The following is a 57,453-nucleotide window of genomic DNA, read 5'->3' as shown; positions in this document are numbered from 1 at the left end:
GCCGGCAATCCAGTGGAATTTTCCTTCCTTCAGGAGATAGGATGTTGCGACCCATAGCATGACGGCAGCAACCATCTGATTTGTCATCCCTACATAGCGCCATAAAAATTGATAGTCAATTGTAGATAGATAGAATGCAGGCAGCGTAACAGCAATTGTCGCTAAAACGGCTGGTGCCTTGCTGTCTTTCCCAATACGAGAACCAAGGAAGTCAAGGACGATCATGCGTGCTGAGCGCAGTGATGTATCACCTGTCGTGATCGGCAGGATGATAATCCCAAGAACAGCTAAAATACTGCCGAATGTCCCTAAAAGGGCGATGGAGATTTCATCTACCACTCCGCCGGCACCGATTGCTGTAATTGTTGTTGCAAGCGATTCTGTACCGCCGTAGAAGCTCATGCCTGCTGCACACCAAATAAGGGCAATAACGCCTTCTCCAATCATCGCTCCATAAAATACCATCCGTCCTTCCGTTTCCTTTTTCAGCGTCCGGGAAATGATGGGACTTTGTGTAGAATGGAAGCCTGAAATGGCCCCGCATGAAATCGTGATCATGAGCATTGGCCAAATTGGCAGCTCACCCGGGTGCATATTGGAGAACGAAAGCTCCGGTACACGAATATCTGAAAATAAGAGAGAAATTAGTACAGCCCCTGCCATGATCATTAGTACCGCTCCAAATATAGGATAGATACGGCCGATAATCTTATTGATTGGTAAAATGGCAGCCAGGAAAAAGTAGGCAAAAATGATGACGATCGCTACCATGAATGTAAGACCTGTCTTTGCAGAAATAACAGCAGCAGGTCCAGCAGTAAACGCAGCAGCAACCAAAATCATTAAGACGACAGAAACACAGTCAGTGAAGACACGCATGACTTTTCCTAAATACCGCTGGACAAGGGAAGGGAACTGCTCTCCACCGTGGCGTAAAGAAAGCATGCCGGCAAAGTAATCATGAACCGCACCGGCGAAAATACTTCCGAGAACAATCCAGACCATCGCCACTGGACCGTATAAAGCACCGGAAATAGCCCCATAAATTGGGCCTAGTCCTGCTATATTTAATAGCTGGATGACCCAGCCTTTCCATGCCGGCATTGGCACATAATCCAGATTGTCTGCTTTTGTATAAGCAGGGGTGGGTGTAGCATCATTGACAATAAACACACGCTCGATGAATTTTCCATAAACAAAATACCCGACAATTAATAATACGATAGCTCCCAATAATGTAAACATAGCAACTCTCCTAAAGTTTAATTAGCTTTTTGATAAATAGAATTATAGTAGCGGTAAATAGGTAAATCAACAATATTTAGAAAATTTTATATATTTGGATAATTAGTATGAATGGGAAAATGATTAAAAGGTTGCATAGAAAAAATCTGCTTTAAAGGGGGGACTTCGTTATAATTTAGTTATATAGAAAATTTGGTAATTCAAAATTGGCTGAAAATACCTTTTCTGCTTAACATATGTTAGGCCTGTTTTCCCGTTGAGACATATAAAAAACTATTGAATGGAAGGGGACAAACAACAGAATGGAGCTGAACTAGTAAAAGCTTTCATACTGAATAGGGAACAGGTATATACAATAGCTAGGTATTGGGAAACTAAAGAATCCATTATATATTTCTACCATTATATTTTTATCTCGTGGTCAATTTTTGATGCCTATTCAATCTATATATGAAAGAAATAGTAAGGTGAGGATTGGAGTGCTTTATGCAGTACAGCCGACAGCCCTTCTTGCTAGTCTTAGAGCAGCAATCTCTTTTGTCCAGTTAGGTGCAGGAGGGCCGCCGATTTACTAAGCAGTAGAGGTAGTCTATCACTTTTGTTCAGAAACAGAGCAAAGGAAGGCCGCTATATGGTAACAAATTTATAGATAAACTGTCTTGCTATTGAAAGAATTAGTAGCTGTTGTGCAGTTTTTCTGTATTTTATGACGGAATGCTGTCAGTAATTATCCTGGAATAATAGACAGGGAATTTCCTAAGTCGTAAAATGAAGACCATATAGAGAGGGGGCTGCCAGATGAAAATTATACGTATTATTGCCCAAGTAGGTATCTTATGGTTGTTTTATTTCATTGGCGTATTGATCGTAGAATGGACAGGAATATTTATTCCGCCAAGTATTATCGGTCTTGTTTTATTATGGGCGTTGTTGATGTTAAATATTATCAAGGTTAAGCTGATTCAGGAGGGAGCCGGTTTCCTCATTGCCTTTTTAACATTATTTTTTATTCCCGCTACAGTGGGGGTAGTTGACTATCCAGAATTATTAACTGTGTCAGGTCTATTGCTCGTGCTTGCGGTATTTTTAAGTACCATTGTCACTATTATTGCGACTGGAAAGTTAAGTCAATACATAGAGCGCAAAGAGCAGGCAATGAAGGAGGATATAGGACATGCTAGCACTCGTCATCATAGTTAGTACTATACTGTTGTTCCTCGTTCTCCAGAAGCTGTATGACAAGGTCCACAATCCATTTTTTCTTCCGTTGCTCACTACTACATTGATTACAGTTATAATACTAATTGTTTTTCATATTCCGTATAGCACGTATATGGAAGGAGGCAAATGGATACAACAAATGCTTGGCCCTGCTGTAGTGGCGTTGGCCTATCCGCTGTACAATCAGCGGGAACTGATTTTTAAATATAAATACTCTATACTGTCCAGCCTGGTTGTTGCTATGCTGTCTGGTCTAATAAGTATTTATATATTTTTGAAACTTTTCCGTTCGAGCGATTCTTTTATTTTGACGGCTCTTCCAAAGTCATTGACAACGCCGATTGCTATGCAGATAAGCGAGACGGTAGGGGGAATTCCTCCTTTGACCGCGGTACTGGTCATGGTAGCTGGATTTACAGGGGCAATACTTGGTCCACTTCTATTTAAAATAGCCCATATTGATACAGCCATCAGCCGCGGTGTAGCGATGGGAAGCGCAAGTCATGGCGTAGGTATTTCAAAATTAAAGGAATACGGGGAGGAAGCTTTATCGATCGGCTCATTATCGATGGGGCTGAGTGCAGTGCTTGGAGCTTTTATATGTCCTGTTTTTGCTCTTCTATTCATATAAAAAAACTTGAGGGGAAAATCCCCTCAAGTTTAATAAATTGCGCGCCGCTCTTTAATGACGCGGATATTTTGTAATGTAGCATCTTCTGGCCCTTGTACTGGAAGACCAGCTTCGATGTTCATTTGGATATATTTGATATTGTCTTCGGTAATGACCTCACCAGGGATAAAGAGTGGGATACCCGGAGGATAAACCATAATAAACTCAGCGGAAATACGGTCATGCGCTTCAGAGAGCGGAATCACTTCTGTTTCGGCATAGAATGCATCACGTGGAGACATCGCAAGGGCTGGGATTTCCGGGACTTTAACATTCGGAACTGTCACGCTTGCTTCTGAGTCAAATGCCTGTGACATGCGTGTTAAAGCATTCACAAGAAGGTTCATTTCCTTTTTCGTATCACCTAGCGTCACCAAACACAAAATATTATAAAGATCCGACAGCTCAACTTCAATATTGGCATTATAGCGCAGCCATTCCTCAGCATCATGACCGGTAATACCTAAATCCTTTACGCTGATTAATAGTTTGCAAGGATCCATATCATATGTGGCAGATGAATGCAGCTTTTCACGTCCAACACATGTTAAGTGAGGGATTACGTTAATACGCTTGCGTGTATCTTCCGCTAGGCGGATCGCTTCATCAATCAAATCGTGACCATGAACTGCCAGCTGGCGTCGTGCGCAGTCTAAAGAGGCAAGTAAAGGGTAGGACGTAGAAGTTGTTGTCAGCATTGAGAAGAACGCTTGGGCACGCTTTGCTGATACAAGGCCTTCCCGCACATTCAAAATAGATGTCCCTGTCATGGATCCGCCTAATTTATGCACGCTAGTAGCTGCCATATCTGCACCGGCCTGCATGGCAGATAAAGGCAGTTTATCATGGAATTTGATATGGACACCGTGGGCTTCATCCACAATGACGGGAATATCATGGGCATGAACAATATCTACAATTCTTTTTAAATCAGCTGCAAAACCGAAGTAAGTCGGGTTAATTACTAATACTGCTTTTGCATCAGGATAGTTTTGCAAAGCCTTCTCTACTGATTCAGGAGAGATGCCGTGGGAAATTCCCAATTCCGGATCCACTTCAGGATGGATAAAGATCGGGATAGCCCCCGCAAATACAATAGCAGACATAATCGATTTATGAACATTCCGTGGTACTAGAATTTTGTCACCTGGACCAACGACCGTCAGAATCATTGTCTGGATTGCGCCACTAGTACCTTGAACGGAAAAGAATGTATGATCAGCACCAAAAGCTTCAGCTGCTAAGCTTTGCGCTTCTTTAATGGCCGCTTTTGGAGAGTGTAAATCATCCAGTGGAGCAATATTAATTAAATCAATTGATAAAACGTTGTCGCCGACGAATTCTCGAAACGCTGGGTCCATACCTGTGCCCTTTTTATGACCGGGAATATGGAACTGGATAGGATGTCTGTTTCGGTGTTTAAGTAAAACGTCGAACAATGGAGTCTCTAACTGTGACAACGCAGGTACCACCTCACTTAAATGAAATTTAAAAACAAAAGAATTATAGCACCTATTAATCGGTGTGACTATAAGAAATTATAAATTTCACTATACCGCTAGTTAGCTTACATTTCAAAGAAAATGGAGGAAGACGAATGAACTGGGAAACGCGTGTGACGAGATTATTAAATATTGAGTATCCAATTATCCAAGGAGGGCTTGCCTATTTGGCCTATGCCGATCTTGCAGCGGCCGTATCGAATGCGGGGGGACTTGGCCAAATTACGGCAATGAGCCTGCCTTCACCGGAAGCATTACGTGCAGAAATTGAAAAAGTCCGGATGCTCACAGACAAGCCATTTGGTGTCAACTTTGCTATTGGACAACACGGAAAAGGCTATGAACCAATGGTAGAGGTAGCAAAAGAGATGAATGTTCCAGTTGTAACAATGACAGGAGGAAATCCAGCTCCTATTTTTGATATTTTACAAGGGAGCGATTGCAAAAAAATGGTGCTCGTTGCAGCGCGCCGTCAAGCGCAAAAGGCAGAACAACTCGGTGCAGATGCTGTGATGGTTGTAGGCCAGGAAGGGGGAGGCCATTTGGGACGCGATGATATCGGGACAATGGTACTCGTTCCACAGGTTGTAGATAGTGTCTCCATTCCAGTCCTTGCATCCGGCGGTATTGGAGATGGCCGTGGCTGGATGGCAGCTCATGCGCTAGGGGCGGAAGGAATTGAAATGGGGACACGCTTTATTGCGACAAAAGAATGTATTCATGCCTCAGAAGCTTACAAGGAAGCATTATTGGCAAGCACGGAGAATGATACAACCGTAATCAAACGGTCCATAGGTGCACCAGCCCGGGCCCTGCGTAACGATTTTACAGACCAGATTCTTGCAATCGAAAAAGAAACACCAACTTATGAAGCGCTGAAAGACTATATTAGCGGAAAGGCCAATAAGCGCTATATTTATGATGGAGATGCTTCGGGCGGTTACGGTTGGGCTGGTCAGGTGACAGGTATGATATCAGATGTGCCTACTGTAGCAGAGCTGATCGAGCGAATGGTTGTACAAGCAAAGGAAATCCGTTTAAAATGGGGGCAGTAATGAAGAAGAGGGCGTAGTCGCCCCATATCCGGTAAAGGCAGGGAACAGCATGGAATACTCATATCCATTATCGACTGATTGGACTACCCAGGAGATGGTAGATGTCGTTCATTTCTTTGAGGCGGTGGAAGCTGCTTATGAAAAAGGAATCAAGCGGGAAACATTTATGGCAAAATACCGCCGCTTTAAGGAAGTTGTGCCATCACAGGCAGAAGAGAAAACAATTTTCCGCCAATTTGAACAGGTAAGCGGCTATATAGGCTACAAAGCGGTGAAAATGGCCAAGGAATCTGCAGATGGACAAATCATCCGATTATAGGGCATGGCTTATACACAAGCGTAGCAAATAAAAAGAGCTGCTCAGGAAGGGGAACGCTTTCCTGGCAGCTTTATTTTTTATGATGAAGCCTCTAAAGGAGGACTTTTTGGAGTTGTTTTAGAGAAAAAGGTTAACTTATTGCCTCGAAAACTTTTTTATTTTGCTGGTTGAATATACGATATCACTAAGTTCGCTAGTGCATATACTGTATCAAAGCTGTCGCCTGGGAACTCTGATAGAGCAAATGGCACACCAAGCCCGTCGCATATTTCCCGGCACTCTTCTCCAATTTCAAAGTAAGATTCTACATCAGCAGTAAGGGCAAGCAGCTCACAAGTGACAAACCCTGTAGCACCTGCTTCATGTAGTTCATGAATTTTATCCTTTACATTAGGCCCCAGCCAGTTGGCCTTTCCTCTCGCAGAACGGTATGTTGTATGGAAATTGTTTATTCCGGCAGCTTTTGCAATGACCGTCGCCATTTCAGTAAATTGCTTTATGTAAACATCATTGCGCCCCGGATCCAACGGCTGGATGTGAACTGTAAACAGTACATGTGCATGCTGCTGTGCCGCTGTCGGCAGCCAACGGAACGCGCGGGATACCCGTTCTGCATAGACACCTACAATCCCCTCATCCGTATGCCAATCGTCTATTGGAATATAATCCACATTCGAGCAATGTCATAAATGGAAGCCAGTACACCATATGCATAATGAATAATACCGATCATAGGTTTAAAAACTCCCCTCATTTGGTAGTATAAGAAATAATAAAGTTAATTATATGGGAGGTGGGGAGCCCCTTTCAATAAAACGAAGGTAAAATAAATAACAGATGTGCAACTTTCACACACCTGTTATGAATGAGACTGCTTACTTTCCGATCATATGATGGTAAATAGGAAGCAGATTATCGAATGTTTCTTCGGCCAATCGCATAAACTCATCAGAAGAAAGCTTAATTGCCTCTTCAGCAGGGATATGGCGGCCAACTAAAAATTCTCCTTTTTTTACATCCCGGAGGCGCACAAGCAACTGATTGAGCTGTTCATGCCGTGCTTCATCTAAAGGAACGGCAGAGGGGGACATATGGTCTCCTGAAATGACGAAATTTTCACTCAATTCATCGAAAGCATCCAAGTGGGCAAGAAGCCGTTCTGCCATTTCTCCTTTTTCAGGGGCTTCATAAATAATTGCCAATACGATGAATAAATGGCTTTCCCATAGGCCAATCTGGAAATGAGGTAACGATTTATATCCTCGTTTGTAGGGAGCAAAGGCAACCCAGGAATCTTTTGGAGGATTGACTGTTCTACGCGCATGCTTGGCTATATGAGGGAAAAATTCATCTCCTGTATTAGCACTGAAGTAGGCTGAGAAGACTTCTCCCAAGGTTTGAAATTTCGGGCGGATAATTTGTGTTAATGCTTCCATTCTTTCGTCTAATCCATTGATAAGGAACACCTGGAAATCTTCAGTTGTCCATTGTACATTATTCAAAATTAGTAACTCCTTTCGATTTGTATGTTTATTTTATTAAGATTTTGGGAAAAAATCTTATAACAAAAACTTTAAAGAAAGTCAAATGTTTTTAAAAAAATAACTAAGGAAGTGATGGAGAATGAAACAGATGGTTAAAATTATACGCAAAGTTGATATCGAAAAGCAATATGAGTACATCCTGCGATTAGAATTGGATTATGAGCTGGCTTCCTTGTATGCAGCGATGAAAGACAGCAATAAGGCTGAAATGGAAAAATCAAAAAAACGACTAAAAGAAATCCAGGGAGAATTAGAAGGTCTACATGCATATGCGTAATAAAAATTTTATACCTAAGTAAAAAATCACTTGCTGAATGTTCGGACAGCAGGTGATTTTTGTTATACTAACTATATAATGTGAATTCAGCGTTATGTATGTTACATATTGAAGCGGGAAGCGAAAGGTGGTTGTACTATGGATTTAAAGCAGTTGGATGCCTTTGCGAAGGAAATCATTATTGAAGCGGGAAAGCGTATTTGTGCATCATTTTCCTATGATCTGGAAGTAGAAGTGGAAACGAAATCGAGCCCAAACGATTTGGTCACGAATATCGACCGCGAAACGGAAATGTTTTTTATCGAGCAAATTTATCAATTTGATCCTACACATAAAATCCTCGGAGAAGAAGGTATGGGGGAACATCCTGATTCAATGGATGGAGTCGTATGGATTATTGATCCAATCGATGGGACGATGAATTTTGTCAAACAACACCGCCATTTTATGATTACAATTGGTATTTATATCGATGGAGTGGGCAAGCTTGGCTATATATACGATGTCATGCGGGAAGATATGTTTTACGCCATTGCTGGAGAAGGTGCATGGTACAATGATTCTCCGCTGCGCAAGCTGCAGCCGTTAACGATAGAAGAAGCAGTGATTGGCATTAACGCAAGCTGGGTAACGCCAAACCGGAAAATAAATCATGAAAAACTGATCGATCTCATTCATACTGTACGTGGGACACGCTCTTATGGCTCAGCTGCTATGGAAATTGCCTTTGTAGTGAGCGGTAAGTTGGATGCCTATATTTCCATGCGCCTGGCACCATGGGATATTGGCGGAGGGATTATTATCGCGAAGGAAGTAGGGGCAATTGCAACCAACTTAAATGGACAGGCGCCTGATCTCTCAGGATCCGATACCTTTTTAATCGCCAATCCGTATATTCATCAATTGATTTTGGAACATTATATTGAAGAGAAATAAAAAATGCCGCCCTGTATGCTGTTTTGCCGGGCGGCTGTTTTATAGAGAAAGCTTATAATAAGCCTGCTGCGATGAATTTTTTCTTTTGCTTCATGCCTGTCATAAAAACAAGGCACACAGCGATAATACATGCTAGAATACCGACAATCCCGATTGTATCGTATTCATTTGTTCCAGCCATAAAGACTAGAGATACGAAAAAGCCGATTCCTATCATCGAAAGTAAGGCAGCTAAAGCATAGAAGAACATGACTACTTTTGCTTTGTTCACGAGAAACCCTCCTCTATCAAATAATATATAAAAGGCAATCCTTAATTTTGCGAAAAGACATTTGCGCCTACATGTGCTATAATATCACAGTTAAACAACTGAAAAAAGAATATGGAGTGGAATAATGACAAATTTACGTCAAGATTTACGTAACATCGCAATTATCGCACACGTTGACCATGGTAAAACGACACTAGTCGACCAATTATTAAAACAATCCGGAACATTCCGTTCGAATGAGCAAGTAGAAGAACGCGCAATGGACTCAAACGATATTGAGCGTGAGCGTGGTATTACTATTTTAGCAAAAAATACGGCGGTTAACTATAATGGTACTCGCATTAATATTTTAGATACACCTGGACACGCAGACTTCGGTGGAGAAGTAGAACGTATCCTGAAAATGGTAGATGGCGTTCTGCTAGTAGTAGATGCTTATGAAGGCTGTATGCCGCAAACGCGCTTTGTGCTAAAAAAAGCGCTTGAGCAAAACTTAACACCAATCGTAGTTGTAAATAAAGTAGATAAAGATTCAGCACGTCCTGAGGAAGTTGTAGATGAAGTGCTGGAGTTGTTAATTGAGCTAGATGCAAATGACGATCAGCTTGATTTCCCAGTTGTATTTGCTTCAGGCGTAAACGGTACAGCATCACTTGATCCAAATCCAGCAAACCAAGAAGCGGATATGAAATGCTTGTTCGAACAAATCATCGAACATATTCCTGCACCGGTAGATAACTCAGAAGACCCATTGCAATTCCAAGTGGCATTGCTTGATTATAACGACTTCGTCGGCCGTATTGGTATCGGTCGTGTATTCCGTGGTACGATTTCTGTAGGCCAGCAAGTATCACTGATGAAGCTGGACGGTTCAGTGAAAAACTTCCGTGTTACAAAGATTTTCGGCTTCTTCGGTCTGAAACGTGAAGAAATCCAAACAGCAAAAGCTGGGGATCTAATCGCTGTTTCAGGAATGGAAGACATCAACGTAGGGGAAACAGTTTGTCCTACTGAGCATCAGGAAGCACTACCGCCATTACGTATTGATGAGCCGACATTGCAAATGACATTCCTAGTGAATAACTCGCCGTTTGCAGGACGTGAAGGGAAATGGGTTACTTCTTCTAAAATCGAAGAGCGTTTACGTTCACAATTGCAAACAGATGTATCTTTACGTGTAGAAGATACTGATTCCCCAGATGCATGGACTGTTTCAGGACGTGGGGAGCTTCACTTATCGATCCTGATCGAAAATATGCGCCGTGAAGGGTTTGAATTACAAGTATCAAAACCACAAGTAATCATCCGTGAAGTAGATGGCGTGAAATGTGAGCCAATCGAGCGTGTACAAGTAGATGTACCTGAAGACTGTGTAGGTTCAATTATTGAATCTCTAGGTCAGCGTAAAGGTGAAATGCTTGATATGATCAATAACGGTAATGGACAAGTACGTATTATCTTTAACGTACCAGCACGTGGTCTAATTGGTTATACAACAGAATTCATGTCCCTTACAAAAGGATTCGGTATTATTAACCATACATTCGATTCTTATCAGCCGGTAGTAGCTGGACGTGTAGGCGGCCGTCACCAAGGTGTGCTTGTATCAATGGAAAACGGAAAAGCAACAACGTATGGTATGATGCAGGTAGAGGACCGTGGTACATTATTCGTGGAGCCAGGTACTGAAGTTTACGAGGGTATGGTCGTTGGTGAAAATACACGTGAAAATGACATCACAGTAAATATTACGAAGCAAAAACAAAAAACAAATGTGCGTTCAGCAACAAAAGATGCAACAAACGTTATTAAAAAACCTCGTATCATGACGCTGGAAGAAGCATTGGAATATTTAAATGATGACGAGTATTTAGAAGTAACACCGGAGTCAATTCGTCTACGCAAGCAAATTCTAGATAAAAATGAACGCGAACGAATCGCGAAAAAGAAAAAATACGCTGAAGCGGAAAAATAAGTTTCACGTAAGGGAGAAAGGATGAAGGGTGTTGAATTGGTTCCTGCTCAACTTTATTCAAGCATCTGTTTCTATTGATGAGACAACGAAAGCCTATGAAAAAATGTCAGGTATCACTCGCTACATTTACGAGAATATGCCAAGCTATGAATCGGCTGGCTATGTTGTGTTTATTTTAGTATTCATCTTATCAGCAATTGTTTTTAAGCTAGGTTTTGCCAGGGAATTACCGCTGTTGAAAAATATCATCATCTATACTTTTCTGCTTATAGGTTGTATTATGTTGACATTTTTCGCGCTGTTCCTGCCAATGGTAGAAGGACTTATTGTCGCAGCGCTCATTTTAATCGTCTATAAATCACGTAGATGGAGAGAAGAGCGAGAAGAAAGAAAAGTATCGGTAAAATAATGAAAAGTCTGGATTTCCACTTTTGGAGTCCAGACTTTTTTGTTTTTTAGGAAGCTGTATAAATCCGGGTTAAAGGGAGCGCTTGGGCAAAAGTACTAATGTCTTTTTTAGTGAAAGTATAAGTAGCCTAAATACAGGGGGCTATTTCTGCAAGAGGCAGATACAGCGCCCATTAAGTATGTTTGCTAATAGAGGCTGGGGATTACATTTTCTTTCCAATCACCTTTTAGGTAAGGCTGCATACCCTATTCTAGATAATAGAATGTCGGAGGAGGATAGCGGTGAAAAGATTGGTGAGATCAAGCTTTCTCGTAGCAATAGCATTTATGACACTCCTCGTTCTTGCATCTTGCGGCAAGGAAGAGCTTCAGGAAGTAAAAGTGGGTGAAGTAACAAGATCTATTTTTTATGCCCCTCAATATGTGGCCATTGAAAAAGGCTTTTTTGAGGAAGAGGGCCTGAAGGTAGATTTGAAAACAATCGCTGGGGGCGATAAGACAATGACAGCCCTTTTATCCGGCGGTATAGATGTAGCGCTTGTCGGCTCTGAGACGTCCATTTACGTGACAGCTCAAGGTGCGAACGATCCGATTAAGAACTTCGCACAATTGACGCAGACGGATGGTACTTTTTTGGTAGCACGTGAACAGATTGATGATTTTTCCTGGGAAATGTTAAAAGGCACTACATTTCTTGGACAGCGAAAAGGCGGTATGCCACAGATGGCAGGAGAGTTTGTTTTGAAAAAACATGGCATTGATCCGCATAATGACCTGAATCTAATTCAAAATATTGAGTTTGCCAATATTTCGACAGCCTTTGCATCCGGTACAGGTGATTATGTACAACTGTTTGAGCCGACAGCGAGTGTATTTGAAGCAGAAGGAGTAGGGCATATTGTTGCCTCATTTGGAACGGAGTCCGGACATTTGCCTTACACTACATTTATGACAAAAGCGAGCTTTATTGAAAGTGATGCTGAAACGGTGGAGAAATTCACAAGGGCGATCAAAAAAGCGCAGGACTGGGTGTATGCTAACAGTGCCGAAGATGTGGCAAAGGCAATTCAGCCTTTCTTTGAAGATACGGAAGTAGAGCTGATTGCTACAGTAGTTGATCGCTATAAGCAACAGGAATCCTTTGCTAAAGACCCGATACTCGATGAGGAAGAATGGAATAATCTCCAGGATGTGATGGAAGAAGCGGGCGAATTGCCGAAACGGATGGATTATAACGAGCTTGTCGATACTTCCTTTGCTGAGAAAGTAATGAAGTAAGATGGAATTTTTAACAGTCAGCAACGTCCATCACACGTATTTTTCTAAGGACACGGCAACGGAAGCTTTGCAGGATATTCATCTATCCATCAACAAAGGCGAGTTTATCTCATTTATCGGGCCAAGTGGCTGCGGCAAAACAACATTGCTATCTATCATAGCGGGCTTGTTCCCGCCAACTATTGGTACAGTCTCGATTGAAGGTCAGTCGATTTTTGGAAACGAGCACGTATCAATCGGTTACATGCTGCAACAGGATTATTTGTTCCCGTGGAAAACGATTGAGGAGAATATTACGCTCGGTTTAAACATTTTAAACAAAGACAAAGAACGTGGAGAGGAAGTAACCTCAAGGCTGCTCAATGCGGTTGGATTGCCCAATATAGAGAAAAAATATCCAAAAGAGCTTTCAGGTGGTATGCGGCAACGAGTAGCACTCGCAAGGACGCTGGCGGTGGATCCAACCATTTTATTACTGGATGAACCATTCTCTGCACTTGATTACCAATCCAAGCTGAAGCTGGAAGACCTTGTATCCGAAACGCTAAAGAAATTTGGTAAGACTGCGATCCTTGTTACCCATGATTTAGGAGAAGCGATTGCCATGAGCGATAGAATTTTCCTTTTTTCTCCGCGTCCCGGGAAGCTGCATAAAACGTTTGAAGTGCCGGAGGAAATGAGGACACTGACACCATTCGAAGCCCGGGCCCACCCGCACTATTCTACTCTATTCCAAATGATTTGGAAGGAGCTTGAGAGTCTTGAACATACAAAAACTACATGAGGAATATAAAATATCGTTAATAAAGGAAAAACGATGGACTCGTTTTTTTCAGCTGGTGATTCTGCTGAGCTTTATCTCCTTATGGGAGGCAGCCTCCCGATTTGATTGGATTGATGAGCTCATTTTCAGCTCACCTTCAAAAATTGCCATACTTTTTATTGAAAAGATAAATGATGGCACCCTGTTAACACATATCAGCTATACGTTGTTCGAAACCGTCCTAGGTTTTATAATAGGGACATTGGCGGGAACGATTCTCGCTGCTATTCTTTGGTGGTCACCATTTTTATCGAGGGTGCTCGATCCTTATCTAGTTATTTTGAATGCTATGCCGAAAGTGGCGCTTGGTCCTATTCTTATCGTTGTGATGGGACCGGGAATGACATCCATTATTACGATGGGAGCCATCATTTCGGTTATTATTTCTACCATCGTTATTTATACAGCGTTCAAAGGTGTTGACCCTAACTACTTAAAGGTTCTGCAGACATTCAACGCTACACGTCTTCAAATGTTCAAGGAGGCTATCTTACCGGCATGCATACCAACTATTATTTCTACCTTGAAAGTGAATGTCGGCTTATCCTGGGTAGGTGTAATTGTCGGGGAATTCCTTGTATCATCCCAAGGGCTTGGTTATTTAATCATCTATGGGTTCCAGGTGTTTAATTTCAATCTTGTTCTATTATCGCTTGTTATTATCGCAATTTTTGCAACAATCATGTACCAGCTTGTAGAACTGCTTGAGAAGGTATTGCTGAAAAATGGTTAAAGAAAAGAGCTGTACAGGAAGTCAAAGCTTTCTGTACAGCTCTCTTTTTATAACAGCATCTATCTGCTAAAATTCTTCATCGATCCGCGAAGACGTACGGTAAAACTTAAAGTGGCCTGTTGCAAGACGCTCTTCTGTCTTTTCCGCAATCCGCTCATGGCACGAATCGCACATATAGGTGTGGATCGGGCGATTGCGCAATTTCTTGGCTAGCGGCAGATCGTCAGGTAATTGGTGGATTGCATCACAAATAACACATTTGACGCGCATGCTCTTCCTCCTTATTGGACGCGGATTGCCAGCACCCCTTTAATCGGGTTGTCAACATTGGAGCCATCCGCAAGTAAAAGATGGACTGGTCCGCCTTCAGTAATCGGCTTACCATCTTGGCTGAATTTGAAGATAAGCGTTTTAGCTTCCTCCAGTGAGAAGACATGCTCCTCCCCATTTTCGCATTCAAATACGACTTCACTTGCTTCAGGTTTGACTTCGGCATTTTTAAAGAATGGCCCTAATTCCATTCCAAACGTCCCCGTCATCATTCCTTTACGGTCGAATTTGCGCTCCGTCTTTAATGTAGGAGGAAATACTGCACCCTCCATAATCTCGCGTGACCAATGGGCGCCCATATCCGCTAAATATTTTTCCTCTGAATCATCAGGGGCTTTTTCTGTTGAAAAATAGGTAGTTAAGTCTAAACGGCGGTCATCGAAAATCCAAACAGTCGGATCGAGTGTAAGGGTATATGTCACCGCACCTTTAATAGGAATAATTGAGTTCATCAAAAATCCTCCTTTATTAATATCCTAATACAGTATACCGCCTTTTCTATAAAATAAGAAACATTTAAATGAAATTTGACTCTCGGTGGAAAGACACTTGCAATTTTACTTTCGAAAAGATAAACTTTATTAAGATAGAATCGAAGAAATATCAGATAATGGGGGCGTCCTCATGGATACGAAATCACAAGCTTCCTTCCAGGAGAAAGCATTAGAACTGTTACAAACAGATGCTGATAAAATTGCTCAATTGATTAAAGTGCAAATGGACAATTTAACAATGCCACAATGTCCTTTATATGAGGAAGTGCTGGATACACAAATGTTCGGCCTATCACGCGAAATTGATTTTGCCGTGAAGCTGGGCTTGATTGAGCGCGAGCGGGGCAAGGATATTCTGGATGCTTTAGAGAAAGAATTATCTTTACTGCACGATGCTTATACAGACAAATAATAGAAAAACTCAAACCGCCAAGTAAGTGCGTTTGAGTTTTTTTTCTAAGAAGAGGTTTTAAGATGAAAAAATATTTTGTAACATATTTACGAAACTTCGACTATCTCCTATTCTTTACCTACATATTTCTATGTTTGTTCGGGCTAGTGATGATTTATAGTGCAGGTATGATGGTCGGCATTATGTATGAAGACGGAACACCGGATTATTTTTACCGCAAACAGCTATTGAATCTGTCAATTGGTGCAGTGGTATTTTGTTTGGGGGCCTTTTTTCCATACAAGCACTATAGCAGTAAGCCGGTAATGATGGCTGGTATGCTCATCATGATCATTTTGCTGCTCTGGGTAAAAGTAAACGGAACCGGGCTCGACGAAACAGGGTCGCAAAGCTGGATCAGGCTGTTTGGCATGTCGTTCCAACCGTCTGAGTTTGCAAAACTATTTATTATTTTATATCTTGGCGGCTCTTTTTATAAAAAGAGTCTTAAATATTCATCAATTCAACATGTGACACCTAATGATATTATTAATCCGATCCTTATTTGGCTGTTCATTTTGGCAGGAGTGGGGACAGAAACTGATTTAGGAGCCTTTATCATACTTTTCTTTATTGCAATATCGGTCGTATGGCTGAGCGGCATTAAAGGAAAGTCGCTGGCCAAATTTTTTGTCGTGCTTGGTGGAGTAGGAGGGCTTTTGTCTGCTGTTTTACTCATATTTAAGTATGACACGATCTTTAACGGAAGCCGTGCTGGGCGCCTGCAGGCATGGTCCAATCCTTTTGAATATGCAGGGGGCTCCGGCTATCAAGTCATTAACGGCTATTTAGCAATTGGACAGGGCGGTCTCGAAGGAGTAGGACTCGGCCAATCGACTCAAAAGCTCGGGTATTTACCGGAGCCGCAAAATGACTTTATAATGGCAATTATTGCGGAAGAACTGGGGATTATGGGTGTGGCAATTGTCCTTATTGGAATTGGTCTCATTGTTCTGCGCAGTTTCTATATTGCAATGACAACAAAAGATCCGCTTGCACGTATGATTGCAGGGGGAATTGGTAGTTGGATTGGGTTTCAGACATTTATCAATCTTGGGGGTGTATCGGGTTTAATCCCGTTAACCGGAGTAACGCTGCCTTTTATTAGCTATGGCGGTACTTCTATAATGATGCTTTCTTTAGCGATGGGTATTCTATTGAATGTTTCCATGTACTACAAGAGAGATAAGAAAAAGCTTTCATAAGGGGTTGAGGAAAAGTGAAAGAAATCAAGAAAGTATTAGTAGCAAACAGAGGAGAAATTGCGATCCGTATTTTCCGGGCCTGTACAGAATTACACCTGGAAACAGTAGCCATCTACTCACGGGAAGATAGCGGCGCCTTTCACCGCTATAAGGCAGATGAAGCGTACCTTGTAGGAGAAGGGAAGAAGCCGATTGATGCTTATCTGGATATCGAAGGAATCCTGGATATTGCAAAGGATGCGGGGGTAGATGCAATCCATCCTGGCTATGGTTTTTTATCTGAAAATGTAGAATTTGCCCGCCGCTGTGAAGAGGAAGGCATCATCTTCATCGGTCCTACTTCCAAGCATCTGGATATGTTTGGGGATAAGGTGAAGGCTCGTGAACAGGCTATTTTAGCTGATATTCCTGTAATCCCGGGAACAGATGGACCAGTAGGCAGCCTGCAAGAGGTAGAAGCATTTGGGGAGCAACACGGCTACCCGATCATGATCAAGGCTGCCCTTGGCGGTGGTGGACGCGGCATGCGCATGGTCCAATCAGAAGAGGAATTGGCATCGGCCTATGAGCGTGCAAAGTCAGAAGCGAAGGCGGCATTTGGCTCTGATGAGGTATATGTAGAGAAGTGTATTGTTAAGCCAAAGCATATTGAAGTTCAAATTATTGGTGATACATCAGGCAATATTGTCCATTTATATGAAAGAGACTGCTCTATCCAACGCAGACACCAAAAAGTGGTGGAAATTGCCCCGTCTAATTCAATTTCAGGCGATTTACGGAATAGAATCTGTGATGCGGCTGTAAAGCTGATGAAAAATGTAGAGTATATCAATGCGGGAACAGTAGAGTTCCTTGTAGCAGAGGATGCTTTCTATTTCATCGAAGTAAATCCACGAATCCAAGTGGAACATACGATTACAGAAATGATTACTGGTATAGATATCGTCCATGCGCAATTAAAAATTGCAGCTGGTCATACATTGCATTCACCGGAAATTAATATCCCTGCCCAAGATAAAATCCCACTTTTCGGATATGCGATCCAGTCCCGTGTAACAACGGAAGATCCAAAAAATGATTTCATGCCGGATACTGGAAAGCTGATGGTTTATCGTTCAAGCGGCGGCTTTGGTGTTCGCCTGGATGCGGGAAATGGGTTCCAGGGAGCTGTTGTTACACCTTACTATGATTCACTGCTTGTAAAGATTTCGACTTGGGGTATGACATTTAATGAAGCAGCAGCAAAAATGAACCGTAACTTACGCGAATTCCGTATCCGCGGTGTAAAAACAAATATTCCGTTTTTAGAAAATGTAGTGCTTCATGAAAAGTTTCTAACGGGTGCGTTTGATACGAGCTTTATCGATACAACGCCGGAGTTATTTGAATTCCCGGAAGGTAAAGACCGGGGGACAAAGCTGCTCAGCTATATTGGAAATGTCACATTGAACGGATTCCCTGGTGTAGAAAAACGTACAAAGCCAATTTTTGTTCAACCGGAAAAACCGAAAGCGGATTTGCTGACATCTCCTTCTGCCGGAACAAAGCAGATTTTAGATGAGCGCGGAGCTGAAGGATTAATCGAATGGATTAAAGAACAGGAAGAAGTTTTATTAACGGATACGACATTCCGTGATGCCCATCAATCACTTTTAGCAACACGTGTGCGTTCTCACGATATGTTCGAAATAGCGGATGCAACAAGCCGCCTTATGCATAATTATTTCTCCTTGGAAATGTGGGGAGGGGCAACGTTCGATGTCGCGTACCGTTTCTTAAAAGAAGACCCATGGGCGAGACTTGAGAAACTGCGCAAGCAAGTACCGAATGTATTGTTCCAAATGCTGCTGCGTGGAGCCAATGCTGTTGGCTACACAAATTATCCGGATAATCTGATCCGGGAATTTATTAAAGAGTCTGCAGCATCAGGCATTGACGTATTCCGTATTTTTGACAGTCTCAACTGGATCAAAGGAATGGAAGTAGCCATTGACGAGGCACGAAACACAGGGAAAATTGCTGAGGCAGCGATTTGCTATACAGGCGATATTTTAGATGACACACGAGCGAAATATACAGTAAATTATTATAAAGACATGGCGCGGGAACTGGAAAATGCCGGCGCGCATATACTTGCGATTAAAGATATGGCAGGGCTTCTCAAGCCGGAAGCGGCATACCGTCTGATCTCCGAGTTGAAGGATGCCACTAATCTGCCAATCCATCTTCATACACATGATACGAGCGGCAACGGTATCTACTTATATGCAAAGGCAATTGAAGCGGGAGTGGATATTATCGATACGGCGCTTGGCTCGATGGCCGGATTGACTTCACAGCCGAGTGCAAACTCGCTTTATTATGCGATGAAAGGCAGCAAACGTAATGTCCGGGCAGACATCGAGGCATTAGAAAAGCTTTCATACTATTGGGAGGATGTACGCAAGTATTACGGTGATTTTGAAAGCGGAATGAATGCACCTCACTCAGAAATTTATGTGCATGAAATGCCGGGCGGCCAGTACAGCAACTTGCAGCAACAGGCTAAAGCAGTCGGTCTTGGTGACCGGTGGGATGAAGTAAAGACAATGTATTCCCGTGTAAATATGCTGTTTGGAGACATTGTAAAAGTGACACCGTCCTCGAAGGTTGTTGGAGATATGGCGTTATTCATGGTTCAAAATGATTTGGATGAGGAGAACATTTATGAACGCGGAATGGCGGTTGATTTCCCGGAATCCGTCATTGAATTTTTCCAAGGCTATTTAGGGCAACCACATGGCGGATTCCCCGAAAAGCTTCAGCAGGTCGTGCTAAAGGGAAGACAGGCAATTACAGTACGTCCTGGAGAGCTATTGGAGCCGGTTGATTTTGACAAGCTAACAGCCGAGCTAGAAGAAAAACTAGAGTGCCAGCCTACAAAGCAGGACTTACTTGCTTATGCACTTTATCCAAAGGTGTTTGAGGAATATTCCAAAACAGCAAGTCAGTTTGGCGATATTTCTGTACTCGATACACCAACATTCCTGTATGGCCTGAAGCTAGGTGAGGAAATTGAAGTGGAAATCGAGAAAGGAAAGACCCTGATCATCAAACTGGTGTCCATTGGAGAACCGCAGCATGATGGTACACGTGTCATGTATTTTGAGCTCAACGGACAATCACGCGAGCTTGTTATTCAGGATATGACAGTAGAGGTAGATGGCAGCCTATCATTAAAAGCTGATCCTTCAAACCCAAATCAAATTGGTGCCACAATGCCAGGTACTGTACTGAAAGTAGTTGTGTCAAAAGGCAGTCCTGTCAAACGCGGCGATCACTTACTCATTACGGAAGCGATGAAAATGGAAACAACTGTCCAGGCACCAAAAGACGGAATTGTCAAGGAAGTGTATGCTTCAGCAGGAGATGCTATTTCCACTGGCGATCTATTAATTGAGTTAACATAAAAAATAGAGTGCGAGAATTTTCTCGCACTCTATTTTTGATTTTGATTGCTTCTATATACAAGTAAAATCATATAGCAGAATAAGCCGAATAGTAATGAAATAAGTAAAGAGTGCAACAGTGCCACGATTAAATTCAACTTTGTTAAAACTACTAACATACCGGCTGCTATTTGTAGAATGACAATAATAAAAGCAATAATCCAGCCCCAGTAAATGACACGCTGTTCCTTATAGTTTTTCACTACATGCCACGTGATAATAGCAATCCAGATGAAAATTACTAATACAGCCAGCCTATGTCCCATCTGAACCCATTCATACATATTGTATGGCAGTGAGAATGGTTCATTATTTCGGCAGAGCGGCCAGTCTGGGCAAACGAGACTTGCATCTGTATGGCGTACAAGTGCGCCGGTGTAAACAACAAGATAAGAATAAATGGTTACACCAATAATATTCCATTTTAATTTTTTGTCGATAAATACTTTATCAGCATCAAACTTCTGGTCGACTTCAAATACAATTAAAGCTAATAATAAAACAGCCGTAAAGGAAATGAGAGAAATTCCGAAATGCAGAGCTAAAATGAAATCTCCTTGTCCCCATAGCACCTGTGCAGCTCCTATTAAAGCCTGTAAGACAAGAAAGAAGACGGCGTTAAAACCAAGAAACTTTACCTCTTTAATGTGTCCCAGTTTGAGCCATGTCCAAACTACTAACGCTACAATAAAAAATGATACTACTCCTGTTACAAGCCGGTGTGAAAATTCGATTAATACTGCTGTAGTAATTTCCTGAGGAATAAGTGACCCATTACAATCAGGCCAGTTACGTCCACAGCCAAGGCCACTATCTGTTTTTGTTACGAGCGCCCCGCCTATCAGGATAAACAGCATACCGATCGTTGCAGCTACGGCAAGCCATTTCAAATATTTATTATGTTGCATGATAATGTGCCACCTACTTCTGATTTCAACATCGCTCCTAAAAAGCGTCTCTAGTTTAAAATGATAGCGAATAATCCAATAAAAGACAACGTCAAACAGAAATCCGTTCTTATATAGGGCTTCCATTTCACAAATTGTTCATAAATTCGTACCCGTACCTTCACAAATAATTTGGGGAAATGGATTACTATATATATGATGTTTTTCCTCGAATTGGGTATGGTTGGTTTTCACCAAACTTTCATCGAAATTTGATTAAACGTCTAGAAATCATAGACAAATTTCGATATAGTTAGTGTTAGCGGAATATGCTTACAAAAATGAAAGGAGGGGTAGACTGTCATTTTGGCCGTATCCTAACGGCTATGAAAAAACTGAACTGCTAAAAGACATTTTGTGTAAATAATCAATCTGCAATTATAAAGATTGGATATGATTTATTTTCCTTTAGTGACAACGTTTACATAGATGTAGTTAGCTTTTCAGTAAATAAGGTATTTCATGCATCAGGAATGTTAAAAATACCAATTATGAATTGACATGAACCCATTCGAACGATTTTGTAGGTGAAATTTTGTTATTTGCGGCGAGGTGCCGACATGTGAAGACTAGCGAAGATAGTTCTTATAGCTGGAGGCGTTCGACGAGAAAACTACATGGATAGCTGCTGGCAGCTTCCATTGGCTTTGGCTGGGAAAACCAGAATTGGACAAACTTTGTTCATTTATTATATAAGTGAGTGAAGGATGTGCTATTAAGATGGTTTATTCAGTGTTAAGCTAAAGGTAGGAATTCTTTCTTAATTGGCAAGAATTCACATAGAACTAAACCACAGTCCTGGTTGCACATGGAAATACAACAAAGAAAGAGGGGTTTTATTAAGCTATGATGAAAGGGCTTAAAAAATGGCGTCTGTTTGCATTGCTATCAGTTTTAACTGTTTTCCTTTCTGCTTGCGGCGAAGAGTATATCTCAACGCTTAAGCCATCTGGACCGGTAGGGCAAGAACAGTTAAATATTCTAATTTTAGCAGTAAGTATTATGGCGTTAGTAGTTATTGTTGTTTCAGTTATTTATTTACTTGCGTTTGCTAAATTCCGCCGTTCTAAAGTAGGCGAAGATTTCATGCCGAAACAAGTAGAGGGTAGCCATACTCTTGAAGTAATCTGGACAGTTATTCCAATTGTATTACTTCTGATCTTAGCTGTTCCTACGTTAACAGCCACTTATAAGTTTGCAGATGTTGCTGCAGCGGATGAAGTGGATGAAGAAGGAAACAAAACTGCACTTACTGTCAATGTAACTGCAAAATTATACTGGTGGGAATTCGAATATCCTGATTTAGGAATTATCACAGCGCAAGAGCTTGTTGTTCCTACTGGAGAGAAAGTATACTTCAACCTGCTGGCTGCTGACGTAAAGCACTCATTCTGGATTCCGGCTGCTGGTGGTAAGATGGATACAAACGTAGATAACTTAAACAAATTCTATCTGCAGTTCGATGAAGAATCAGAAGGCTTAAAAGACGGCGTATTTTATGGTAAATGTGCTGAGCTATGTGGTCCTTCCCACGCTTTGATGGACTTCAAAGTAAAAACATTAAATCCTGAAGCATTCGATACTTGGGTAGCGGCAATGCAAGCTACAGAAGGTAATGTTGCAGATCCTAACTCTTCAAATGCTGGAGAAGCTGCATTTGCGAATAGCTGTTTAGGCTGTCACGCAGTATCAGCTGTTACTGGCGCGGGTGTTGGGCCAAACTTGACTGCTTTCGGTGACCGTAACCGTACGGCTGGTTTCTTAGAGCATAGTGTTGAAGAAACAACTAATTGGATTATGGATCCTGAAAATTACAAACCAGGCAACTTAATGACTGGTAAATACTCGGTTACTGAAGAAGAAGCGAAAGCGATTGCTGAGTACTTAATGACATTATCTGTTGAAGATTGATTCATATTAGAGAGAAACTTTTGAGGGAGGTTAAAGTTGTGAGCTCTGTCGCTAAGAAAAAGGGCTTCGGGGGACACATTTGGGACTACTTAACGACTGTCGATCATAAGAAGATCGCCATTCTTTATTTAGCTGCCGGTACACTGTTCTTCGCAATTGCTGGGTTTGAGGCGCTATTAATACGCGTTCAATTGATGATTCCGAATAATGATTTCATCTCAGCAGGCCTATTTAACGAATTATTAACAATGCACGGTACGACAATGCTATTCCTAGCAGCGACACCGTTACTATTTGCTTTTATGAATGCTATCGTCCCGTTACAAATTGGGGCGCGTGACGTTGCATTCCCGTTCCTTAACGCACTTGGATTCTGGTTATTCTTCTTTGGTGCGGTATTCCTTCACCTATCGTTCTTCCTAGGTGGGGCCCCTGACGCAGGGTGGACATCATATGCGTCATTATCTTTATACTCACCAGGACATGGTATTGACTTCTATGTACTAGGTTTACAGATTTCTGGTGCAGGTACATTAATTTCAGGTATTAACTTCATCGTAACAATCATTACGATGCGTGCACCTGGTATGACGTTCATGCGTATGCCACTATTTACTTGGACTTCTTTAGTTTCAAGTACACTAATCTTATTTGCATTCCCTCCTCTTACAGCAGGTTTATTCCTAATGTTAGTGGATCGTATGTTTGGAGCAAACTTCTTCGATCATACAATGGGTGGTAATACAATTATTTGGGAGCACTTATTCTGGATCTTTGGTCACCCTGAAGTATATATCTTAGTATTACCTGCGTTTGGTTTATTCTCTGAAATCATTCCAGTATTTGCTCGTAAACGTCTATTCGGATACTCTTCGATGGTATTCGCAACAATCTTAATCGGTTTCCTAGGGTTCATGGTTTGGGCCCACCATATGTTCACAGTAGGACTTGGTGCTACTGCCAATGCTATTTTTGCGGTAGCGACAATGGCAATTGCTGTACCAACAGGTATGAAAGTATTTAACTGGATCCTGACTATTTGGGGCGGTTCCATTAAGGTTACAGTACCAATGCTATATGCACTTGGTTTTATCCCGTCATTCGTTGCGGGTGGTGTTACAGGGGTTATGCAGGCAGCTGCACCGCTTGACTACCAATTACACGATTCTTACTTTATCGTAGCTCACTTCCACTATGTAATTGTAGGTGGTATCGTGACAGCGTTATTCGGCTCAGCTCATTTCTACTGGCCGATTATGTTCAACCGTGCGCTAAATGAGAAACTGGGAGTTCTTACTTTCTGGATCTTCTTCATTGGTTTCCATTTAACATTCTTCTTACAGCACTTCTTAGGTTTAATGGGTATGCCACGTCGTGTATTCACTTACATGGCAGACCAAGGATGGGATACATTCAACTTCATTTCCTCAATCGGTGCATTAATGATGGGTCTTGGGGTAATCCTACTTGTAATCAACGTCCTGATTTCTATTAAAACGCCGCCACTTAACCGTCGTGATTACTGGGGCGATGGACGTTCTCTTGAATGGGCGCTTGAAACACCGCTTCCATTCTATAACTTTAAACAACTTCCACTTGTTCGTGGATATGATCCGTACTGGATTGAAAAAGAAGAAGGTAATAAAGAGGGAATGGTATATGCAGAGCCAATGGGCGATATCCACATGCCAAACAACTCGATCTTACCATTCATCATGTCGATTGGTACATTCATTGCAGCATTTGGTGCACTTTACAGCCCATGGGGAGACCAGGCAAAAGCTGGTACTGCAGAAAGCGTATCACCAGGCTTGTCATTAGCGCTACTAATCGGTGGTCTTGGACTTACAGTACTTTGTATGATCACACGTTCAGTCAAAGATGATTATGGTTACCACGTCCATAAGGAAGAGGTAGAACAAGTCGAGAAGGAACTTGCTGAATTCCGTGCAAAAGGGGGTAAACGATAATGGACGTTAATCAAAAATTTACTCCACAAAACTGGCCGCAGCATGCCGAAACGGCTACAATGGAAGGGAAAAACAAGTTCGTAGGGATTTGGATCTTCCTTGCATCTGATACAGTATTATTTGCGAGTGTGTTCGCCACATACCTGGCACTGAAGGATCAAGGACCTGCTGGTATGGAATTCAGTGCACAAGGCCTGTTTGAATTGCCATTAGCATTTATGATGACAATGCTATTACTAACATCTTCATTAACTTCTGTTTATGCAATGTATCATATGAAGAATCATAATGCCAAAGGTGTTATTACTTGGATGGCCATTACTGTTCTTTTAGGACTTGGCTTCTTAGCATTAGAAATTTATGAGTTCCAGCATTATGTTCACATTGGATTTGGCTATACACAATCAGCGTTCTCTTCAGCCTTCTTTACACTTGTAGGAACGCATGGTCTACACGTTATTATTGGTTTAGTTTGGATTACAGGATTAATCCTTCGTAACGCGAAGCGTGGATTAACGTTATACAACGCACCGAAGTTCTTTGCTGCTTCAATTTATTGGCACTTTATCGACGTTGTATGGGTATTCATCTTCACAGTAGTTTACTTGATGGGAGTGTTGGGATAATATGGCACACGATACTCATTTTGAAACTCGTTCACAAACCCAGTATGAATATGATCGCGCTCGAAATGCAAAGCATATGCGTAAGCAAGTGATGCAGTTTGCGATTATGATTTTGCTGACTTTTGTTGCCTTTGCAGCAGTAGTAGCAGACTTTTCACCGAACTTTATTAAGCCTCTTATTCTTTTACTGGCAGGAGTTCAGGTAGTGCAGCAGCTTTATTCTTTCATGCACATGGAAGAAAAAGATGCTCCGCATATGGGTGTTATTACATTCTTTATGTGGGGTGGCGGATTTATCGCCTTTACGTTCTTCGTAGCGTTCTTGACAATCATTTGGTGGTAATCCACTCCATAAACGTCTCCAGCACAAGCTGGGGGCGTTTTTTATTCTTGAAGGAAACAACGATGGATTCTAAATAAATAATAAATTCAGAATTTACCTTAAACCTAGTTGACTAATAGGTAATGTATAGTATACTAATATTTAAGAAATCCTCCTCCTTGAACAAAGGCTTGTCGATCATGTTCAATGGAAAGAGAACATAAAATTGCTGACTAGAGAAACTAGAGGCGTTTTAATGCAGGCGATATGCAGGCGTTAAAGCGCCTCTTTATGTATATAGGGGGGAAAAAGATGCTAACTTATTCTACCTGGCAGGAGCCTGAGCTGGAATTCGAAGTAGATGACACATATAAAGGAGCCTTGGAGGTTCTGCGGTGGGCTTATAATCAATATGGTGAGGAAATTGTTTATGCATGCAGTTTTGGCATTGAGGGAATTGTCCTAATCGATTGTATATCAAAAGTAAAACCTGATGCTAAAATTGTATTTTTAGATACAGATGTTCATTTTAAAGAAACATATGAAACAATTGAGCGAGTGAAGGCAAAATATCCCGAGCTCCGCATTGAATTGAAAAAGCCTTCTTTAACACTGGAGGAGCAGGCAAAAGAATACGGACCAGCCCTTTGGGAGCGTAATGCTAATCAATGCTGCAATATACGGAAACTTATACCGCTGAATGAAACATTGAAGGGTGCCAAAGCATGGATTTCCGGTTTGCGCCGGGAACAATCACCGACCCGGGCAAATGTAGAATTTATCAATTTAGATAAACGATTTGAGTCAATTAAAGTATGTCCGCTTATCCATTGGACATGGAAGGATGTATGGAGATATGTTTCAAAACATGATCTTCCGTACAATCCATTACACGATAAAGGTTATCCAAGTATAGGATGTGAAACCTGCACAAAACCAGCCTTTACAATGGATGATCTGCGTTCTGGACGCTGGTCTGGCCAAGGAAAAACGGAGTGCGGCCTACACGGCTAAAGGAGGAGTTGCATGCTCGAATACATTGCAATTGGAATTGCGCTCTTTTTTGCAGCGAATATAGGAGCGAGTGGAGCTGCAGCTTCTATGGGAGTGGCATATGGATCAGGAGCCATTAAGAATGCGCGGCTTGCTCTATTTCTTTGTGCCATTGGCGTATTATTAGGTGCCGTTATTGGAGGAGGAGAAGTCGTTAAAACAATTAGCGGCGGTATTATCCCTGAAAGTATCATTACGGTTAAGCTTGTCATTATTATTCTAATTGCAGCAACAAGCACGTTATTTATCGCAAATTTAATGGGTATTCCGTTATCGACAAGTGAAGTAACGGTCGGCGCGATTGTTGGTGTCGGCATGGCCTATAAAATCCTTTTTATAAATAAGTTACTGTATATTATGGCTTTTTGGGTAATCATTCCTGTCGTCGCATTTTTCATATTATTCATAGGGGGCAAGGTACTGTATTTCTATCAAGGAAACGGGCGTCTGAAGGATCGCCCCCTCTTTACATATTTGCTGATTTTGGCGGGCTTTTTTGAAGCTTTTTCAGCAGGCATGAACAATGTGGCAAATGCAGTGGGGCCGCTGGTCGGTGCCAGTATTATGTCAGTACCCCAGGGAATCTGGATTGGCGGTATTTTTGTCGGCATAGGGGCCTTGGTGTTAGGCAAGCGTGTCCTCGAAACGAATGGTAAGAAAATTACCCGGTACGAAAAAACGGAAGGTATTTTAATTTCAAGTACCGGTGCGATTTTGGTAGCCATCAGCTCAGTCTTTGGCTTACCGGTACCTTTAACACAGGTCACTTCATCTGGCATTATCGGCTTAGGTGTAGCTAAAAATGGAGCAAAAGTGTTTGATAAAAATATTGTAAAGAAAATTTTCAGAATCTGGATAGTATCGCCTGTCTTTTCATTAGCCATTTCTTACATGCTCGTAAAACTGTTTATAGAAAGTGATTTTTATTCAATTATTGTGCTCGCAAGCATTGCAATCGCCATTATTGGTTCTATGAGCTTAATGAAAATAGTGAGGGAAGAGGCACAAACATTTAATGATGAAGGTTCTGGAATTTAAACCTACTAAGTAAATTGGAGGAATAAGAAATGAGCTTACAACCACATGGTGGAAAATTAGTTGACGTCTATTATCCGGAAACAGATGTAACGGCGTTGTTAAAGGAAATAGAAATTGATGCCATTGCATTAAGTGACCTAGAGCTGATTGGTATTGGTGCCTACAGCCCAATCGAAGGGTTTTTAAATAAGAAAGACTACGAAACAGTTGTGGAAAATATGCGTCTAGCCTCTGGACTTGTATGGAGCATTCCTATTACATTACCTGTAGATCCAGCGGTGGCGCAAACACTCGTAAAGGGTGAAGAAGTGAAGCTCGTTCAGGACGGTGCTGTATATGGAACATTGACAGTCGGAGATATTTATGAGCCCGATAAAGAAAGAGAGGCAAAAGCTGTCTATGGGACGGAGGATAAAGCCCATCCGGGTGTAGCGAAACTATTTGAGCGTCCTTCTATCTATGTTGGTGGTGCTGTTAAGCTAATCAAAAAAACAGAAAAGCCATTCCCTGCCTATACATTCGAACCGAAAGAGACGCGCCATATTTTTAAGGAAAAAGGATGGAAAACAATTGTTGGTTTCCAAACAAGAAATCCTGTCCATCGTGCCCATGAATATATTCAAAAGGTAGCTTTGGAAATTGTAGACGGACTCTTTTTGAATCCGCTTGTAGGAGAAACGAAGTCGGATGATATCTCTGCTGCTATTCGTATGGAAAGCTATGAAGTGTTATTGGAAAAATATTATCCGCAGGAACGTGTACAATTGGGGGTATTCCTTGCAGCGATGCGTTATGCAGGACCACGCGAGGCAGTTTTCCATGCATTAGTCCGTAAAAATTACGGTTGTACGCATTTTATTGTTGGACGGGATCATGCAGGTGTTGGCAACTATTACGGCACTTATGATGCACAAAAGTTATTTGATGTATTTGAGCCGGAGGAAATAGGTATTACACCATTGAAGTTTGAGCACAGCTTCTACTGCACGGAATGTGAGGGGATGGCCACAACGAAAACATGTCCGCATGGTTCAGAAGCTCGTGTTATTTTATCTGGCACGAAGGTACGCGAAATGCTTAGAGCCGGCGAAATTCCACCAAGTACCTTCAGCCGTAAAGAGGTTATTGATGTATTGATCCGCGGATTACGCGAAGAAGCAACTGTGTAGGGGGAAGAAAATGAGTACAAATATTGTATGGCATGAAGCCTCTGTTACAAAAGAGGAACGCCGGAGAAAAAATGGACATTCAAGCTTTATTCTTTGGTTCACAGGTCTTTCGGCATCAGGCAAATCTTCGGTAGCCAATGCCTTTGCACATAGGCTCTTTGAGGACGGTAAACAGGCGTTTGTACTTGACGGCGATAATGTACGTCATGGATTAAACAGCGACCTAGGGTTTGATGAAGTCAGCCGAAAAGAAAATATCAGGCGTATTGGAGAGGTGGCAAAGCTCTTTGTAGAGGGAGGCCAAATTGTGCTAACCGCTTTTATTTCTCCTTACCGGGAAGACCGGCAAGTAGTACGCAGCTTGGTGGCAGAAGGAGAGTTTATCGAAGTCTTTGTACAATGTTCGGTAGAGGCATGTGAAAAACGTGACCCAAAAGGTTTGTATAAGAAGGCGCGCAATAATGAAATTCCGAACTTTACGGGGATTAGTGCTCCTTATGAGGAACCGGTAAATCCTGAAATTACTCTCAATACTGAGAAGTATTCGATAGAGGAATGTGCCGAACAGCTGCAATACTTTTTGTCAGAAAAAGGATATATTTAAAAGGTGAGTGGTCAACGAGCGTTGACCGCTTTTTATGTTGGAAAAGATAAAAAAGGACTTGGCATATTATTGCAGCTGCCATGCTCCTGCTTCGCTAAATAACGCCAATAAAAAAGATTTATACAGAGATTTTTAAATGGGAACAATGCTTGGATGCTGTATATTTTTACCGATGCTTTTTGGATAAGGTTTTCTAAATACTTTTATCGCATTGCTTATTTCTAAGAATGGCATAAAGATGCAATTGTCATACTATGTTCATTGAAGTCTCCGTACAACAGTTCTATAATGGAGGTATTGAAATTAAAGGAGCGCATACGTATGTCATTAAGTATATTTGGTTTTCAGGCGCTATGGAGTCCTTATTTAATGGGCGTAATTGTTTTTTTAACGGTTGTCTATTTTTTAACGACAATTATGTGGAGGAAGGATTTTAAAGTGAGTGAGCCGTTAAAAAAGAGTGAGGCGGCAAACTTTATTTTAGGTATGGTTTCCCTTTATATTATTAAAGGCTCGCCGATCGATTTGATGGGGCATATTACCTTTACAATGCATATGACCCAAATGGCGTTGCTGCTATTATTAGTTCCGATATTTATTATTAAAGGTATTCCATGGTGGGTATGGAAAGTCGTAGTGGAAGCTCCTGTAGTGCGGACAATCTTTAAAATATTCACGAAGCCTTTGGTAGCGCTTTTTATCTTTGTTTTCATGTTTAGCTTTTACCATCTCCCGTCAGTTTTTGATGTCGTTAAGCTTGATATGACGCTGCACGGTATTTATACATTTTTATTATTTATAAGTGCCCTGTTTATGTACTGGCCGCTGCTTAATCAAGTAGAAGGACAGCACAAGATGAAAAATATTAACAAGCTGGCCTATATCGCAGGGAACGCTGTGCTTATTACTCCGGCCTGTGCATTAATTATTTTTGCTTCGCATCCTTTATATGCGACTTTTTCGGAGGCGGAATCGTGGTTAAAAGCGATGGAACTGTGTGTTCCTGGGGACACTTTGTCCAGTTTGAATTTATCAGGTCCGGAGCTGTTTACTAGTATGAGTCCAGTAAGCGATCAGCAAGTAGGCGGCGTACTAATGAAAATCATTCAGGAAATAATTTTCGGTACGATTTTGTTCCGTGTATTCAGCGCATGGTGGAATAATGAACGGGCAAATCAAGAAGATATTACAGAAAAAGCATTACGTGATTTTCAGAACCGTACAAAATATAACTAATTTAGAGAACGAATAGGAGAATGGGAAATGGGTTTACCAATTTTACCAACCATTAGTACATCATTCATCGTGCTGAGTGCCATTTTAGTCGCGATTGGATGGGGTTTAATTGTAAAAGGAAAAGTCGAGGCACACAAAAAGGTAATGTTTGCAGCAGGTGTTGCAGCACTTGTGTTCTTCATTATATATGCTACGCGTACAGTATTTATTGGCAATACGGCATTCGGTGGACCTGATGAACTGAAAGTATACTATACATTCTTTTTAGTTTTTCATATTACTTTGGCTACAACAGGAGCGGTCTTTGGAATTGTCAGCCTTTGGACAGGTTATAAAAATAATTTGAAGATTCACCGTAAAATTGGTCCAATTACAAGTATTATCTGGTTCTTCACAGCCATTACTGGTGTGGTAGTATACATGCTGTTATACGTTATTTATGAAGGCGGAGAAACTACCTCGGTCATAAAAGCGATTTTTGGATTTTAATGCATAAAAGGGATGTCGTTGTTGACATCCCTTTTTATTGTACAGCGGACTGATGCTAAGCAGGATAGCCGATGTTCGGGTACTCCCCCAATAGCCTTTTTAGTAGGCCGACCTATATTAAGCAATCGAGGGAAGAAATCAACAAAAAAGGCAACCTTAGCAGGCTGCCAATAGTTTACTATTTTAGTTGTTCTACAGGTTGTTTTGGTACTTCTTTTACAGAGTCTTTTGTAATAGCTTCCTGAATTTGCTCTTCCTTTTTTACAGCAATGCCGTATGTTGATAATTCTTTTGCAACAGCATCTAGGATTTGCTCACAGTCTTTGACAAGGTGTGAAGGGAATACTTCGTCAGTGTATTCGACACCGTGTGGATAGTAGTATTTACCAAGTGCCGGTTTCAAGATTTTCAACGTCGCATCATGGGCACCTACATCGCCAGAAATTGCGTCGCAGAATACACGTAGATAGAAGCGGCCTTCACGTACGTCGAAGCGGCGGTCGAACGTCATACGGTCGTAGTCCCAGGCCCCGTGACATTCTAAGCCGTATTTTTTTAAGATGTCCGCTAGAAATTCCTGATCAACAACAATATTTTCTATTTTTGTATTTTCGAAATACATTGCTTTATCCTCCTTTAACAAATCGTACATATTATATGTGCTCTTTTCTAATAATAGAGCAAATTTACATTTGTTGCAATGACAACATTGTGTCAGGGGCTACCAAATTGCTATAATAATAGACAATGAATACAAAAAAAGGTGGAAAATCCATGAAGGCGTTATTCCGTATTTTGATCATCGCAACTGTAATAGGCCTTATCTTATATTATGCCACGATTGACGAGGAACATGCTCCTCTTGAAGGGCCTAATACATTGCAGCAGGCCATTCCTTCTGATCAGTATATTAACGATTATAATGAAGAATTATTACGACCGAATACAGGCATTTCAACAATGATTGGCCAGCCGAGTGATCTGCTGATACAAAATTATGGAGAGCCAAAGAGAAAAGATGCAACAGCTTTTGGGTATGAATGGTGGATATACGAGCAACTTATGATTGGTATAGAACAGGGCAAAGTTACACAAGTATATACTAACTCGGAGGACGTGGATGTAAGCCCTTATACCATTGGCCAGCCAGTTGAGGATGTATACAGAATGACCATTATGGATGCAGAAGTGTCAGTTACAATTGGTGACAATATTTATATGTTCACCATGAGCGAAGACGATACGAAAAATCGTCTACTCGTTAAGTTTGATACACTATATGCGCAGTTATACATAGACAAGGAAGAGGGAAAATTAGCCGGTGTCCGTTTTATGGATGGCAAAACACTGGTCCTTCATCAACCATATGAAATGCAGTTTATCGGAGAGATGATTGTAAAGGAGGTGCCTTCTTCATTTCAGCAATTTGAAATCAATCAGGCAAGCGCTGAACAGCTTTTCGAATTAACCAATATATACAGAAAAAAATTTGGTGCCAAGTCCCTCGTTCGTTCTGAACCGTTAAATGAGACGGCAATGGCCCATAGTGAGGATATGTTTTTACAGAACTATATTTCCCATGAGTCGCCAACATACGGCTCTTTAGAACAACGTATGGATAAAAATTCTATTTCTTATGAAGAGGCAAATGAAAATGTAGCAATGGCTTATTTTGATGCGATTGAGGCTGTTCATGGTCTGCTGAATTCCCCGGATCACCGGGCCATTATGCTTGATAAACAATACACGCATGGCGGTGCAGGTGTTTATTACAATTATTATACGCAAATTTTTATAAAGAAAAATGCACCTAAAGAAAGCGGTCTTTAATAGAGGCCGCTTTTTTGTGTCAAAATTTGCACGCCCACATACTGTAAAACAGGAGGGTGTAACGTGCAATTAGCAGAATTATTAAAGGATTGGCCGTGCACGGTAAAAGGTTCAATAAGAGAAGAAGTAGTTCGTATTGAGGATTCATTGGAAGCAGTGAGACCGGGCGATTTATTTATCGCACGTAAAGGAAGAAAACATGATGGGAAAAAATGGATTGACCAGGCGATCGAACGTGGAGCGAAAGCCATTGTAGTAGACGAGGAAGTCTTCTTTGATGATTTTATTTGCGGTGTCCCGTTGATTTGGGTCCCTAATATATTGCAATTCAGCGCCTATGCAAGCGCAAAATTATACGGGTTTCCATCTGAGGTATTGAAGATTGTAGCGATCACCGGAACGAATGGAAAGACAACAGTCAGCCATTTCATTGGACAGATGCTTCAAAAATTAAATAAGCGCGTACTTGTCATTGGAACAAATGGCGTTTATTTAAATGGTACGCCATTCGAGACGGATATAGAACAGCTAACTACGTTGCAGCCGAAACATTTACACTTATTATTTTTAGAAGCGATAAAGCAAAACGTCGAATACGTCATAATGGAAGCTTCATCAATGGGATTAGCTACGTATCGGCTTGATCACTGTGATATAGATATTGGTGTATTTTTGAACTTGGCGGAAGATCATATAGAAGATCACGGGTCATTTGAGCAATATAAATTAGCAAAGCAGCGACTTGCAGGGCTGAGCCAGAAGCTTGTATTAAATGGTGATGATTCCTTTTGCAGAAGCGTCGGTGTTCTTACAAAGCGTGAGAAGTGCTATTTTGGATTAAAAGGGCGTGTTGATGTATTATTACAGGCCTTAGCGGAAGGAAAAACAGAAAGCACATGCTGGGTTCAAACCGCTCAAAAAGAACGAGTGATAACTGTACCATTTATAGGAGATCATCAACGGGCAAATGTAGCAGCTACGATAGCTGTATTAAAGATGCTTGGTTTTTCCTTTGATGATGTGATAGAGCTTATTCCGGAGCTTACCTTGCCGGAAGGACGGATGCAAACATTCCATAGTAAGCAGGGTTATCACGTAATAGTTGATTATGCACATACAGCCGATGCGCTGAAGGCGGTTCTTCAAACAGTCAAAAACACTTATACACGAAATATCTATGTTGTTTTCAGCTGCGGTGGGGAAAGGGATGTGGCAAAACGGCGGGAAATGGGAACTGTCGCTTCCAAATATGCAAATCATATTATTTTAACCACAGATAATTGCCGAAGCGAAAATCCGGAGGTGATCAATCGGCAGATTGCTGAAGGTTTTTTTGCTACCCAAAGCTATGAAATGATTTTGGCGCGTGAAGAGGCAATTGAGAAGGCACTCCGCTTGGCAAAAGAGGGAGATATCATCGTCATTGCAGGGAAGGGGCATGAACGTACCCAGACAATTGGGAATATCACGACCCCGTTTTCCGACATTGAATGTGTTACTTCCTTACTTGCGCGGCTCGATGACGAAAAAAGTTGCGGTAGCCGTAGCTAGCTTTTTACCAGTTTCATCCTCGATGACACACTCCATCACCAGCATGCGGCGTCCCTTATTGACGAATGAGCCCTTTGCAATTAGTTCCTTATTTGTCGTTGTCGCGAGATAGTTAATATGTAAATTAGTAGTCACCACATTTTTTCCTGGCTCAATGGATCGGGCAGCAAGCTCCCCCATTGCTGCGTCGGCAATTGTTGCCAAAATTCCACCGTGAGGCAGCTTAATTGTATTATGGATGACTGGCGTAATAGGTATACGGATGATACTATGGTCAGGATAAAACTCACCTGTCATATGAAGGGCGGCATTAATATAGCGGTGATGGAAACCGGTTTGTTTGTCGCGTAAACCATCAAGCAGGTGCATCAGTACTTCCTCATCTTCAGGTGTGCTTTCCGATAAAATCTGCTGTAAAAGCTCTTCAGCCTTTTCTTTTGTTGAAGTCGTCATGATGTCTTTCCTCCTAGTTTAAATCTTATCTATACCAACTGTAACATAATTTCTGTTATGATAGGAAAGAGATTGGAGGAGTTTTCAATGTTGATGACTTCAGATTGGGTATTCATTTTAGACGAAGCCGAACAGTTAAGTGAGATGATTCTTTCATCTGAACCGGCGCAAAATCTGCGCATTGCTTACGAGGCTGTGTATGAGGATGCGGCACTTTCTGACCAAATTAAGGCGTTCAGCCGGCTAAAGGAACATTATGAAGATGTACAGCGTTTCGGGAAGTACCACCCGGATTATCATACAATTATGAAAAAAATACGTGAACAGAAGCGTGCTTTGGATTTAAACGAAAAAGTGGCGGCGCTGAAGGTTGCGGAAAACGAATATCAAGATTTGCTGGATGAAGTGAGCTTGATGATTGGAAAATCTGTTTCAGAGGCTGTCAAGGTGCCCGTAAGCAATCCGTTCTTTTCAACGGCTAGCGGCTGCAGTACAGGCGGCTGCGGTTCAGGAGGAGCATGCTCGTGCTCAGCATAAAAATACAGCAGGGAAATTTCCCTGCTGTATTTTTATTTGGAACGGGTAAAGGGGAGGAAGTAAACGGACATTGAGAAAGACATTACATTGTAAATATTATCCTTACTAGTTAATAAATTTTCGTGAAAATGTTTTTTTTCCTAGGCAATTCATTTACAATGTACAAGATTATGTAAATAGAGGGGATTAATTAGTGCTAGGTTCAAATAAAAGGTTTACAATTCATTTGAGGTATTTGATTACTGGGGTTGTTATGCTTGCTTTTATATCTACAGTGGCAAGTAGTTTATGGGGTGTTTATCAAATATCCAAAAATATATTGATTGAAAATACATTGGAAACAAACCGTGTCTATGCGCAGAAACTGGCTACAACGGCTAATACATATTTAGAGGAAACATTTAAAACACTGGAGTTTAGTGCCTTCTATATTGCGGAAAATTATGAAAATGAGGCATTGCTGCAGCAGGAAGTAGAGCGTTTGCGCTACCAGACGGATATATTTAATTCCGTAGCCATTACAGATAATAGAGGGGTTGTATTAGCTATTTCACCGCCTACATTGGAGCTGAAGGGTGTTCAATTAAGCAGTGAGCAGACTGGAGACGCATTGGAAAAGCAAAAGCCGAATATATCAAAACCGTATGAAGGGGTTACAGGACGAAAGTTGATTTTTATTTCCCAGCCGATTTTTAATACAGCTGGTGAGTATATGGGGCTTGTCGGCGGAACGATTTATATTGAATATGATAATATATTCCATAAATTGTTAGGGGAGCATTTTTATCATGATGGGTCTTATGTGTATGTAGTGGATGAGGACGGGACTATCATTTACCATCAGGATTCAAGCAGAGTGGGGGATAACGTTGCCAATAATGAGATAGTTCAGAAGTTGATGGAAGGAAAAAGCGGAGCTCAAAAGGTAACTAATACGAAAGGTGTAAAAATGCTCAGTGGATATAGTTCAGTCGAGCTTTCAAAGTGGGGGATAGTTTCCCAGCGGCCGCTTGATGTGGCATTGCTTCCTTCTAGCGACTTAGTGCAAAAGGCAGCGCTTATTTCCATGCCGTTCGTTTTGCTGGCACTGCTGATCATACTTATTATTGCTTCTTTTATTACGAAGCCGCTGCAGCAGATGGCACTGCTTTCAATGAATGACCAGAAAAAAGTGAAGATTGAAGAGCTTTATAAAGTAAAGGGCTGGTATTTTGAAGCCCGGGTTTTAAAAGAATCCCTTGTCCATGCCTTTACGCTTCTACAAAAACGAATTGATCATTATCAAACCCAATCAACAACAGATGCATTGACCGGGCTGATGAACCGGCGTTCTATGGATGAGACACTAATACGATGGACGGAAGAACAGCAGCAGTATGCGGTATTGCTTATCGATTTGGATCATTTTAAAAGTGTAAATGATACATACGGCCATGCGATCGGGGATGAAGTGCTGAAGTATCTAGCTGAAAGCATGCGAATGCACAGCCGCCCACAGGATATTTGCTGTCGTTATGGCGGTGAGGAATTTATCATGCTATTGCCAAATACAACCAAGGCTGAAGCATATAGGACAGCAGAAAATCTGCGGCAGTATCTCGAGGATACAGAAAGCCCCTGTGGCAGACCAGTCACGATGTCTGGAGGGATCGCCGCCTATCCACAGGCAGGAACCGCCCCCCATGTAATCATTGAACGGGCAGATCAGGCATTATATCAGGCAAAACATCAAGGACGCAACAAAGTGAAACTTTACTATACAGAAGAAAATACGCTATAAAAGAAGCTTGGCCCCGCAGTTGGGCCAAGCTTCTTTTATTATTGTGCATATTTTTTTAGTAAAGTTTCTGCGATATCCGGACGGTCTGTAACAATACCAGATGCGCCTGTACGGACAAGACGAGACATTGTCACAAGGTCATTGATCCCTGTATAAAGTACATGACAGTTTAGATCGCCTAAAAACTTAACGAATTTTGGCGAATCAAAATTCATTACATTTGATTTTAATGGTGTTTCAAATACATCCACCTTCGGAGAATATAGGTGTCCGAATTGGCTCGTTAAAGATGTGTAAGCTTTCGCAAGGTCGGAATCGCCAGCTCCTAACGCCACACGATCTTGGGCATACAGATTGAAACGATCCGTTTGTTCACTGTAATTTGAAGATACAATGACGCGTCCTGTCGCCTGGAGCTCTTCAAGCAGGCGCCATAACTTGGATGGCATCAGGCTGCCTTCGTAAGTATCGGGAGCATCCTTAATATCGATGTATATAAGTTTATCAGGAAATGCCTCCAGCAGCTCACGCAGCGTAACAATCTCTACTTTTTCCCCTTTATATGGGTGATTGCCCTCTAAACATACGAAATTTTCACCGATGTTCAGTTTACGCAATTCTGCTAACGTCAAATCTTTTACATAGCCTGTAGCGCCTGTTAGACCTTCCACAGATGCATCATGGAACAAGACGATTTCCTCATCCTTAGTCAGACGGATATCTACCTTAAATCCGTCAACTCCACATTCAGCTGCCTTCTTAAACGCCAGCATAGAATGTTCAGGTGCCAAGTGGCCACCGCCATGGCGTGCCAATACAATTGGTCTTGTAAAATTCAGAACGTCTTTATCTTCGCGTTTTTGTGGCTTTGCTACTGCTTTTGTACCTGCCCAGACAGCTGCACTGGCTGCTGCAATGGCAAGTGCGACTTTCGTTTTCTTTCCCATACTTGTCCTCCTCTTACGTACTGTATTCCTTTGTAAAGCTTTCATATACATGTAAGACATGAATAGAGCGCCAATTTACGCTAAACTTTCGAGGAAGCACTCTATTGTATTACATTATAACGGAAAATCCTCTCTCCTGTCAGCTAAACTCTGTTGCTATCATTTTTATGTGTATGGTATGCTCTAAACAAGAAATGAGGGATTTATCATGACAGATAGGCAAGGAATTATCGTCTATGTGCATCAATTGAAGCATGCAAAATCTTTGCGGAAATATGGCCATGTTCATTATATATCTCGGAAGATGAAGTATGTGGCCATGTATTGCAATCAAGAAGATGTCGAAACGATCAAAAATAAATTACAACGCCTTCCGTTTGTGAAAGACGTTGTCGAATCATTCCGCCCATTTTTAAAAACCGAGTTCGAGAATGCGAAGCCGGATAAAGCAAAAGAATATGATTATAAAATAGGGCTTTAATTTAATGCATAGGCGGGATATAGTGGCTCATGCGTAATATACCGATTAAATATTGATAAAATTGAGTCGGCTCCTTGAAGAAAGACGAATGCTTGATTTCAAGCGTATTTGCCTGCTTACCAATAGCAGATAAAGCTTCTTCAAACAAGCCGATTCGTTTGGCACGCTTGTCCTCGTTGTATGGGATTCCTTCCCTGCATACGTAGACCGGCATAAATTTGCTTTCGCCTACAGATTTGAACGCGACAGCAAGAGAACAAACCTTCTGTTCATTCTTAGTGGAAACGAAAATGAACGCCTCATGGAAGCGTGCCTCATTTGTCTTAATAAGTTCGCATAGCTCGTATACATCGCCGTAGCCTTGACCAAGTTCTATAAATTGTTGGATCATTATTCATCACACCCTTTCCATTCAATATAGTATCATGATGCAGGAGGAACAGGCACATGAAAGTCGCAGTAAGTTTATTCACCGCACTTTTGGTTGCGATAGGAGCTATGCTCTTTATGCAATATCAAGTGTATTCAGACCAGGATATCCCGACAAATGAAGCTTATACGTACTCACAGGAAATTGAGATTACGTACCGGGCAGGAAGCCTCGATGTCCGCCATCATTTTAAAAACCTGCCGGATGATGAGCTTAAAATTATATGGCCATCTACAGCGGTAGATTCACAATGTTTTTTAGATACAGAACACAGCTGTGCCCGCCTGAGTGAAGATAAGACAAAGTTTAAGGCAGGCGAAAACCGGTCACAATCCATCTCTTATATCATTCCGATAGAAGGTGGTTTGACAGCCAATAAGTTAATGGAAAATGTGTTTGCATCTTTGCAAAATGGAGATGTTCAATTTTCAACGGTACATATTTCAACGGACAGCACAGTAGCAGGGCAATGGGTGACAGGCCTTCCTTTAATCGGTCAACAGTCGCTTGCGCTTGTAAATTACTCTATGTTTAGTGGGAAAGGACCGATCCGGGATCTGTATTGGCAAACAGACAGCCTGGTATTACAGAAAAAAACAGACACACTTTCGCTTTATGCAAAGGGAAATATTTCGGCAGAGATCAGTAAATGGATGGATGAACTGCCCATGCTGACTGAAGATCATATAGCGATCGTCGGTGGTGTAAACCAAAAAGAGGAAGGCTACCGCATGTTATTCATGCCGGAGCTGACAGTTGACGCTCTAACGAAAGAAGTATTAATGAAGCAGATTGAGTCGTCTTATGATTTTGGCAGCTCCCCATTATGGCTGAAGCAAATGGTTGCAATGTATTTGTCAGGTGAAACATTTGGCACCCCTCGTGCAAAAGCAGTAGTAGAGGAAGTAAACGGCCAAATGTCTGAGGAACAGCTTGCCCAATGGAAGAAACGGTTAAAAGAACTGGCAGGAAGCAAGATTAACGCTTCAGTGTTAGATAAAGAACTATCTGCAGTTTTGGGTACTTATACTGAATATTTCTCTATGAACGTAGGCGCTGAGCAGACGTATCCTTTCGTTTACAACGATAAACGCAATATTTATATCGGGAAAGAAAAAGCGAAAGATGTGAAGGTCATTTTATACGAGGGGAAAGTATTATATACAGCGGATACATTGTTACATCAGTTAGGCTACACGACTTCGGTTGGACCGAATGGCTACTATGTGAACAGTGAAACGCGTGTATTCCGTTTCCCAAAGGCTGAACATGGCTTCTATGTTTTCAATCAACGCCGTTATAATACAACCTCCTCGCCTTTATCAGTCGTAGCAGGCGATTACTATATTGAGGAGGCGTGGCTGCAACGTCTGTTTTTAGTAGATCTTCAAAAGGACGAGCAGTCCATTCGGATTACTACAGCAGCACAACAATAGAAAGTTTGGTGAGAGGTATGCGTGTTGTAGCAGGAGAACGTAAGGGCATGCCGTTAAAGGCCATTGCCGGAGTGACAACAAGACCTACTACAGATAAGGTAAAAGAATCAATTTTTAATATGATAGGTCCGTTTTTTGATGGCGGAACAGCTCTTGATTTATTTGCAGGAAGCGGAGGCCTGGGGATAGAGGCACTGAGCCGCGGAGCCGAGAAAGCAATTTTCGTGGAAAAGGACGGAAAAGCATTCGCGACATTGCAGGATAATATTAAAAAATGCCGCTATGAGGATTATGCGGAGAGCTTCCGCACAGATGCGGTACGAGCCGTAAAGGCACTCCTCAAGCGGGATATACAAATAGACTTTTTATTTTTGGACCCGCCCTACCATAAAAAGGATTATTATGATTTAGTGGAAACACTTGTACAAGGGGAAAAATTAACGGCAAATGCAACGATTGTCTGCGAGCACTCGACAGAAATACAGCTCCCTTCAAGTTATGGTGCATTTGTCTGTACTCGACAAGAAACATACGGTAGCACAATTATATCGATTTACCGTAGACGAGAGGAAGAGGGAGAAAGCGTTGTTTGAAAAAATTGCAGTAGTACCAGGGAGTTTTGATCCGATTACGAATGGACATCTAGATATTATTAAACGGGCTGCAGATGTATTTGACGTAGTCTATGTAGCCGTGCTGAATAATTCATCGAAAAACCCTTTATTTTCGGTAGAAGAGCGGATAGAGCTAATTGAGCAGGTGACAAAGCAATTTACGAATATCCGAATTGAAAGTTCATCAGGTCTGTTAATTGATTATGCACAGGAAAAAAATGCAAAAGCAATTGTCCGTGGGTTACGTGCTGTCTCTGACTTTGAATATGAGATGCAGATTACATCGATGAACCGGGTGCTTGATGAAAATATTGAAACATTTTTTATCATGACTAAAAATCAATATTCCTTCCTAAGCTCGAGTATTGTGAAAGAAGTGGCGAAATACGGGGGAAATGTGAGTGAACTGGTACCTCGCGAGGTCGAACAAGCATTAAAAGGAAAATTTGAAATAAAATAAACAGCATAAAGCTGTCCGGGAAGATAAAACTTTCTGGACAGCTTTATTTTTCTTGATATTACGGACAATCCAATGGTTAAAATCATTTAGCTGGAGCCGTGCCTCAGGAAAGTTGTCCGGCCGGAATGGAATTTAACCTTATCACACGGTGATGAACCTAGATAAACATAATAAAGTAAAGAAACGGGATAGCGATGGAATAGAATATACGCATCCATACATAATTCGAAAGCGGGATAGCGGCAGCTTTTGCAATGACGGCTACCTGCAGATGGATACTTAAGCTTTGCATTGTTAAAAATAAGACAATGACTAGATGCAATAAATCTCCGCTCATCAGTGTGTGAGCCTCATGGAGGCCATTTGTCATCTCAAGCGATGCCGCTAAAAACAGCAGCTGACCGGATGATAATAAAGGTTCTGCCAAATTATAGAGCACAGTGTAAATTGTGGAGAAGAAAATGATGGTAGAACCGACAACTAATACAGTAGGTACACTTTCCTTAATGCTCGACGTAAAAGCGTTACGTACGATAGACGGAGGCTTTGTTTTTTTCGTATAAACCGGTAGGAAAAAAAGTAATATCAATGAAAATACATGAAGCAGGAGTAAATATCGTACACTAAAGGCAGTATCACCGAGCAAATCTTGTCCAACAAAGCCAATGACAAACAACGGGCTTGGGCAATGACAGATGCCTAGGAGGATGGAAGCTTGTCTTTCTGATAGCTCGTCTCGTTCTCTTAATTGAGCAATAATCGATGCACCTGTCGGAAAGCCGCCCAGTGCACTTAATATGTATATTTTTAAATAGTTAAGACGACCGCTTAATGGTATTGGTGAAGTGAGCTTTAAAAGCCAGCTTGTCAATATCAAATAGGCAAGCAGATAAGGAAATAAAGAATCCATAAAAAGCGCCACGCCGATATCAGCGCCTTCATGAGCTACTCCGGGAAAGAGGAGCAGCAGCACCAGCAGAAGAGAACAAACAATCAATTGGAAGGTTAAAATTATAAAGATCCGCTCTTTTCAATATTTTGTCATCTAAAGTATGAAGTGCTAAACTAATATATGCACATCAGCGTTTTTATCGTGTCCAACATGCAGGGGGGTCTCGAACAATGAAAAAAAGTAATTTACCATATTTAATAACAATCTTTATCGGCATTCTTTTAGCGGGTTTCCTCGTGCTATATCCATTAAACCTATATGTTATGAAGCCAGGTCATGCATACAACGTTTCTGAATATGTGAATGTTCAAAATGGTGACCAAGATGATGAAGGCTCATTTAGTTTAATGACGGTCTCCATGTCGAAGGCGACCCCACTAACGTATATATATGCCAAATTCAAGGACTATTATGAACTCTTATATATGGATCAAGTTCGTCAAGAGGAAGAAGATGATGAAGAATATAATGTGCGTCAATTAAAATTGATGACCGATTCACAATTTAATGCACTTTATGTAGCCTTTTCACGTGCTCATTTAGACTATCAAGTCACATTCAAGGGTGTATATGTTCTAAATATTATTACTGGTGGAGCTGCCGATGGATTATTGAAGGCTGGCGACGAAATTGTGGAGATAGACGGGGAGCGCATTGAAAGCCAGCAGATGCTTGCTGAAGGAATAGAGAAAAAACAAGCAGCAGGACAGAAAGAAATAGAGCTTGTCGTCAATCGTGATGGTAAGCTGCTGACGAAGATGATTAAGCTGAAGGAAATACCGGGAAGTGACGGAAGAGTTGGGCTCGGTATTGTATTTACGGAAAGTAAATCCATCAAAACCGATCCGAAAGTGAATATCCATACAGAAAGTATCGGCGGTCCATCTGCAGGCCTTATGTTTACGCTGGAAGTATTAAATCAGCTTCTGGATGAAGATTTGACAAAAGGATATACGATTGCCGGAACGGGTGAGATGCTAGAAGATGGAACAGTAGGAAGAATCGGCGGGATTGAAAAGAAAGTAGTAGCTGCTGACAAAGCAGGAATGGAGATTTTCTTTGCTCCGGATGATGAAGTTACCGAAGAGGTAAGAAAAAAATATCCAGATTATATATCAAATTATGAGGCAGCCGTTAAAACAGCAAAAGAAATCGGTACGACTATGAAAATCGTACCGGTGAAGACTGTTGATGATGCAATTGACTACTTGGATAAGTTACAGCCGAAAAGCTAAATACGAATAGGCGGGGTTTTCAAATCCTCGTCTATTTTTTGTTTGCTGAATAATTCCATACCTAATCCGTACATCGTTGTTGCCTGCATATCAAGAGCCAGCATTTCATCCTTGGTAGAAGCAACACGGCTAATAAGCGGAAGTTCAATGTTCTTCTTGTTTACGGATAAATAACGCTGTCCTTCTGTTGTCATCCCTAGGAGGCGGATATAGGAAGGTGAAGTAAATGCCTGTAGCTGCTCCTTTGTAATGCCTGTATAAATGTGTGCCAGCATACGCTGCAGTCTCGTCCATGTGTAGCGTTTGGACTTTAGGTTTGTCATAAATTCCTGATATGTGCTGCTTGCCTTTGCATGCTTGATAAGTGCATTTTCAAGCCCTTCCTGTACGTCTGCAAAGATGGTCAGCTGCTTCGGTGTATGACGGAGGATAGCGTATTTTAATAGCGGCCATAATCTCTCCCAGCTCATAAAGGCACCGTGTTTAGTCAGCCATTCCTCCAATAATTTATAAGAGGAAGGAGGGACAAACTGGGCAATGTCCTGTCCTTCAGACAATGCTTTGCGGATGCCTGTAGCGCTGGCAATGTGTTTTGTACGGTCGGCATCCTCGTGGTAGCCTGCTCCGATACGCTGGATCGTCATCGGCTGAATCGTACTCTTGATTGAATGGGCAGCCTCTATATAGTGGAAACCTAAAATATTATTGGGCTGAGATAGATCGATGTATTGGTCTGGCTGGCCGATTGTCAATTTTTCATATGCCTGGTGAAGCGCTTTTGGATAGCTGACACCTGTTTTCATAGCCGCTTGAATCGAATCATTGTATTGTTGACGGTTAGAGTTAATTAATTCAAAAGTATTGAGAAAGGGTGTAATGGTCCCTTGTTCGCTCCCAAAACCAAAGGAGGAGCATTTTATCGCATCCAAGAGGGTAATAGCGCCACGCGCAAACTCGCCTGCGAGCGCTGTACTATAAACATACGGTAACTCAATGACAAGGTCCACTCCACCTGCTAAAGCCATTTTCGTACGTGTCCATTTATCGACAAGGGCAGGCTCTCCGCGCTGCAAAAATTGACCGCTCATGACCGCTACAGCGATTTCAGCTCCTGTTTGACGTTTTGCTTCCTGCACATGGTGGAAATGTCCATTATGAAAGGGATTATATTCTACTACAAGTCCGACTGCTTGCAAATCCATGCACCTCCCTGTAAAATTAAGCTTTATGCGAAGCAATTATTCACCAGTCTATTTTACATGAATTTGGAGCGAATAATTAGAGGACATAAATTTATACTGATTATACGGGTGTTTTTTAGTAGTGACAAGAAATTATCTTGACATCTATTTTTCTTAGCTATATAATCAACATTGTTGTCTCGAGGTGATTAACGAATGAAATGGTCAATTCATCAATTATCGAAGTATCGCCAAAATGGGATGCCTATTGATGCGGAAGTACAATTGGATGAAGTGATGAAGCGCAACAGCGACATTCGCGACATTTCACCCGTTCATGTAAAAGGGCTTTGTACTTTTGGTGCATCGCAAATGACTTGTCAATTTACGCTTGAAGCAACACTTACACTTCCTTGTGCACGCACATGGGAGGACGTTGAATATCCGATCAAAGTCGATGCTGTGGAAGTATTCAGCTGGATCGACGAAGAAAAACGCGGAGACGAAGATGGCGACATCCACTATATAGATGGGGAAGTTATCGATCTGAAGCCGGTGCTGGAGGAATTAGTTCTTCTGGAAATCCCGATGCAAGTATTCAAAGAGAATACCGAAGGACAAGTGCAGGGCGGGAAAGACTGGTCTTATTCAACGGATGAAGAAGTGTTGGCGAAACGTGAATCTGACGAACCAAAATTGGATCCAAGACTGGCTGCTTTAGCTAAGTATTTTGATCAAACAGATGAATAGAGTATCTGTAAGGAGGTGCCATAATGGCTGTACCATTTAGAAGAACTTCTAAAACTGCAAAAAGAAAGCGTCGTACGCATTTCAAATTATCTGTACCTGGTATGGTAGCTTGCCCAAACTGTGGTGAAGCGAAACTTGCTCACCGTGTTTGCAAAGCTTGCGGACACTACAAAGGTAAAGAAGTAGTAGCAAAATAATTCAGTATTTTGCGCTTATAAAGGCGATATAAGAGGCCATGGCTCTTATATCGCCTTTTTTAGGTCGACACGACGTCGGTCACAAACCCGCTGCCACAAAAGCATTTTGCGACGAGTAATCGCAGGAGCAGGACGTGGCGCTCATAGGGTTTGCCCCGCAAGTGTATAACCCCGGTCATAAAATTCATTGTCATAAAAATATTTTGCAGCTAGCAGCTACATGAGCACAATACAGCCTTTCTTGTATATCGGCCTCCCTTTTCTATTGTTCCATTCTCTCTTTATATAGTTCCTGCTGAACAGGAAATAAAACTCACCGCCTAAATATCATGAATATTCGAACAGCTATCTTGTCAAACGTTTTTTGGTTCGATACTATTAAGATGATGTCTTTATAGTAGGATAATAAAGGGGATGGCTGTTGTGGCATATTTGATCGATAAAAAAGAAGGTATATTAACATTTACCATTAATCGTGAGGAAAAGCGGAATGCGGTAAATGATGAAGTGATGGATGGTTTAAAAGAAGTAATTACATATGTAAAAGATCATAATGATGTTAGATTTCTTGTTATTACGGGGGCTGGGGAGAAATCTTTCTGCTCAGGCGGGGATCTTTCGGTATTTCATGCGCTTGAAACAGAGGAGCAGGCATTTGGAATGCTAAGTAAAATGGCGGGTATTTTGTATGACCTAGCGACATTACCTGTGCCAACCATCGCTCTCATAAATGGAACGGCGGTAGGAGGGGGCTGTGAAATCGCTACAGCTTGTGATTTCCGTTTGGTGGCTTCTCATGCTAAAGCCGGCTTTATTCAAGGGACACTTGCCATTACATCTGGCTGGGGAGGCGGAACATACTTGTTTGAACGCGGGCTGCGTCATGACCGCGCCTTAAAAATGCTTGTTGATGCTAAGCCGTATGATGCACAGACCCTTTATGAGATTGGCTGGGCAATGCGTGTATATTTTGAAGGTACAAAGGAAGAGGCGCTGAATGATTTTATCGAGCATATGAGTAAAATTCACCCATCTGTTCATCAAGCATACAAAGAGATTGAGCTGCGTAAATGGCGCGAGAGTAATATGTATGAACGAGTGATGGAAGAGGTACGCACATGTGCCAAACTCTGGGAAAGCGAAGCCCATCATAAGGCGGTTAATAGCTTCCTAACAAAAGCAAAAAAATAGCCTGACTAGATGGATTGTCTCTAAAAAGAAGAAGACAATCCATTTTTTTATTCTAATTTTAAGTGGTCTGCATATAGTAGTAAAAAATGCGAGGTGACCAAATTGGGAGAAAAAAGACGTAAAGATCAATGGACGACTGCCGATGATGAAAAACTAGCAGAGATTGTGATCGGGTTTGTCCAAAATGGAAAGACACAATTAGAAGCGTTTTCACATGCCGCAGATGCGCTTGGAAGAACAAAGCAGGCGTGCGGCTTTAGATGGAATAAAACACTGCGGCTGCAATACGGACATGTGCTGGATAATGTTCGCAAGCGTCCAAAGCAGATGATGCGGAGTCATTTGAAGCTGGCATTGACTAATTTTGAAGAATTGACGGAAGCGTACAATTCACTTGATTTGAGGTACCGCGAGCTGCAGGCGGAATATGACCGTGTTATTAAATGGCTGCAGCAGGGAGCAAATTTTTTAGGCAGAGAGCATGAGCACCGCTGAAATAAAAGGCGCATGTCTCGAAATTGAATGATTTTTCCTTTATAATAAAATGAGGTCTGTCATATGACAGGCCTTTTCATTCGTTTAGGAGGTGGTATGATGACGATTCAAATTATCGGTGGCGGGTCTGTTGGATTACTGATGGCAAGTTTTTTGGCTGAAAAAGGTTTTGCTGTTAATATAATTTCTACGCGTGCTAAACAGCGGGAACGTATAAACACATATGGTTTGATCCGGGAAAATATCGGCGGGGAAAAACAAAAGTTTACCGTAACAGCCGCAGATAGCATATCAAAAGATGCGGATTTGGTGATTGTAACGGTGAAGTATAATGGTCTTGCACAGCTATACCCGTTGCTTGCCGAATTGCCAGTGTCCATACCCCTATTATTTCTACAAAATGGTTTGGCACATTATGAAGAGGCGATGCGTCTTCCTCAGCAACATATAGCGTTTGGCAGTGCCCAATTTGGAGCACAGAGAGTAAATGATACTACCGTTATCCACCGTGGAATCGGTGTACTGAAGGTGGCCGCCGGGCGCGGAGAAATAGAGGGATTTCCCGAAGTATTGTCTTTGGATAGTGAAATGATGCCAGTCTTTTTAGAAAAAGATGCGGAAACGATGCTGCTGGAAAAAGCTCTATTAAATTGTTTTATTAATCCGTTGACTGCTATTCTCAATATAAAAAACGGAGAGCTGCTGACTAATCCGTATGCTTATTCATTACTAAAAGCATTATATGCAGAAATCATGGCTGCCTTCCCGCATATGCGTAAAGGGTTTCCGTTTGATGGAGTAAAGAATCTTTGCGACAAAACAGCTGCCAATACATCTTCCATGCTGGCAGACCGGCTGGCAGGGCGTAAAACGGAAGTCGATACTATTGTGGGTGCTATTATAAAGAAGGCAGCGGCTAATGACAGGCAGCTTCCTACGTTACATACGCTGTATAATCTAATCAAAGCAGCAGAACAACTGGAGAGTGGTGATAGGATGTGAAGACAGTTATTGAAGTAGTGGGGGGAGTCATACTTGTCTGCCCGCTGATTGCTCTAATAGTGACTTATATGATCTGCAGAAAAATGAAGATAAAGAAAATGCATGCTGTCGGGTTTGCGGCTGATGTTACTACTTTCATTCTCTTTTTCTCTGTACCCCTTGCTCTTAAAAGTATTTGGGAAATATCATTTTCTATGTATATCATCATCCTGGCACTGCTTATTGCTCTTGGACTTACATTTATCGATTGGCGTACGAAAAAAGAAATTGATGTACCTCTTTTACTCAAAAAAATCTGGCGCATTTATTTTATCCTATTGAGCATTTTATATATAAGTGCATGGCTCATTGGGCTTTCGATAAATATTGTGGACTATCTTGAAGGAATTTAGAGCAAAAAATTTTTCGTAGGCGCATAAAACATATACAATAATACATATTCGAAAGTGAAAATATACTACCATAGTAACCAAAACCGTTATACGATAGAAATTACATAGTCAGGTTAGAAAGTTGAGGCGTTTATTTCATGAAGCTGGAGCAAATTTCAATACCAGTGCAAAATAGAGTGTTGGCAGATTACTGGAAGGGAAATGCTGATATTCATTCTTTTTTTACGTATCCCTATGAACAGGAGTCGTTTGTAAAACGGGCAAAGACAATCGAAAAACGTGATTATAAGCGGGAATCATTAGTGAAGGTGATACGGTCTTATATGGATCGTTTTGGTGTATCTGAGCAGGCCGCTAAACATTTAGAGGAGCTGGAAGCTGGTGCTCTGGCAATTGTTGGAGGGCAGCAAGCAGGGGTATTTACTGGGCCGCTGTACTCTGTTTATAAAGCGATAACGGTTATTTTACTTGCAAAAGAGCAGCGCCAAGCATTAGGAATACCGGTAGTACCGGTTTTTTGGATTGCAGGCGAAGACCACGACTTAGATGAAATTAATCATACATTTACAATCGTAGATGGCGGTGTGAAAAAACGCAGCTATAGTAAACGTTCAAATAAAAAAACAATGGCCTCGACTACACCAATCGACCATGAGACAATTGAACAATTGATTCACATGGTATTTAAAGACTATGGAGAAACGAGCTATACAGAATCACTGCTGAAGGAAGTGCTGGAAGCAAGCCGGGCAAGTGAGACATTTACAGATTTCTTTACAATATTGATGAATCGCTTATTTGCCCATTATGGATTACTAATGGTTGATGCGGCCTACACTCCTTTTCGACAATTCGAGAGTGCTTATTTTGAACGGTTAATTGAGCGAAGTGAGGAAATTGCCCAGGCTGTGTCCATACAGGAAAAAGCACTGGAAAAAGCGGGGTATGGAAAGCCAATTGAGGCGACGGAAAATAATGCGAATCTCTTTTTCGTGAAAGAAGGGGAACGTTTCCTGTTGGAGCAAAAAGGTGGAGAATTTGTTAATACCTCTGCTCAGTTGAAATTTACAAAAGAAGAATTATTACACACAGCCAGACATACACCTGAACAGCTAAGTAACAATGTGGTAACACGCCCATTGATGCAGGAAATGACATTGCCTGTTCTAGCTTTTGTAGGAGGGCCGGGGGAGCTTGCTTATTGGGCAACATTAAAGCCGGCTTTCGGGATAATGGATTTAGAAATGCCGATTTTTGCCCCGCGCCTGAATATCTCCATCGCTACTCGGAAAATCCAGCCGTTATTGGAACACCACGAGTTAACGTTTAAGAACGTATTGGAGGGAGAGGCTGAGACGAAAAAGGAACAGTTTATTGCGGAAGTTCAGGATAAGGAGGCACTCGCTCAGGTGGAGGCGATGGAGAAATCGCTCTTATCCCAATATGAAGTGCTTACTGCTCATCTTCTTCAAAGCGACTTGAAACTAGAGCAAGTATTAGAAAAAAATAAAGCCTTTCATCTTAAGCAGCTGGCTTACCTAGAAGGGAAAATAAGAGAACAAACCTCACAAAAGCATGATGCGGTTATTCGTCAATTCGAAACGATTCACGCTGAATTTACCCCGAATCGCTCTTTACAGGAGCGGATGTTCAATCCGTATCAGTATTTAAATCAGTATGGGCCAACATTGGTGGACGATTTAATGTGCTTGCCTCTGACAGTGGGACCACATCATTTTTTAGTGAAATATTAGTAGAATGAAGTCGACTCTAAACCGAGTTGACTTCTTTTTTTGTGACTATTTCAGTAGAACAGTGAATAATATCAAGGACTAAATTCCCAAATCCCTTTCATGGCGCGGCAAACGCAGGATTTTAGTGGTAGAAAGTGGGGCGATGTGGTACATTATTATCTAAAGTGGGGTGAGTAGCATGTTCATGGGAGAATATCAGCATTCTGTTGATACCAAAGGACGGCTGATCATACCAGCGAAATTCCGGGAGCGTCTAACTGATACTTTCGTAATTACACGCGGGCTTGATAACTGTCTTTTCGGCTACCCTATGGATGAATGGCGAAAACTCGAGGAAAAATTAAAAGGACTTTCGATGACGAAAAAGGATACACGTGCATTTGTACGGTTCTTCTTTTCGGGAGCGACTGAAGTAGAAATAGACAAGCAGGGCCGCATCAATCTTCCCGGTACACTCCTTTCACATGCAAGTATTACAAAGGAATGTGTCATTATCGGGGTAGCGACACGGATTGAAATATGGGCAAAAGAAGCTTGGGAAGATTACTTTAAAGAATCTGAGGAATCCTTTAATGAAATTGCAGAAAATATGATAGGGTTTGATTTTTAATAGAGCCCAAAGGAGTAAGTTTTATGTTTGATCATACAACCGTGTTATTAAAGGAAACCGTTGATGGGTTAAACATCCGTCCGGATGGCATTTATGTCGACTGCACATTAGGTGGTGCAGGACATAGTGAGTATTTAGTAAAGCAGCTATCCTCAAAAGGACGTCTGATTTGCTTTGATCAAGACACTGTTGCAATTGAAAATGCGAAAGTCCGCTTGGCAGATTATCTCGATCGTGTGACATTTGTACATTCCAATTTTCGATATATAAAAGAAGAGCTGCAGAAGCTAGATATAGAACACGTGGACGGGATTTTATACGACCTGGGGGTATCTTCCCCTCAGTTAGACACACCAGAACGCGGTTTCAGTTATCATCATGATGCACCCCTGGACATGCGTATGGATCAGACAGCTGAGCTGACGGCTTTCCGAGTAGTGAATGAATGGCCATATGAAGATTTGGTCCGCATTTTCTTCCGTTATGGGGAGGAAAAGTTTTCAAAGCAGGTAGCACGTAAGATAGAAGAAGCAAGAAAAAAAGCGCCTATCGAAACGACAGGCCAATTAGTAGAGTTGATTAAAGAGGGGATTCCGGCAGCTGCACGCCGCAAAGGTGGACATCCTGCAAAACGTATTTTCCAGGCGATTCGCATTGCGGTAAATGATGAACTGGGAGCAGCGGAGGATTCATTGGTAGACGCAATTGACTTATTAAAAGTTGGCGGACGCATTAGTGTAATTACGTTCCATTCATTGGAAGATCGTTTATGTAAAACACTATTTAAAGAAGCGTCTTCTATTCCAGAGCTGCCGCCTGGCTTACCTATCATTCCGGAAGAGATGAAGCCGATATTAAAGTTAATTACGAGAAAACCGATTTTACCGTCAGATGAGGAGTTACAAGAGAACAATCGTTCACGCTCAGCAAAATTAAGAATCGCTGAAAAAATAAACGATAAAGGACGTGTTTAAATGGCAGTTCGAGCTAGACAACAATCATATATCCCGCAACCGCCAATGCCGGAACAACCGCAGCATCAACCGTCACCTCAGAAGCAGAAAAAAACCGACAGACAGCCGCTGATTAGCGGTAAGGAAAAAGTACTTTATATTACATTTATCGTTGCAGTTGCTATATTTGCAGTCTCACTATTACATACACAAGGGCAAATCCAAACAACGACGATGGAAGTTCAAAAAATAGAATCAGAAGTTCAGGAAATAACAAAGAAAAACGAAGACTTAAAGGTGCAAGTTAGTGAACTATCAACATATGAGCGCATTTGGGAGAAGGCGAAAGAGCTTGGCCTGACATTGAATGAAAAAAATGTAAAGGTAGTGCCAGGCGAATGAAAAAGCTCAAGTTTCGTTTTCAAATAGGAGCCTTTCTAATGTTTTTATTATATGGAGGGCTCTTTTTCCTATTGTTTTGGCGATTCTTCTATATTCAGTCAACAGGGGAAGTACATGGATACAACCTGCAGGCTGAGGCTGCTAATAAATATTCCCGGGAAACGGTGCTGTCGGCTAACAGGGGGAGAATATTGGACCGCAATGAAAATGTAATTGCGGAGGATACAATGAGCTACCGGTTAGTTGCAGTTGTCCGTGAATCGGCTACTGAGAATCCTAAGAAGCCGCGGCATGTTGTGGATGCAAGAGAAACAGCGCGTGTTTTGGCCCAATATATTAGTTGGGACGAAGAGAAGATTTATGAGCAGCTGACATCAAAAAAAGATAAGTATCAAGTAGAGTTTGGTGCTGCCGGCCGCAGCCTCAGTCATGAAGTGAAAGAGGCAATTGAGGAACATGATCTGCCGGGAATTGTCTTTGTAAATGATAAAAAACGCTATTATCCAAATGGTTCCTTTGCCTCCCATTTAATCGGGTATGCAGTGAAGGAGGAACAGAAGGATGGCTCCTTTAAAACAGTGGGGCGCATGGGTCTTGAATCTATCTATGATAAAGAATTAACAGGTAAGGACGGCAAAGTTTCTTATGACAGCGATGTTTTCGGCTATTTATTGCCGGATGCTAAAAAAATGGTCGAGCCGGCAAAGAACGGAAAAGACATTTATTTGACACTTGATAAAACGATCCAAAACTTTTTAGAGGATGCGATGAGCCGGGTGGAAAAGGAATATAATGCAGAGTCCATGACGGCGGTCGTAGCTGACCCTAAAACCGGTGAAATTTTAGCGATGACACAGCGGCCGACATTCGACCCGGATACGCGGGAAGGTTTGGAAAGCAGCTGGTTAAATGCCGTAGTGGAGGATGTCATTGAACCAGGTTCAACGATGAAAACATTTACACTCGCAGCAGCGGTCGACTCCGGCAACTGGCATCCTAATGCCACATATCAATCTGGTAAGTATAAATTATATGACCGCGTAATCCGTGACTCGAACAATGGAGTCGGGTGGGGTCCAATTACTTATTTAGAAGGAATTCAGCACTCTTCCAATACGGGAATGGCTCATCAGTTGGAAATTATGGGGAAAGAAACATTCATCGAATATTTGGACCGTTTCGGTTTCGGTAAAAAAACAGGAATTAATCTTCCGAATGAAGCAACGGGTACATTGTTGACAAAAAACCCAGTCGACCTTGTCATAACGTCATTTGGACAAGGTTCAACCGTCACTCCTCTTCAGTTAATCCAAGGAATGACAGCAATTGCAAATGACGGGAAAATGATGCAACCGTATGTAATTGATAAAATAGTCGACCCGAATACAGGAAAAGTAGTCCTTGATGAGGAACCGAAAGTAAAAGGGGAGCCTGTAACAGCCGATACGGCCAAGCAGGTCCGTGAGATTTTGGCTTCTACTGTAACAGCAGAGGCTGGAACAGCCAAGCGCTATCAGATTGATGGCTATGAAGTGGCCGGAAAGACAGGTACTGCCCAAATCCCAAGAGAAAATGGTCCGGGATATTATGGCGGAAATCATCAATATATCTATTCTTTCCTCGGTATGGTGCCGGCGGATGACCCGAAGCTTATCATGTATGTAGCAGTGAAAAAGCCAAATATGAGTAGTGCGATCTCAGGGTCAGAACCCGTATCGGCAGTATTTAATTCTGTTATGGAGAACAGCTTAAAGTATCTAAATATCAATCCAGATAATACTGCAGAGGTAGAAATGAAAACGGTAGGCGAGCTGGTTGGAAAACAGGCAGAAACAACGCAAGTGGAGCTGACAAATGATGGATTTAAACCGATTATTATTGGAGAAGGTGGAACAATCACCGAGCAGTATCCAAAAAAAGGAACGCCGTTATCCAAAGGCAGCATTATATTTTTAAAGACAGAGGGGGCAGTGACGCTTCCATCGTTTACGAACTGGTCTTTACGCAATATGCTTGTTTATAAGACAATGTCCGGCTTACCTCTAGAGATTGTCGGTGAGGGGTATGTATACAGCCAAAGTGCTTCTGCTAATGCCGTAGTAACGGATTCTTCCCCGATTGTAGTAAAGCTACGGACACCAAAAGAGAGCTTCCAGACAACGGAACCGGAAGAAGACAGTGAAAAGCTGCCGCAGGATTAACGCCTTTCTGAATAATGGAATGGCAGAGAAATTGAATACACGCTTCGTTTATAACATAGGTTGTTATTAAAAACGGAGCGTGTTGTCAAATGAAATGGATTTTTAAACAAGCCCAAGGGCGTTTAAAAATCATCATAATTTGTTTTTTGTTTTATGGTCTTGCGATCCTGATCCGGCTGTTTTATGTACAAATTGTCCAGCATGAAGAATTAACTGAATTGGCAAAGGCCAATTGGGATAGGGAAATTCCTTTTCAAGAGGAAAGAGGAGATATTACGGATCGGCACGGCGAAGCCATTGTGACAAATAAGCTGGCTCCAACGCTTTATTTTATGAAGGCGCAAAATGAAAATGTTGAGGAAGTGGCCGATCAGCTGGCACCTATCCTGCAGACAGACCGTGAAAAGCTTCTGGAAAAGTTATCAAAACGTGCTTACTTAACGAAGCTGGCGCCTGAAGGGAAAAATATTACAGCAGAGCAGGCTGAAAAAGTACAGCAGATGAAAATTGATGGCCTGTACAGCGGTGTGGATTATGTACGCCACTATCCGTATGGTACATTATTATCCCGATTGTTAGGGTTTACAGGCTACGATTCACAAGGACTAGCAGGCATTGAGTATGAATATAATGACGTATTGACAGGCAATGCTTCTGCTATTCGTCTTTTTACAGATGCAAGAGGGAATGCCATGCGCCAGACTCCTGACGAATGGCGGCAGGGAGATGGCGGTTCCACCATCGAATTAACGGTGGACATCAAACTACAGCAGGTCGTAGAGCGAGAATTGTCACAAGCGATGAAAACGTATAATGCAGAGCAAGCATTAGCTCTGGCAATGAATCCAAAAACAGGAGAGATTTTAGCCATCTCCTCCTATCCAACCTATGACCCGACTGACTATCAGAAAGTAGATCAATCTATCTACAACCGGAATTTGCCGGTCTTTATGACGTTTGAGCCGGGGTCAACATTCAAGATTATTACACTGAGTGCAGCGATCGAAGAAGATGTCATCGATCTGGAAAATGAAAGCTTTCATGATCAAGGCTTTACAATGGTTGAAGGAGCACGCCTGCGATGCTGGAAGCGTCAGGGACATGGCCATCAGACATTTTTAGAAGTGGTGGAGAACTCCTGTAACCCCGGTTTCATTGAAATGGGGAAACGCATCGGCTCAGATAAATTGCTCGATTATATCCACAAATTCGGCTTTGGTGAAAAAACGGGCTCTAATCTTGCGGGAGAAGCAAGTGGTATTCTTTTCTCAAAAGAAGGTTTTGGACCGGTAGAAAGTGCAACGACCGCCTTCGGGCAAGGGGTATCCGTAACGCCCATCCAGCAGGTACAAGCGGTGGCAGCCGCGATTAATGGAGGAACTCTCTATACTCCCTACATTATATCTAAAGTTATTGGCGCCAATGGAAAAGTCCTGGTGGACAATAAACCTGTAGCTAAGCGTCAAGTAATCAGCGAGGAAACATCGCAAAAAGTGCGGAGTGCATTAGAATCGGTCGTTGCGAATGGATCAGGTAAGCGTGCATACCGCGACGGACTTCGAATCGGCGGTAAGACAGGAACGGCACAAAAAGTAGAGAATAAGCGTTATAAGGATGGCGAGTATATCGTATCATTTATCGGGTTTGCTCCGGCAAATGATCCGGAGATTCTTGTATATGTGGCAGTCGATTCGCCAAAAGCGCAATCTTCCATATTCGGCAGTACTGTAACAGCGCCGATTGTAGGGCAGATTATCGAAGAAGCAGCCTCCATTCTGGATTTGCCATACTCCTCTGACCAGCTGCCGAAAAAATATGCATGGGGCGATGAGATAACAGAGGCCATGCCTGATTTTATCGGGCAAAAAAGGGGAGAAATGATGGAGCAACAATACACTTATAGAATAGAATGGCATGGTGAGGGTGAGAAAATCATCGATCAGCTGCCTGTAGCGGGCAAACAGATCAAGCAAGATGAAATCATCCACTTGTATTTAGGGAACTAATCCTTTCAAAATGACAGTAAAAC

Annotated in this window: 59 protein-coding genes (1 of these 59 only partly in view); 45 read left to right on the top strand and 14 right to left on the bottom strand. The window is 41.8% G+C overall.

From position 1 onward, the window contains the following. A protein-coding gene (locus BOD01S_RS03685) for a carbon starvation CstA family protein (protein WP_036155946.1) crosses the window boundary here: on the bottom strand, window positions 1–1,245 show its 5' portion. It extends 189 nt beyond the left edge of the window; 1,245 of the gene's 1,434 nt are visible here — the first part of the coding sequence; the start codon lies at window positions 1,243–1,245; its stop codon lies off the left edge, out of view. Window positions 1,246–2,043: 798 nt separating this feature from the next. Here BOD01S_RS03685 and BOD01S_RS03680 point away from each other — a divergent pair. Then, window positions 2,044–2,445 (top strand): CidA/LrgA family protein, encoded by a 402-nt coding sequence (locus BOD01S_RS03680; protein WP_036155948.1) that lies wholly within the window; start codon window positions 2,044–2,046, stop codon window positions 2,443–2,445. Then, window positions 2,420–3,097 carry an LrgB family protein gene (locus BOD01S_RS03675; RefSeq protein WP_036155950.1) on the top strand — a complete coding sequence of 226 codons (678 nt, stop codon included), beginning with the start codon at window positions 2,420–2,422 and terminating at the stop codon, window positions 3,095–3,097. Before BOD01S_RS03680 ends, BOD01S_RS03675 begins: the two co-directional genes overlap by 26 nt. A 29-nt stretch (window positions 3,098–3,126) precedes the next feature. Here the strand turns inward: BOD01S_RS03675 and BOD01S_RS03670 are convergent, their stop codons facing one another. After that, the gene (locus BOD01S_RS03670; protein WP_036155952.1) at window positions 3,127–4,596 is read right to left on the bottom strand and encodes an aminotransferase class I/II-fold pyridoxal phosphate-dependent enzyme; all 1,470 of its coding nucleotides are present in this window, start codon (window positions 4,594–4,596) and stop codon (window positions 3,127–3,129) included. 137 nt (window positions 4,597–4,733) lie between these two features. Between BOD01S_RS03670 and BOD01S_RS03665 the strand changes: the two genes are divergently transcribed. Both BOD01S_RS03665 and BOD01S_RS03660 read left to right on the top strand, forming a co-directional pair. Next, window positions 4,734–5,693 carry an NAD(P)H-dependent flavin oxidoreductase gene (locus BOD01S_RS03665; protein WP_036155954.1) on the top strand — a complete coding sequence of 320 codons (960 nt, stop codon included), beginning with the start codon at window positions 4,734–4,736 and terminating at the stop codon, window positions 5,691–5,693. A 49-nt stretch (window positions 5,694–5,742) separates the two neighbouring features. Further along, window positions 5,743–6,012 (top strand): UPF0223 family protein, encoded by a 270-nt coding sequence (locus tag BOD01S_RS03660; protein WP_036155956.1) that lies wholly within the window; start codon window positions 5,743–5,745, stop codon window positions 6,010–6,012. Between the two features lie 155 nt (window positions 6,013–6,167). Here the strand turns inward: BOD01S_RS03660 and BOD01S_RS03655 are convergent, their stop codons facing one another. Further along, complete coding sequence (locus BOD01S_RS03655; RefSeq protein ID WP_052124900.1) at window positions 6,168–6,683, bottom strand: ferrochelatase; 516 nt, start codon at window positions 6,681–6,683, stop codon at window positions 6,168–6,170. A gap of 204 nt (window positions 6,684–6,887) precedes the next feature. Beyond that, window positions 6,888–7,514 (bottom strand): YktB family protein, encoded by a 627-nt coding sequence (locus BOD01S_RS03650; RefSeq protein ID WP_036155959.1) that lies wholly within the window; start codon window positions 7,512–7,514, stop codon window positions 6,888–6,890. A gap of 121 nt (window positions 7,515–7,635) precedes the next feature. Between BOD01S_RS03650 and BOD01S_RS03645 the strand changes: the two genes are divergently transcribed. Next, window positions 7,636–7,833, top strand: a complete 198-nt coding sequence (locus BOD01S_RS03645) for a hypothetical protein (RefSeq protein WP_036155961.1) — start codon at window positions 7,636–7,638, stop codon at window positions 7,831–7,833. A gap of 138 nt (window positions 7,834–7,971) precedes the next feature. Continuing rightward, window positions 7,972–8,769 carry an inositol monophosphatase family protein gene (locus BOD01S_RS03640; protein WP_036155963.1) on the top strand — a complete coding sequence of 266 codons (798 nt, stop codon included), beginning with the start codon at window positions 7,972–7,974 and terminating at the stop codon, window positions 8,767–8,769. Window positions 8,770–8,821: 52 nt separating this feature from the next. Here the strand turns inward: BOD01S_RS03640 and BOD01S_RS03635 are convergent, their stop codons facing one another. After that, window positions 8,822–9,040 (bottom strand): DUF5325 family protein, encoded by a 219-nt coding sequence (locus BOD01S_RS03635; RefSeq protein ID WP_036155965.1) that lies wholly within the window; start codon window positions 9,038–9,040, stop codon window positions 8,822–8,824. Between the two features lie 124 nt (window positions 9,041–9,164). Between BOD01S_RS03635 and typA the strand changes: the two genes are divergently transcribed. The 5 genes from typA (at window position 9,165) to BOD01S_RS03610 (ending at window position 14,257) form a co-directional block, all read left to right on the top strand. Next, window positions 9,165–11,015, top strand: a complete 1,851-nt coding sequence (gene typA, locus BOD01S_RS03630) for a translational GTPase TypA (protein WP_036155967.1) — start codon at window positions 9,165–9,167, stop codon at window positions 11,013–11,015. 103 nt (window positions 11,016–11,118) lie between these two features. Next, window positions 11,119–11,424 (top strand): YlaH-like family protein, encoded by a 306-nt coding sequence (locus BOD01S_RS03625; RefSeq protein WP_081978007.1) that lies wholly within the window; start codon window positions 11,119–11,121, stop codon window positions 11,422–11,424. 326 nt (window positions 11,425–11,750) lie between these two features. Further along, a complete protein-coding gene (locus tag BOD01S_RS03620; protein ID WP_088321736.1) occupies window positions 11,751–12,701 on the top strand; it encodes an ABC transporter substrate-binding protein in 951 nt (316 codons plus the stop codon). 1 nt (window position 12,702) lies between these two features. Then, complete coding sequence (locus tag BOD01S_RS03615) at window positions 12,703–13,485, top strand: ABC transporter ATP-binding protein (RefSeq protein ID WP_036155972.1); 783 nt, start codon at window positions 12,703–12,705, stop codon at window positions 13,483–13,485. After that, entirely contained in the window at window positions 13,463–14,257 is a 795-nt protein-coding gene (locus BOD01S_RS03610) for an ABC transporter permease (protein WP_081978001.1), read from the top strand. Before BOD01S_RS03615 ends, BOD01S_RS03610 begins: the two co-directional genes overlap by 23 nt. 66 nt (window positions 14,258–14,323) lie before the next feature. Here BOD01S_RS03610 and BOD01S_RS03605 read toward each other — a convergent pair whose 3' ends face one another. Both BOD01S_RS03605 and BOD01S_RS03600 read right to left on the bottom strand, forming a co-directional pair. Further along, a complete protein-coding gene (locus tag BOD01S_RS03605; protein WP_036155977.1) occupies window positions 14,324–14,527 on the bottom strand; it encodes a YlaI family protein in 204 nt (67 codons plus the stop codon). Window positions 14,528–14,538: 11 nt separating this feature from the next. Next, the gene (locus tag BOD01S_RS03600; RefSeq protein WP_036155980.1) at window positions 14,539–15,039 is read right to left on the bottom strand and encodes a hypothetical protein; all 501 of its coding nucleotides are present in this window, start codon (window positions 15,037–15,039) and stop codon (window positions 14,539–14,541) included. A 172-nt stretch (window positions 15,040–15,211) separates the two neighbouring features. Between BOD01S_RS03600 and BOD01S_RS03595 the strand changes: the two genes are divergently transcribed. From BOD01S_RS03595 to pyc, 3 genes are all read left to right on the top strand, one after another. Beyond that, window positions 15,212–15,493, top strand: a complete 282-nt coding sequence (locus BOD01S_RS03595) for a YlaN family protein (protein ID WP_036155982.1) — start codon at window positions 15,212–15,214, stop codon at window positions 15,491–15,493. Between the two features lie 62 nt (window positions 15,494–15,555). Beyond that, window positions 15,556–16,737, top strand: coding sequence for an FtsW/RodA/SpoVE family cell cycle protein (locus BOD01S_RS03590; RefSeq protein WP_036155985.1), 1,182 nt, complete (start codon window positions 15,556–15,558; stop codon window positions 16,735–16,737). A 14-nt stretch (window positions 16,738–16,751) separates the two neighbouring features. Next, window positions 16,752–20,186: a pyruvate carboxylase gene (gene pyc, locus BOD01S_RS03585; RefSeq protein WP_036155987.1), complete on the top strand. Its 3,435-nt coding sequence runs from the start codon at window positions 16,752–16,754 to the stop codon at window positions 20,184–20,186. A gap of 29 nt (window positions 20,187–20,215) precedes the next feature. On the opposite strand, the gene BOD01S_RS03580 is transcribed toward pyc, so the two are convergent. Beyond that, on the bottom strand, window positions 20,216–21,133 hold the full coding sequence (locus BOD01S_RS03580; RefSeq protein ID WP_036155989.1) for a COX15/CtaA family protein: 918 nt from the start codon (window positions 21,131–21,133) through the stop codon (window positions 20,216–20,218). 885 nt (window positions 21,134–22,018) lie between these two features. Here BOD01S_RS03580 and coxB point away from each other — a divergent pair. From coxB to BOD01S_RS03530, 10 genes are all read left to right on the top strand, one after another. Beyond that, window positions 22,019–23,083, top strand: coding sequence for a cytochrome c oxidase subunit II (coxB, locus tag BOD01S_RS03575; protein ID WP_036155991.1), 1,065 nt, complete (start codon window positions 22,019–22,021; stop codon window positions 23,081–23,083). Window positions 23,084–23,121: 38 nt separating this feature from the next. Next, the gene (locus tag BOD01S_RS03570; RefSeq protein ID WP_036155993.1) at window positions 23,122–25,053 is read left to right on the top strand and encodes a cytochrome c oxidase subunit I; all 1,932 of its coding nucleotides are present in this window, start codon (window positions 23,122–23,124) and stop codon (window positions 25,051–25,053) included. Next, a complete protein-coding gene (locus tag BOD01S_RS03565; RefSeq protein ID WP_036155995.1) occupies window positions 25,053–25,679 on the top strand; it encodes a cytochrome (ubi)quinol oxidase subunit III in 627 nt (208 codons plus the stop codon). The genes BOD01S_RS03570 and BOD01S_RS03565 overlap by 1 nt, the downstream gene beginning before the upstream one ends. A gap of 1 nt (window position 25,680) precedes the next feature. Then, on the top strand, window positions 25,681–26,022 hold the full coding sequence (locus BOD01S_RS03560; RefSeq protein WP_036155998.1) for a cytochrome C oxidase subunit IV family protein: 342 nt from the start codon (window positions 25,681–25,683) through the stop codon (window positions 26,020–26,022). Window positions 26,023–26,313: 291 nt separating this feature from the next. Beyond that, window positions 26,314–27,015 carry a phosphoadenylyl-sulfate reductase gene (locus BOD01S_RS03555; RefSeq protein ID WP_036156000.1) on the top strand — a complete coding sequence of 234 codons (702 nt, stop codon included), beginning with the start codon at window positions 26,314–26,316 and terminating at the stop codon, window positions 27,013–27,015. Window positions 27,016–27,027: 12 nt separating this feature from the next. Further along, a complete protein-coding gene (locus BOD01S_RS03550; RefSeq protein WP_036156002.1) occupies window positions 27,028–28,092 on the top strand; it encodes an inorganic phosphate transporter in 1,065 nt (354 codons plus the stop codon). Window positions 28,093–28,121: 29 nt separating this feature from the next. Next, window positions 28,122–29,261, top strand: coding sequence for a sulfate adenylyltransferase (gene sat, locus BOD01S_RS03545; protein WP_036156004.1), 1,140 nt, complete (start codon window positions 28,122–28,124; stop codon window positions 29,259–29,261). Between the two features lie 10 nt (window positions 29,262–29,271). Then, window positions 29,272–29,865, top strand: a complete 594-nt coding sequence (cysC, locus tag BOD01S_RS03540) for an adenylyl-sulfate kinase (RefSeq protein ID WP_036156006.1) — start codon at window positions 29,272–29,274, stop codon at window positions 29,863–29,865. Window positions 29,866–30,186: 321 nt separating this feature from the next. Then, window positions 30,187–31,101, top strand: coding sequence for a cytochrome c oxidase assembly factor CtaG (ctaG, locus tag BOD01S_RS03535; protein ID WP_036156008.1), 915 nt, complete (start codon window positions 30,187–30,189; stop codon window positions 31,099–31,101). 27 nt (window positions 31,102–31,128) lie between these two features. Then, entirely contained in the window at window positions 31,129–31,590 is a 462-nt protein-coding gene (locus BOD01S_RS03530; protein ID WP_036156010.1) for a DUF420 domain-containing protein, read from the top strand. Window positions 31,591–31,768: 178 nt separating this feature from the next. Here the strand turns inward: BOD01S_RS03530 and BOD01S_RS03525 are convergent, their stop codons facing one another. Continuing rightward, window positions 31,769–32,212, bottom strand: coding sequence for a YugN family protein (locus BOD01S_RS03525; RefSeq protein WP_081978002.1), 444 nt, complete (start codon window positions 32,210–32,212; stop codon window positions 31,769–31,771). Between the two features lie 152 nt (window positions 32,213–32,364). Between BOD01S_RS03525 and BOD01S_RS03520 the strand changes: the two genes are divergently transcribed. Both BOD01S_RS03520 and BOD01S_RS03515 read left to right on the top strand, forming a co-directional pair. After that, window positions 32,365–33,420, top strand: coding sequence for a CAP domain-containing protein (locus BOD01S_RS03520; RefSeq protein ID WP_036156012.1), 1,056 nt, complete (start codon window positions 32,365–32,367; stop codon window positions 33,418–33,420). 63 nt (window positions 33,421–33,483) lie between these two features. After that, a complete protein-coding gene (locus tag BOD01S_RS03515; protein ID WP_036156015.1) occupies window positions 33,484–34,971 on the top strand; it encodes a UDP-N-acetylmuramoyl-L-alanyl-D-glutamate--2,6-diaminopimelate ligase in 1,488 nt (495 codons plus the stop codon). On the opposite strand, the gene BOD01S_RS03510 is transcribed toward BOD01S_RS03515, so the two are convergent. After that, window positions 34,924–35,424: a PaaI family thioesterase gene (locus tag BOD01S_RS03510; RefSeq protein ID WP_036156017.1), complete on the bottom strand. Its 501-nt coding sequence runs from the start codon at window positions 35,422–35,424 to the stop codon at window positions 34,924–34,926. The genes BOD01S_RS03515 and BOD01S_RS03510 overlap by 48 nt on opposite strands. A gap of 87 nt (window positions 35,425–35,511) precedes the next feature. On the opposite strand from BOD01S_RS03510, the gene BOD01S_RS03505 reads away from it, so the two are divergent. Beyond that, window positions 35,512–35,961 carry a YlbF family regulator gene (locus tag BOD01S_RS03505; protein WP_036156020.1) on the top strand — a complete coding sequence of 150 codons (450 nt, stop codon included), beginning with the start codon at window positions 35,512–35,514 and terminating at the stop codon, window positions 35,959–35,961. Window positions 35,962–36,154: 193 nt separating this feature from the next. Then, window positions 36,155–37,741: a sensor domain-containing diguanylate cyclase gene (locus tag BOD01S_RS03500; RefSeq protein WP_233153100.1), complete on the top strand. Its 1,587-nt coding sequence runs from the start codon at window positions 36,155–36,157 to the stop codon at window positions 37,739–37,741. Between the two features lie 38 nt (window positions 37,742–37,779). Here the strand turns inward: BOD01S_RS03500 and BOD01S_RS03495 are convergent, their stop codons facing one another. Then, a complete protein-coding gene (locus tag BOD01S_RS03495) occupies window positions 37,780–38,688 on the bottom strand; it encodes a glycerophosphodiester phosphodiesterase family protein (RefSeq protein WP_036156022.1) in 909 nt (302 codons plus the stop codon). A gap of 208 nt (window positions 38,689–38,896) precedes the next feature. On the opposite strand from BOD01S_RS03495, the gene BOD01S_RS03490 reads away from it, so the two are divergent. Next, window positions 38,897–39,169 carry a YlbG family protein gene (locus BOD01S_RS03490; protein WP_036156024.1) on the top strand — a complete coding sequence of 91 codons (273 nt, stop codon included), beginning with the start codon at window positions 38,897–38,899 and terminating at the stop codon, window positions 39,167–39,169. 1 nt (window position 39,170) lies between these two features. Here BOD01S_RS03490 and BOD01S_RS03485 read toward each other — a convergent pair whose 3' ends face one another. Next, window positions 39,171–39,560: a DUF7147 family protein gene (locus BOD01S_RS03485; protein ID WP_036156026.1), complete on the bottom strand. Its 390-nt coding sequence runs from the start codon at window positions 39,558–39,560 to the stop codon at window positions 39,171–39,173. A 56-nt stretch (window positions 39,561–39,616) separates the two neighbouring features. Here BOD01S_RS03485 and BOD01S_RS03480 point away from each other — a divergent pair, with 56 nt between their 5' ends. Genes BOD01S_RS03480 through coaD form a run of 3 tightly spaced genes read left to right on the top strand, consistent with a single transcriptional unit; the run spans window position 39,617 to window position 42,109 of the window. Continuing rightward, a complete protein-coding gene (locus BOD01S_RS03480; protein ID WP_036156028.1) occupies window positions 39,617–41,035 on the top strand; it encodes a hypothetical protein in 1,419 nt (472 codons plus the stop codon). A 17-nt stretch (window positions 41,036–41,052) separates the two neighbouring features. Beyond that, window positions 41,053–41,628: a 16S rRNA (guanine(966)-N(2))-methyltransferase RsmD gene (rsmD, locus tag BOD01S_RS03475; RefSeq protein WP_036156030.1), complete on the top strand. Its 576-nt coding sequence runs from the start codon at window positions 41,053–41,055 to the stop codon at window positions 41,626–41,628. Further along, window positions 41,621–42,109, top strand: coding sequence for a pantetheine-phosphate adenylyltransferase (gene coaD, locus BOD01S_RS03470; RefSeq protein WP_036156032.1), 489 nt, complete (start codon window positions 41,621–41,623; stop codon window positions 42,107–42,109). The genes rsmD and coaD overlap by 8 nt, the downstream gene beginning before the upstream one ends. Window positions 42,110–42,266: 157 nt before the next feature. Here coaD and BOD01S_RS23180 read toward each other — a convergent pair whose 3' ends face one another. After that, complete coding sequence (locus tag BOD01S_RS23180) at window positions 42,267–43,106, bottom strand: hypothetical protein (RefSeq protein ID WP_052124901.1); 840 nt, start codon at window positions 43,104–43,106, stop codon at window positions 42,267–42,269. Between the two features lie 125 nt (window positions 43,107–43,231). Here BOD01S_RS23180 and BOD01S_RS03460 point away from each other — a divergent pair, with 125 nt between their 5' ends. After that, window positions 43,232–44,296: a SepM family pheromone-processing serine protease gene (locus BOD01S_RS03460; RefSeq protein WP_036156036.1), complete on the top strand. Its 1,065-nt coding sequence runs from the start codon at window positions 43,232–43,234 to the stop codon at window positions 44,294–44,296. Here the strand turns inward: BOD01S_RS03460 and BOD01S_RS03455 are convergent. Then, window positions 44,293–45,492, bottom strand: coding sequence for a nucleotidyltransferase (locus BOD01S_RS03455; RefSeq protein WP_036156146.1), 1,200 nt, complete (start codon window positions 45,490–45,492; stop codon window positions 44,293–44,295). The two genes, BOD01S_RS03460 and BOD01S_RS03455, sit on opposite strands and share 4 nt — an antisense overlap. Before the next feature lie 201 nt (window positions 45,493–45,693). On the opposite strand from BOD01S_RS03455, the gene BOD01S_RS03450 reads away from it, so the two are divergent. The 12 genes from BOD01S_RS03450 to BOD01S_RS03395 all read left to right on the top strand — a co-directional run bounded on the left by BOD01S_RS03450 (window position 45,694) and on the right by BOD01S_RS03395 (window position 57,430). Then, window positions 45,694–46,227, top strand: coding sequence for a YceD family protein (locus BOD01S_RS03450; RefSeq protein ID WP_036156038.1), 534 nt, complete (start codon window positions 45,694–45,696; stop codon window positions 46,225–46,227). Between the two features lie 23 nt (window positions 46,228–46,250). After that, window positions 46,251–46,424, top strand: coding sequence for a 50S ribosomal protein L32 (gene rpmF, locus BOD01S_RS03445; protein ID WP_036156040.1), 174 nt, complete (start codon window positions 46,251–46,253; stop codon window positions 46,422–46,424). Window positions 46,425–46,847: 423 nt separating this feature from the next. Then, a complete protein-coding gene (locus BOD01S_RS03440; protein ID WP_036156041.1) occupies window positions 46,848–47,615 on the top strand; it encodes an enoyl-CoA hydratase/isomerase family protein in 768 nt (255 codons plus the stop codon). 102 nt (window positions 47,616–47,717) lie between these two features. Next, on the top strand, window positions 47,718–48,110 hold the full coding sequence (locus BOD01S_RS03435; protein WP_036156044.1) for a transcriptional regulator: 393 nt from the start codon (window positions 47,718–47,720) through the stop codon (window positions 48,108–48,110). A 99-nt stretch (window positions 48,111–48,209) separates the two neighbouring features. Then, complete coding sequence (locus BOD01S_RS03430; protein WP_036156045.1) at window positions 48,210–49,112, top strand: ketopantoate reductase family protein; 903 nt, start codon at window positions 48,210–48,212, stop codon at window positions 49,110–49,112. After that, window positions 49,109–49,504 carry a DUF3397 domain-containing protein gene (locus BOD01S_RS03425; protein ID WP_036156047.1) on the top strand — a complete coding sequence of 132 codons (396 nt, stop codon included), beginning with the start codon at window positions 49,109–49,111 and terminating at the stop codon, window positions 49,502–49,504. Before BOD01S_RS03430 ends, BOD01S_RS03425 begins: the two co-directional genes overlap by 4 nt. A 137-nt stretch (window positions 49,505–49,641) precedes the next feature. After that, the gene (gene bshC, locus BOD01S_RS03420; RefSeq protein WP_036156049.1) at window positions 49,642–51,258 is read left to right on the top strand and encodes a bacillithiol biosynthesis cysteine-adding enzyme BshC; all 1,617 of its coding nucleotides are present in this window, start codon (window positions 49,642–49,644) and stop codon (window positions 51,256–51,258) included. 178 nt (window positions 51,259–51,436) lie between these two features. After that, window positions 51,437–51,868, top strand: a complete 432-nt coding sequence (gene mraZ, locus BOD01S_RS03415) for a division/cell wall cluster transcriptional repressor MraZ (protein WP_036156052.1) — start codon at window positions 51,437–51,439, stop codon at window positions 51,866–51,868. Between the two features lie 23 nt (window positions 51,869–51,891). After that, the gene (gene rsmH / locus BOD01S_RS03410; RefSeq protein WP_036156054.1) at window positions 51,892–52,842 is read left to right on the top strand and encodes a 16S rRNA (cytosine(1402)-N(4))-methyltransferase RsmH; all 951 of its coding nucleotides are present in this window, start codon (window positions 51,892–51,894) and stop codon (window positions 52,840–52,842) included. Beyond that, entirely contained in the window at window positions 52,843–53,223 is a 381-nt protein-coding gene (ftsL, locus tag BOD01S_RS03405) for a cell division protein FtsL (protein WP_036156056.1), read from the top strand. Next, on the top strand, window positions 53,220–55,424 hold the full coding sequence (locus BOD01S_RS03400; RefSeq protein WP_174523059.1) for a penicillin-binding protein: 2,205 nt from the start codon (window positions 53,220–53,222) through the stop codon (window positions 55,422–55,424). Before ftsL ends, BOD01S_RS03400 begins: the two co-directional genes overlap by 4 nt. Before the next feature lie 89 nt (window positions 55,425–55,513). Beyond that, entirely contained in the window at window positions 55,514–57,430 is a 1,917-nt protein-coding gene (locus BOD01S_RS03395; protein WP_036156060.1) for a penicillin-binding transpeptidase domain-containing protein, read from the top strand. The last annotated feature ends 23 nt before the right edge of the window (window positions 57,431–57,453 follow it).

Origin of the sequence: Lysinibacillus odysseyi 34hs-1 = NBRC 100172, assembly GCF_001591965.1 — a bacterium.
Lineage (GTDB): Bacteria > Bacillota > Bacilli > Bacillales_A > Planococcaceae > Lysinibacillus_B > Lysinibacillus_B odysseyi.
This window is presented reverse-complemented; position numbering and strand designations above follow the sequence as displayed.

What these genes read in the sequence shown, in the direction of transcription:
- BOD01S_RS03680 (WP_036155948.1), top strand. Translation starts at nt 2,044, where the DNA reads ATGAAAATTATACGTATTATTGCCCAAGTAGGTATCTTATGGTTGTTT.
- BOD01S_RS03675 (WP_036155950.1), top strand. Translation starts at nt 2,420, where the DNA reads ATGCTAGCACTCGTCATCATAGTTAGTACTATACTGTTGTTCCTCGTT.
- BOD01S_RS03665 (WP_036155954.1), top strand. Translation starts at nt 4,734, where the DNA reads ATGAACTGGGAAACGCGTGTGACGAGATTATTAAATATTGAGTATCCA.
- BOD01S_RS03660 (WP_036155956.1), top strand. Translation starts at nt 5,743, where the DNA reads ATGGAATACTCATATCCATTATCGACTGATTGGACTACCCAGGAGATG.
- BOD01S_RS03645 (WP_036155961.1), top strand. Translation starts at nt 7,636, where the DNA reads ATGAAACAGATGGTTAAAATTATACGCAAAGTTGATATCGAAAAGCAA.
- BOD01S_RS03640 (WP_036155963.1), top strand. Translation starts at nt 7,972, where the DNA reads ATGGATTTAAAGCAGTTGGATGCCTTTGCGAAGGAAATCATTATTGAA.
- typA (WP_036155967.1), top strand. Translation starts at nt 9,165, where the DNA reads ATGACAAATTTACGTCAAGATTTACGTAACATCGCAATTATCGCACAC.
- BOD01S_RS03625 (WP_081978007.1), top strand. Translation starts at nt 11,119, where the DNA reads ATGTCAGGTATCACTCGCTACATTTACGAGAATATGCCAAGCTATGAA.
- BOD01S_RS03620 (WP_088321736.1), top strand. Translation starts at nt 11,751, where the DNA reads ATGACACTCCTCGTTCTTGCATCTTGCGGCAAGGAAGAGCTTCAGGAA.
- BOD01S_RS03615 (WP_036155972.1), top strand. Translation starts at nt 12,703, where the DNA reads ATGGAATTTTTAACAGTCAGCAACGTCCATCACACGTATTTTTCTAAG.
- BOD01S_RS03605 (WP_036155977.1), bottom strand. Translation starts at nt 14,527, where the DNA reads ATGCGCGTCAAATGTGTTATTTGTGATGCAATCCACCAATTACCTGAC.
- BOD01S_RS03600 (WP_036155980.1), bottom strand. Translation starts at nt 15,039, where the DNA reads ATGAACTCAATTATTCCTATTAAAGGTGCGGTGACATATACCCTTACA.
- BOD01S_RS03595 (WP_036155982.1), top strand. Translation starts at nt 15,212, where the DNA reads ATGGATACGAAATCACAAGCTTCCTTCCAGGAGAAAGCATTAGAACTG.
- BOD01S_RS03590 (WP_036155985.1), top strand. Translation starts at nt 15,556, where the DNA reads ATGAAAAAATATTTTGTAACATATTTACGAAACTTCGACTATCTCCTA.
- BOD01S_RS03580 (WP_036155989.1), bottom strand. Translation starts at nt 21,133, where the DNA reads ATGCAACATAATAAATATTTGAAATGGCTTGCCGTAGCTGCAACGATC.
- coxB (WP_036155991.1), top strand. Translation starts at nt 22,019, where the DNA reads ATGATGAAAGGGCTTAAAAAATGGCGTCTGTTTGCATTGCTATCAGTT.
- BOD01S_RS03565 (WP_036155995.1), top strand. Translation starts at nt 25,053, where the DNA reads ATGGACGTTAATCAAAAATTTACTCCACAAAACTGGCCGCAGCATGCC.
- BOD01S_RS03560 (WP_036155998.1), top strand. Translation starts at nt 25,681, where the DNA reads ATGGCACACGATACTCATTTTGAAACTCGTTCACAAACCCAGTATGAA.
- BOD01S_RS03555 (WP_036156000.1), top strand. Translation starts at nt 26,314, where the DNA reads ATGCTAACTTATTCTACCTGGCAGGAGCCTGAGCTGGAATTCGAAGTA.
- BOD01S_RS03550 (WP_036156002.1), top strand. Translation starts at nt 27,028, where the DNA reads ATGCTCGAATACATTGCAATTGGAATTGCGCTCTTTTTTGCAGCGAAT.
- sat (WP_036156004.1), top strand. Translation starts at nt 28,122, where the DNA reads ATGAGCTTACAACCACATGGTGGAAAATTAGTTGACGTCTATTATCCG.
- cysC (WP_036156006.1), top strand. Translation starts at nt 29,272, where the DNA reads ATGAGTACAAATATTGTATGGCATGAAGCCTCTGTTACAAAAGAGGAA.
- ctaG (WP_036156008.1), top strand. Translation starts at nt 30,187, where the DNA reads ATGTCATTAAGTATATTTGGTTTTCAGGCGCTATGGAGTCCTTATTTA.
- BOD01S_RS03530 (WP_036156010.1), top strand. Translation starts at nt 31,129, where the DNA reads ATGGGTTTACCAATTTTACCAACCATTAGTACATCATTCATCGTGCTG.
- BOD01S_RS03525 (WP_081978002.1), bottom strand. Translation starts at nt 32,212, where the DNA reads ATGTATTTCGAAAATACAAAAATAGAAAATATTGTTGTTGATCAGGAA.
- BOD01S_RS03520 (WP_036156012.1), top strand. Translation starts at nt 32,365, where the DNA reads ATGAAGGCGTTATTCCGTATTTTGATCATCGCAACTGTAATAGGCCTT.
- BOD01S_RS03510 (WP_036156017.1), bottom strand. Translation starts at nt 35,424, where the DNA reads ATGACGACTTCAACAAAAGAAAAGGCTGAAGAGCTTTTACAGCAGATT.
- BOD01S_RS03505 (WP_036156020.1), top strand. Translation starts at nt 35,512, where the DNA reads ATGTTGATGACTTCAGATTGGGTATTCATTTTAGACGAAGCCGAACAG.
- BOD01S_RS03495 (WP_036156022.1), bottom strand. Translation starts at nt 38,688, where the DNA reads ATGGGAAAGAAAACGAAAGTCGCACTTGCCATTGCAGCAGCCAGTGCA.
- BOD01S_RS03490 (WP_036156024.1), top strand. Translation starts at nt 38,897, where the DNA reads ATGACAGATAGGCAAGGAATTATCGTCTATGTGCATCAATTGAAGCAT.
- BOD01S_RS03485 (WP_036156026.1), bottom strand. Translation starts at nt 39,560, where the DNA reads ATGATCCAACAATTTATAGAACTTGGTCAAGGCTACGGCGATGTATAC.
- BOD01S_RS03480 (WP_036156028.1), top strand. Translation starts at nt 39,617, where the DNA reads ATGAAAGTCGCAGTAAGTTTATTCACCGCACTTTTGGTTGCGATAGGA.
- rsmD (WP_036156030.1), top strand. Translation starts at nt 41,053, where the DNA reads ATGCGTGTTGTAGCAGGAGAACGTAAGGGCATGCCGTTAAAGGCCATT.
- BOD01S_RS03460 (WP_036156036.1), top strand. Translation starts at nt 43,232, where the DNA reads ATGAAAAAAAGTAATTTACCATATTTAATAACAATCTTTATCGGCATT.
- BOD01S_RS03450 (WP_036156038.1), top strand. Translation starts at nt 45,694, where the DNA reads ATGAAATGGTCAATTCATCAATTATCGAAGTATCGCCAAAATGGGATG.
- rpmF (WP_036156040.1), top strand. Translation starts at nt 46,251, where the DNA reads ATGGCTGTACCATTTAGAAGAACTTCTAAAACTGCAAAAAGAAAGCGT.
- BOD01S_RS03430 (WP_036156045.1), top strand. Translation starts at nt 48,210, where the DNA reads ATGACGATTCAAATTATCGGTGGCGGGTCTGTTGGATTACTGATGGCA.
- bshC (WP_036156049.1), top strand. Translation starts at nt 49,642, where the DNA reads ATGAAGCTGGAGCAAATTTCAATACCAGTGCAAAATAGAGTGTTGGCA.
- mraZ (WP_036156052.1), top strand. Translation starts at nt 51,437, where the DNA reads ATGTTCATGGGAGAATATCAGCATTCTGTTGATACCAAAGGACGGCTG.
- rsmH (WP_036156054.1), top strand. Translation starts at nt 51,892, where the DNA reads ATGTTTGATCATACAACCGTGTTATTAAAGGAAACCGTTGATGGGTTA.
- ftsL (WP_036156056.1), top strand. Translation starts at nt 52,843, where the DNA reads ATGGCAGTTCGAGCTAGACAACAATCATATATCCCGCAACCGCCAATG.
- BOD01S_RS03400 (WP_174523059.1), top strand. Translation starts at nt 53,220, where the DNA reads ATGAAAAAGCTCAAGTTTCGTTTTCAAATAGGAGCCTTTCTAATGTTT.
- BOD01S_RS03395 (WP_036156060.1), top strand. Translation starts at nt 55,514, where the DNA reads ATGAAATGGATTTTTAAACAAGCCCAAGGGCGTTTAAAAATCATCATA.